Below are 57,671 nucleotides of genomic sequence, written 5' to 3' on the forward strand. Positions count from 1 at the left end.
GGGGTGAATCCGCTGCCCGGCCGGTACAGGATCCGCAGGGCGGTGGAGATCAGTGTCTCCTCGTAATCGCGTACCCGCGCGCCGCGCACCAGTTCCACCAGACCGGCGATCAGCGTGACCTGCCGGGCCCGTAGATCCTGCAGCACCTGCCGCTGCAACTCGGGATGCTCTTCCAGCCGCGGCACGATATCGCCGAGCACGCCGCCGGCCAGCGGGTTGAGTTTGCCGTGACCGTACCCGAGATCGATCACCTGACCGCCGACCAGTTCAACCAGCTTCCGGTAGTCGGGTTTCACGTCGGCGAGCACCAGCGGCGTGATGTTCTGCGCGACCCCGCCGAGCACGATCCGCCGCACCAGCGACGATTTGCCGAAACCGTTCAGACCCAGCACGAACAGGCTCGGCGCGGTGATGAAGCTACCGCGCATGAACCAGTTCATCGGGTCGAAGCACACCGGGGCGCCGGTGTGCAGGTGGGAGCCGAGCGGTGTACCGATCAGCGGTGCGCCGGCGCCGACCGACCACGGCCACAGCCCGGCGACCTGGGCGGTGGTGGCCCGGTACTCGACCGGGCGGCCCACCACGTTCATCCGGCCGCCGCCGGCCCCGGCGAACCCCCGGTCGGTCAGCTGGGCGGTCTGGCGGTCGAATCCGTCCTGGTATTCCTGTTCGGCGCGCGCGGCGTAGTTGCGGCGGCGGATATCGTCGGTGCGGATCCGGAAGGTGGCCCAGGCGGCCCGGATACCCGCGCCTTCCCGGCTCACCTCCTCGAGACGTGAGCGGGTGGCCGCGTCGAGCAGCGGCGGGCCCTGCTGCCGGCGTTTCTCGGCCCGCGCCTTCGCCCGGCGGGCCGCCTTGTCGAACTCCGGGGTGCCCATTGCCCGGTCGGCGGTCGTATCGACCCGGTTGCGGCGGGCCCGCTCCCGGTTGCCGGCCTCGCCGTCGCGCCCGGTGCGGGTCCGGCGATCGGCCCGCGAGCGTTCGGGATCGCGCCGTTCGGCGTCGCCGGATCCGCGCCGGGCGTCCCGGATATGCCGTTCGTCGTCCCGGCCGGATCGCGACCGGTCGCCGGTGGCGACCCGGGTTCTGTTGCGCTCCCGTACGGGTGGCTCGTGCTCGCGTGCCATCAGTCGTTCACCCCGCCAATGCTTTGGGAATGGTCGCGTGCTCGGGCAGGATCACCCCGCAACCGAGCGATGCCGCGAAGGCCGCCGCCTGGTAGCGGTAGCAGCGGCGGATCTTGAGCCGGGCCTGCGTGGACAGGTCGCGCGTGATCGCCTCGATCCGCGGCAGGTCACCGCGATTCGGCTCGGTGATGGTGACCAGGGCGCCGAACCGGGTGACACCGTGACCGCGCGCCTGCTCCTCCCGGGCCTGCTGGGTCGCGCCGACCCGCAGGGTCGCCGACGCCGACACCACACCGCGTTCGCTCTGTTGAGCGACCAGGGCGTTCTTGAAATCGTCGTCGACGATCTCGGCCGCGTCGGCCGCCGAATGCGGCCGGTACACGATGGCGATCCGCTTCCGCGGCACCTCCGGATTCGGCGCCAGCAGCCGCTGCAGCACCCGCTCGTCCACCGCGCCCTCCGGGGCGGTGTCCATTTCCCAGGTCACCGACCGGCCGCCGTCGTGGACGAGGTGATCCCATTTCTCGTCGTGCGAGACCGGCCCGGCGTCGGCCCAGTCCAGGCCGTGGCCCTCGGGCTCGCCCGCGGCCACCTCGAGATCGGCCTGCGAGGCCGGGTCGTAGCTGCGCCGGATGAACGAGATCACCTCGTCGGCCGACATGGGCTGGGCGCGCACCCCGGCTTCGGCGAGCGCGGCGCAGATACCCGGTAGCCGGCGGCCGATCTCGACCGCCTCCTCCGCCGGATTCTTGCGACGTTCGGCGGTGGTCGCCTTGAAGGTGATGGCGACCCGAGGCAGCAGTTGCACCCGCTCCTGCGGCAGTTCGGTGGCCAGCTCGTACATCACCTGCTGCGCCAGATCCGGCGCCTCCGGCCGGGTAATGGTGGAAACCTCGGTGAGCAACCGGTTCCCGGTCTCCGGGACGGTATCGATCACCGGCACCACGGCGACGATATCGCTGGTCTGGCCGACCGAGGCGAGGAAGGTGCCCCAGGCCGATACCCAACGGTCGATCACCGGCTGGTCCACCGCCTCGTGACCCTGCGGCCACGCCCGCAGCACCACCGTGTACTGCGCGAACTGCGGCAGGTGGATCATGCCGAAGCTGTAACCGCCGGCGTCGATACCCTCGTAGAGCTTGGAGGGCGCGAGCAGCCCCGGCAGCCGGGTGAAACCACCCGGCACCCGGGAGAACCGGCCGCCGCGGTACACGTGCTCACCGCGATTACGCGAACGCATCCAGTGGAACATCATCAATCCCGTCTCGTAGCCCGAACGCCCACCGCGTCGCATGACGAGGGGGGCCATGATCACCACACCGACCCCGCCGACGACGGCGCCCCACTGGAAACCGCCGATCATGGCGGTGAGCAGCGCGGTGATCACCACCGCGAAGCCGAGCACGGTCTCTTCCCACCGCAGCCCGAAAAGTCCGGCGCTGCGGGGCTTCTGCCACAGGCCGTAGGAGCGGCGTTCGTAGGTCTCGGTGCTGGTCATCGTGGGATGGTGTTCCTACCGAAGTCGGGGTTACGGTTGCGCCAATTGTCGCCTGCTACATCACCCATGGCCTGGTCCGCGCGGGTCATCCCGGCGGTCGCGGCGCGGGTCGCGCCCATTCTGTTTGCCACGCGGGACGCACCGGACGGTACACCGCCCGGGGACCCACTCGACCGAGGTCCCTGTCCGCCGGCCGGCGCGCCGCCGCCTCCGCCACCGCGCGGCGGGGGCATCGGCCGGGGCGCACCACCGCCGCGTCCGCCACCGGGCGGCGGCGGACCGGCCGCGCCGCCGACGTAGCCGGCGCGACCGGGCGCCGCGGCACCCTTCGCGCCGACCGCCTTGGTACCCATGGCGCCCAGACCGGCTGCGGCGATCAGGGTTCCACCGGTCGCGGTGAGACCCGAACCGCCGCTGCCGACAATGGCGACCGCCGGCGTGACCAGCCGCATCAGCGCGGGCAGCACGAACGCGACACTGCACAGCAGCACGATGGCCACCAGCATGCGCTGGGCTTCCTCGGCCTCGGGCAGTCCGCCCGCCGGGGTCATCTCGTCCACGTGCCCGGCGGTGGTGAACGCGATCATGTACACGATCGCCGCCACCGGTTTCCACAGCATGAAGGCGATGATCCAGCCGACCAGTTTCTGATACGACTGCTTACCGGTGCTCATTCCGGAGGCGGCGGCCGCCAGCGGCAGCACACCGGCCGCGATCACCAGCAGGCCCTGCCGGACGATGGCCAGCACGATCTGGGCCAGCGCCCCGAGTAGTCCGACGATCGCGATGATGAGGACGAGGCCGGGTGAGAAGGCTTGCAGCTTACTGGTTTTCACCATCAGCTCGGCCATGTTGCGGGCATTGCCGTCGGTGGAGTCCTGGATGATCCATTCGGCGAAGCGGTCCGAGGCCACGGTGCCGGCCACGATCACCGCGCCCAGCATCCAGGAACTGAACACCACCCGGGTGAACATCCGGAACGATTCGGCCGCCTCCTGCATCGCGCCGCCGCGTCTGGCCTCGGCCAATCTGAGACCCGTGATGATGATGGAGGCCATCAACAGCAGTATCTGTATCTGATATGTGTAGTCGTTGATCTTGGTGAACAGCGAACCGGAATCGCTGGCCACCTCGTTGGGCACCTTCATCCAGAAGGTCAGCGCCAGGATGATGGCTTCGCCCAGCCCGTTCATCAGCGAATCGACCACTTTGCCGAAGGTCGAATCCCACGCCTTGTCCTTGACGGCGGTGGCCGCTTCACCGGGATGGGTGGCGGCATTGCCCGCCTTGCACACCGCCGCGGCGGCGTCGCCGAGCGAGATCCCGGGAATGCCGAGCTCGTCGAGGGCATCGTGTATCTCGTTACAGGTCTCGTCGAACCCGTAGGACTGACCGTAGGCCACCACCGGCGTCGCCATCGACACGGTGAAGATCACCGCGAGGATCGTGACGAGCCGTCTGGCCAGCGACACCCGGTACGAGACCGCGGGAGTTCGCTCCCCGCGCTCGGAAGGGCTGTCTGCGCGCACTACCTGAGCTTCCACATTTCGTCCCAACATCGGAATCACCATCGAGTCCACCCCTCGAGCGATTCGACATACTCGGTCTGTGTGTTCGGCGAGGTGGTCGGCTTGAGCCGCCAATCCCCCGCGTCCCACACCATGATCAGTCGCAACGTCACCCACACCGGCTTCGCATCGAGCGCCGGAGCACGCAGCGCCAACCGCACGATCGCCATATCGTCCGCGTAGTCGTCGATCTTGAACGCGTCGGACGCGACGAGGTACCGGGTCACCGATTCGGGCTGCTGTTCGGGCAGCCGATCCGCTTCCAGGGCCTTGTCGTAGGCCGCGATCTGCTGCGCCGAAACCCGCACCTGCCGTACATAGAGATCACGGTCCGCCGGCCGGGCATTCAGCCGGTAGGTGATCTGGGCCGCGGCCAGCGCGGCGCCCTGCGGGGTGTGCGAGTACCCCACCGCCAGTCCGTCCTCGATCCGGTTCGGACCGTCGGAACTCGAGAACGGCACCGACGCCCCGTACACCCGCTGCCAGCCGCGGGGATCGGTGGTGCCCACCGGCGCGGCGGTCAGCCAATCGGGATCCGTCGACTTGCGTTGCGGGGACGGGTCCTGCGGAAGGACCTGCCCCGCCGGGTTGTTGGGGATATCGATGCGCCGATTGAACACATCCACCTCCGGATCGGCGAAGCCCTCGCCCACCGCGGCCGGGGGCGGCGGCGCCGAGACGGGTGCGTCGTCGCGGCCCGTCCACATGACGACGCCGACCACCACGATCAGCGCCAGTACCGCCGCGGAGGCGATGACTCCGAAGGAGACGCGGTCACGCTGATAGGTCTCCTTCCCGCTCATTTCGGTGCCTCCACTTTCACAGTGTCACTGGGTAATTCGGTCACAGGGTCGATCGGTCGCGTGGTCGATTCCGGATCCGGCAGCCGTAACCTCCAATCCCGGGCGAACCACTCCACAGTCGTGTGGTTCACCGCTCTCGAACTGTCCGAGTACTCGCTGTACACGTCCACCGCGGCGCGCTGGTCGCTGTACTCGGTGATCCGGTACCCCAGCAGCCGCGGCGCGTAGACCGGATCCGCGGGACCACTGATGGACAGCTGCACCCGGTTCACCGCCCATTCGTCCTTCGCCGGGCCCGGAACCACCTCCCGGGCAACAATATTCGACCACTGTCCGTCATCGGCGATCGCCAGGCGCACGGCGTGCACCATGGCGGCCACCCCGGCGCCCGTCGGGGTCTGCTCGAAACCCGTTGCGGCACCGTCGGTTTGGGCCGTCGGACCTTGATCGCTATGCGGTAACGATACGCCCTGGAACGGCACCCAGCGCACATTCGTCGGGGGCGCCGACAGATCGGGCGGTGCCGCGGCGTCCCCGCCCCCGCAGCCCACGACGCCGGCCAGCAGCAGCGCGGACAGCACAGGGGCAGCCCTGAGGACATACGGCCGGCCGGACCGGCGCGGGGCCGGAATCACGGTCGATTTCATGCGCAGGTCGTTCTCCTCGCCTCGCCCCGGATCATCCGGGCAGGAACGCCAGGGCGATACCGGAGGCGCCACTGGCCACGATCGCGCCGAGCAGGCTCATGAGCACCCCGTGCGAGGCGTCGTTCATCGCCAGATCGCCCTTGAACGTCAGCCACAGCTTTCCGGCCGAAACGATCATCCACGCCAGACAGCCCATGAGAACGAACCAGAGCAGCCAATTCAGCAACTGCATCAACGGTTCCAACACTTCGGCCGGCATCTGCTTGTACGCCAGAACACCGGCCGCCCCGACCAGATCCATTACAACCTCACGTTCCGATGACGGCGTTCATGATCGTTCCGGCACTGGTCGCGACCACGCCGCCGATCATCGCTCCGGCCACCATCTTCGGGGACTCCAGTCCACCGCCGGTCCATTTCTCCCACGCGAATTTGCCGCCCGCGTAGATGATGCCGCAGATCCCGGACAGCAGGACGAACCAGGTGAGGTACCGCACCAGCTGCAGGATCTTCTCCGACCCGGGCGGGGCCTCGGGCGTCGGATTGCCCACCTGGGCCACAACAACGGTGTCGTAGACCTGGTGCACGGCGAGAAGTACGGTGCTCATCGGGTGCCTTTCTCGATAGCTGAGGTGCAACATTCGGTCCGCGCGAGCGCGGGGAGCACGTCACGGAATACATGCTCGACGGCGGCGATCACGGCATCACTCCTCTACGAATCTCGATCGGCCCCGAGTGGGGGCGTCCTCCGATTCCTCCAGCGCGGCCCGGGCGGCCGCGACGATTTCCGAACCGAGCTCCCTGATGTCCAGGGGAACCTCGTCGAGTGGGTCGATCCGGCGGCGGCGCTGCGGCGAGGTCGCGACACCCGGCGTCCACACCGGCAATTTCTCCGGTTCGACCAGCGTCCACTCCTCGTACCAGGGCACCTGCCAGACCTGTCCGGCCAGTGAGGCGACCACATCGCGGTAGCGCCGGATCTCCGGCGCCATCCGGCCCGGACGCGCCGCCACCGTGATGAGGCCGAGAACCTGGCTGGGACCGGCGAACCCCGAGTGGTGCTGGCGCAGCAGATCGTGCGCGTGGGTCAGTCCGGCGATGGTCTCCCGCGCCACCAGCACCACGAACGGCGATTCCCGGTCGAAGACACCGGGCCAGCGCCGGCCCGAATCCGCGGCGGGCGCCAGCACATGGGCCAGCGAACTGGCGCCGGCGCCGCCGTGGACACCCAGCAGCCACACCAGCGGCGCACGGCCGGCGCCGGGAACAGGACGGTCCCAGACCGCGGCGCGGCGTGATTCCGGCGGTGGTACCACTCCGGCAACAGCGTTACGGTCCGGTCGACGAGGAAGATTCATAGCAACAGACATGATGCCTCCCTCCGAGATGCGGCATGTAATCCGCGGAGCCCGTAGCGCAGGCGCAGGGATCGCAACATCATGCCTCCCTCAAAGGTCTGGCATGCGATCCGCGGAGCCCGGAGCGAAGGCGGAGGGATCGCAACATGATGCCTCCCTCCGCGTTCCGGATGGCCCGCGGAGTCACCGAAGGCCCAGCGACCCCATGACCCCGCCCCCGGGACGCAACCCACGGTCCGCGCAAGCCGGAGCCTCGACGGAAGGGACGCAACACAATGCCGCCCCCCGAAAAGTTCCGAATGGCCCGCGGAGTCACCGAAAGCCCAGCGGCCGCGTGACCCCGGCCGCGCGACGCGACACACGGTCCGCGCAGGCCGGAGCCCTGACGACGAGGCCGCCTCATGACGCCATCCCGGCGAGTAGTCGCTCGTAGGTCTGCCGCGTCTCGTCGGCGAGCGCGACGTGACGCACCAGTTCACCGCGTGCCAGGTGGGGGTCGTAGGGCACCTCGACGATATCGCGGACCCAACCGGCGAGATGTTCCCGCAAATGGTCGGCTACCCGCGAATCGGCGCCGCGCAGCTGATGGGAGACGACGATGGTGGTATCGCCGACGATCCCGCCGCCCATGGGTTCCGAGGAGTCGCCGTATTCGTCATCGAGCCATTCGAGTGTCACCCGCAGTCGGTTGGCCGCGTCTACCCGCGCCGGGATGGTCAAGACCAGCGCGACGTCCGCGTCGTCGAGCAACGGCCGCAACTGCCGGCTCGCGATCGGGTTTCCGCCGTCGTAGACACCGGTGTATCCGGCCTGGTCGACCGCCCGGGCCACGGTGAGATAGCTCGCGCGGCGGCGCAGCGGCGCAGCGTCACGCCACAGCAGGCCGATTCCGGAGGTGGCCCGGGACATACAGTCCTTCAACGGGGCGGGCTCGTCGTCGCCGCGGCCGTACAACCACTGCTGCATGCTGATCGGGTGCAGATGCTCGTCGGCGCCGCGCAGGGCCAGATCACCCCCGGCCGGCGTGGCGTCCACCGCGACCGTGGCGGTTCCCGCGAAACCGAGTTCACCCGCCAGCCCGAGCGCGGTGGTCGTGGTGCCGGCGCCGCCGCAGCCGCCCACCACCAGGATCGGCCGGGGCTCACCGGCCGCGCGGGTCCGGGCGCCACCCGGCAACCGCACCACCCGCGCCTTCCGGTCTCCGTCTGTCCCGTCCGTCACCTCGGCATCCGGTGCGGTGTCGAGCCAGCGGCTCCAATCCTCTCCCATCGCAGCACTCTCCTCTATCCGGCCGAGATACCCGTGATGAGGGTGCGGCCGTCGATCACCGCGGTGGTGACCGTTTGCCTGCTGTAGGTAGCGGGCTCGCCACCGGGCCGGAACTCGGTGACCTCGACCGTGTACCGGCCATCGGCCACGGTCATGATCCGTACGCAGTGCGCGGTGCCGGGCGCCACGCTGTCGATACCCGCCTGGATCACCTCGGCGGAGGACACCGGGGCGTCGGGGGCGACCGCGGCGCGCGCCTCGGCACCGGACCGCTGCACGTAGTAGGCGTATTGGAAGCGCAGCACGGCGTCGGGCCCGGAATTCGTGCCACCCGGCCCCGCGCCGCGCACCACCTGCGCGGTCTGTTCGGCCGGGCACGCCGCGGCGGCGGGATCGGCGCCGGTGCTCCCGGCGGTGAAGCGCAGGCCCGCGCCCCCGTCGGGCGCGGCTCCGGGGCCGGCGGCACCGGGTGTGCCGGGCGCCAGCAGGTACAGGACCACGGCGGCGGCGATACCGAGCAGCACCACGGCGGCGAGAAGGACTCCGGCGGTGCGGCGACGGCGGGCGCCGGGCTCGGCCCCGATATCGCGGAGCCGGGCCGGGGTGCGGCCGATCCGCGCCGGTTCGGTGAGCTCCTCGTCGTCGGCCCAGGGAAATCGCACCAGGTCCGCGTCCCGGTCGTCGCCGGGCGCGTCCACCCAGTCCGACCAGCCACCGGTGAATTCGGTGCGGCGACCGGACAGTTCGGCGGGCGCCGGATCGGGCCGGGCTGTCGCGCTGCCGGCCTCGGCAATGTAGTCGGGGTACCTGGCGGGGCCGTCGTCGGCCCCCGGGACGGCCTCGCCGCCGGGCTCCGGCGCGCGAGGCGGCACATCCGTGTCGCGCGTCCCCTCCGGCTCCAGCGGACCGTACCATCGATCGAGCTTTTTGTAGGACTTCAACATTCCCCCATTCCCGTGGCGCCGGGCGCGTGATCTGGCATCATCGATCCCTCTCGGCGATCAGTTCACGGAGAACGAGTCGGTTTCGGTTGTACGGGGTGTGGGAGTGGTGGTCACCGGACCCTCCGGGGCACCATTGTTCACTCCTGTCCCAAAAGGGAATTGTCCCGTACCGGAGGGAGCGGGCGCAGGCGACGCGCCGGGATCGGCACCTGAGAATCCGTTCGGAGCGGGAACTCCACTGTCCGGCATGCTCGGGACCTGCGGTATCGCCTTTTCCGCGACGGGTTCGTTGCCGCTGCCGTGTACCGCGGCGAGATCCCGAGCGGCGGCGGCGAACCAGTCGGCGATGAAGCGCGTGGGCGCCTCACCGGTGGCCGAAATGGCCGCATTGCCATAGGCCTGGTGCCGCTGGATGGTGTCCCAGTAGCGCACCCATGTCGTGGTGTCGAGCAGGGCGTGGTTGTCGGTGATGTTGTCGACGACCGCGTCGAAGGCCTGACTCACCAACCGGATACCGGTGGTGGGTGGAACGAGCTGCGGAACGGCACCCAGCAGTTTGACTCCCAGCATCAGCAGCGCCGCCGGGGGATTCGCCAGACCGGCGGTGGCCAGTTCGGCGATCGCCGTGGGGTTCAACACCGTACGGACCACGGTGACCACCGCGTTCAGCCCGATCATGCCCACTTTCAGCAGGGCTCGCATGGCGCCCGGAATATCCAGCGGGGTCCGCGGATCGGCGGCATCGGCCAGCCGTTCGGAGATCGACTTCTTCGGCGAGATGTTCAGCGTCGCCAGCGAGGTGCCCTGGATGTCCTCGTTGACCACCTTGGTGGCCGTTTTGATCGAGGTGAACGCCAGGGCCTGCGCGATCGAGGTGAGCGAGGCGATCGGATCGCCGCCGCTGAGCTTCATCTGCCCCACGACACCGGCCACCGCCTTGAGGATCGGCGCGCCCTCGGGGGCATCGCAGGCGAGATCGCCCGCGGCACAGAAACTGGCCACCCGCCCGGTGAGCGCCCCGAAGTTCTCCGCGGTATCCCGATCGGGCGCGATACCGCCGCCGGTGGCCGGCGTCTGGTTCAGTGCCGCAATATGCCCGATCTCGGTGCCCTCGGTACCGGGCGCGGGGTCGGGATTGGCCTTGCCCGGCGCACCGGGGAACAGCGGGGCTCCGGCGTTGCGGGTCGGGTCACCGATCAGGGCGACGGCGGCGACCTTGTCGGCGGGCAGGCCGCCCTGCCCCTGGCCGATCTCCTGCGCGAATACCGAGGCCACATGCGCGCCCTGCGAATACCCGACGATCGCGAAGCGGGTCTCCGGGCACCGCTGCGCCACCGAACCCGCCATACTGCGCAGCCGGATGAGGCCGCCCTTCACCGAATCCGAATACGGCGTGGCGCTGCCGCCGTCGACCCCACCGAAGCTGGACTCGTACGGCACATAGGCACGCTCGACCAGCCCCTGGTCGGGCGCCGCGGCCATGAGCGGCCGGAAGACGGTGGACAGCATGCCGGTATCGGTCGTGGGGGCGGCATCCGGCGAGGATTCACCGGTGCCCTGGATCCCCAACGCGTACAGTGCCGGACACGACGTCACCGCGAGTTCGGTCGCCGGGCCCGCCGGATTCGGCGGTTGAGCGTACGCGGGAGCGGCGAGTGTGCCCGCTGCCGCCGTCGCCACAGCGACGGTGAATGCGATCAGCATCCCCGAGAATCTTGTGCATCCAGCCATAGCGACCCGCAATCAGTCCTACCGCAGTTACCGAGCGCGACGAAACGCAGTAAACGGTAACAGATTCCGGCTATGACCGCTGAAGCGCCGAAGAGTTTACGCGACCCGCCAGCACGACCCGTACGTGACGCGGCGCGCCGAAGCCCGAACGTTATATTCTTCCGGCAACCGCAGAAGTGCTGCCAAGACCCCGAAACACGTCCCGGGACACCCCTCTTCCCGTCTCGGTGCAGGAGGGAATCCGCAGGAAACGCACGCGGTCACCACAGGGACACGCAGAACACCGGCCGACGCCTGCGCACCGCTCGGCCGCCGAGACCACCGCGGACGCACTCGTACACACGGCCACGGTGGACACCGGGACACCCGGGAAGACGACGACCACAGCCGACGCAGGAGCCACTCAGGCGGCGGAGGTCACCCGGTACACGTCGTAGACACCTTCGACATTGCGGACAACATTCAGCAAATGCCCGAGATGCTTCGGATCACCCATCTCGAAGGTGAATTTACTGATCGCCACCCGGTCGCCATGGGTGGCCACCGACGCGGACAGGATGTTGACCTTCTCGTCGGCGAGCACCTTGGTGACATCGGAGAGCAACCGGGTGCGGTCCAGCGCCTCGATCTGGATGGCCACCAGGAACACCGAATGCGGCGACGGCGCCCACTCCACCTCGATGATGCGTTCGGACTGGGCGCGCAGCGAATCGGCGTTGGTGCAGTCGACCCGGTGCACACTCACCGACCCGCCGCGGGTGACGAAACCCATGATCTCGTCGCCCGGTACGGGAGTGCAGCATTTGGCCAGCTTCGCGACAGTCCCCTCGGCGCCCGGGATCAGTACCCCGGCATCACCGGTGAGCCGCTGCCGCGACGGTGTGGTGGACGGCGTGGACCGTTCGGCGAGTTCGTTCTCGACATCACCGATTCCGCCCAGCTGGGCCATGAGCCGCTGCACCACGTGGTGCGCGGAGACCTGGTGTTCGCCGACGGCGGTGTAGAGCGCGGAGATATCGCTGTAGTGCAGTTCGTGGGCGACGGCGGTCATGGCGTCGACGCTCATCAACCGCTGCAGCGGCAGTCCGACGCGGCGGACCTCCTTGTTGATCTGTTCCTTGCCGCTCTCCAGTGCCTCTTCGCGACGCTCCTTGGCGAACCACTGCCGGATCTTGGCCTTGGCGCGTGGCGAGACGACGAAGGTCTGCCAGTCACGGCTGGGCCCGGCATTGGGCGCCTTGGAGGTGAAGACCTCGACGACCTCGCCGTTCTCCAGCTGGCGTTCCAGCGCGACCAGCCGTCCGTTGACCCGGGCACCGATGCACTTGTGCCCCACCTCGGTGTGCACCGCGTAGGCGAAATCCACCGGAGTCGACTTCTGCGGCAACGTGATCACATCGCCCTTGGGGGTGAAGACGAAGATCTCGGGCGCCTTGAGGTCGAAGCGCAGCGATTCCAGGAACTCCGCCGGGTCGGCGGCCTCCCGCTGCCAGTCGAGCAGCTGCCGCATCCAGGCCATATCGTCGACCTCGGCGGCGTCCCCGGAATGGCGGCCCTTGGTCTCCTTGTAGCGCCAATGCGCGGCGATCCCGAATTCGGCGGTCCGGTGCATATCGTGCGTGCGGATCTGTACCTCGAGCGGTTTACCGTCCGGGCCGACCACCGTCGTATGCAGCGACTGGTAGACGCCGTAGCGGGGCTGAGCGATGTAGTCCTTGAACCGCCCGGCCATGGGCTGCCACAGCGAATGCACCACACCGACGGCGGCGTAGCAGTCGCGCACCTCGTCGCACAGGATCCGGATACCCACCAGGTCGTGGATATCGTCGAAATCCTTCCCCTTCACGATCATCTTCTGGTAGATCGACCAGTAGTGCTTGGGGCGGCCCTCGACGGTGGCGGGGATCCGAGATGCCGCGAGGGTGTTGACGATCTCCGCGCGCACCTTCGCGAGATAGGTGTCACGTGACGGCGCCCGGTCAGCGACCAAGCGGACGATCTCGTCGTATTTCTTGGGATGCAGAATCGCGAACGCGAGGTCCTCCAGCTCCCATTTCACGGTGGCCATACCCAGCCGGTGCGCCAGCGGCGCGATCACCTCGAGGGTTTCGCGTGCCTTCTTGGCCTGCTTCTCCGGGGGCAGGAACCGCATGGTCCGCATATTGTGCAACCGGTCGGCCACCTTGATCACCAGGACACGCGGATCGCGCGCCATCGCGATGATCATCTTGCGGATGGTCTCGGCCTCCGCCGCGGCGCCCAGGTTCACCTTGTCCAGCTTGGTGACGCCGTCGACGAGGTGGGCCACCTCGGAACCGAAATCCGCGGTCAGCTGTTCGAGCGAGTACCCGGTGTCCTCGACGGTGTCGTGCAGCAGGGCCGCGACCAGGGTGGTGGTGTCCATCCCCAGCTCGGCCAGGATATTCGCGACGGCCAGCGGGTGGGTGATGTAAGGATCACCGGATTTGCGGAACTGGGTCGCGTGCCGCTCGTCGGCCACGTCGAACGCCCGCTGCAGCTGGGTGAGATTGGCCTTCGGATACAGCTCGCGGTGCACCGTGGCCAGCGGCTCGAGCACCGGTTTTACCGCCGGAATGCCGCGCTGACCGGTCATCCGCCGGGCCAACCGGGCCCGTACCCGGCGCGACGCCGAACTCGGGACCGCGCCGGAGGACCGGACACCGTCGGGTTCGGGCGCGGGCTCCGGGCGCGAACCGGCGGCAGGAGCAGGGGTGGCGGCACCGTTCGACTGCGAACCGGACGTCTGCTCGACATTCGCCTCGCCCAGATGCTGAGTCATGCCACCACCTCTCCGTGCCGCGGCAGATCACCGCAACGTTCCAGACCACCAACTTTAACCCCCACAGCACCGTGGGAAACCCCCGCCGCAACACCATCGACATCGATCGATATCCCCGGCCACCCGGGTGAACGCCCGATCGCACCCCGGCGTTCCCCCGGCGGCGCGGTCGGGGGTCATTCCACCAGACCGGCCGGGGTCAGTTCCACTTGCCGGGTGACCCCGATCTCATCCAGGAACCGCTGATCATGACTCACCACCAGCAGCGCTCCCTGATACGCGGCGAGTGCCTGCGTGAGATGGCCGAGACTCACCAGGTCGAGATTGTTGGTGGGTTCGTCCAGAATCAGCAGGCCGGGCCCGGGTTCGGCGAGCAGCAGAACAGCCAGCGCGGCCCGCAACCGCTCGCCACCGGACAGGGCGGCGGCGGGCACATCGGCGGCGGCACCACGGAACAGGAAACGGGCGAGCTGGGCGCGGATCCGTTCCGGTGCGGCGTGCGGGGCGGCGTCGGCGACATTGTCGTAGACGGTCCGGTGCTCGTCGAAGATATCGAGACGCTGCGGCAGCAGCCGCCAGGGCACCCGGGGCGGTTCCGCGGTGATCCGCCGCAGCAGCGTGGTCTTTCCCACGCCGTTGCGGCCGGTGATCGCCAGCCGCTCCGGCCCCCGCACCGCGAGCGATACGACCGGTCCGTTGGCCAGTTCCACTCCGTCCAGCTCGACGACCTCCTGCCCGGGATGCAGGCGGGTCCCGGGCAGATCGACGCGGATCTCGCGATCATCGCGCAGCATCTCCTCGGCCCTGTCCAGCCGTTCCCCGGCATCCTCCACTTTCTCCAGATGGTTGTTGCGCAGTTTGCCCGCCGCGACCTGCGCCTGCCGTTTGCGCTGGCCCATGATGATCTTCGGTTCACGTTTGTTCTCGAACATCTTCTGCCCGTACCGCTGCCGCCGGTCGAGTTTGATCCGGGCCTGCACCAGTTCGCGCGACTGTTTGCGCACATCGCTGCGGGCCTCCCGGACCGCTGCCCGCGCTGTCTCCTGTTCCTGTTCGACGGCGCGCTCGTAGTCGCTGTAGTTGCCGCCGAACAATCGCAGCGTGCCGCCGCGGAGTTCGGCGATGGTGTCCATCCGCTCCAGCAGATCGCGGTCGTGGCTGACCACCACGACGGTCCCGGTGAACTGTGCGACCACCTCGTAGAGGCGGGCGCGGGCGGCCCGGTCGAGGTTGTTGGTGGGTTCGTCGAGCAACAGCACATCCGGTTCGGTCAGCAGTTGCGCGCCCAGGCCGAGCAGTACGGTCTCGCCACCGGACAGCGTCGCCAGGCGGCGATCCAGCTGCTGTACACCGTCGGCGAGGTAGCCGAGTCCGAGCCGGCCGAGCATCGCCACCGCGCGTTCTTCGATATCCCACTGCGCCCCGACGATGTCGAAATCGGTCTCGGCGCAGCTACCGGATTCGATGCGATGCAACGCTCCTCGGATCCCGGCGATACCGAGTACCTCGTCGACGCGCCGGCCGACGGCGAGCCCGAGATCCTGGCGCAGATAGCCCAGCTCCCCGGTCACGGTGATCGACCCGCGAGCGGGCAGCAGATCGCGCGCGACCAGCCGCAGCAGCGTGGATTTCCCGGCGCCGTTGGCTCCCACGAGCCCGATATGGCCCGCGGTGAGCACCGCGTCGAGCCCGTCGAACACCGGAGTCCCGTCCGGCCAGGTGAATGAAAGATCGGAAAAAGAAATATCGGCCATGGCTGCCCCTGGAGGTATCGATACGGAGGCGACGCGCAGAACGCGGGCCGCACGAGCGACTACCTCATGAGAGCAACGGCAGCTCCGATCCTCGGAAACAAGACTCCGGCGACGATACGCGCCGGCCACCACGAACGCCAGCACATTACGCACCGGGTCACATTTCGGCCCGGGAGTCGAATGGCTTACACGGTGACGATCGATGTGACCGGGTACTCGCCCTGCCGGGCCCGGCCACCCAGCGCCTCGAGTTCCAGCACGACCGCGGCAGCCACCACCTCGGCCCCGGCATCGGCGAACAGATCGGCCGCCGCGGCCAGCGTACCGCCGGTCGCCAGGACATCGTCGAGCAGCAGGACGCGGCGGCCCTCCAGCGCCACGCCGGTGGCCGGAATCTCCAGCGCCGCCGTACCGTATTCGAGTTCATACTCCCGCGTGATCACCGGCGGCGGGAGTTTGCCGCGCTTACGGACGGCCAGCACACCGGTTCCCAGTGTCGTGGCGACTCCGGCACCGAGCAGGAAGCCCCGGGCATCGACCCCGGCCACCAGATCGGCATCCGGCACCAGCGCGGCCAGACAGTCGACCACTGTGCGGAAGCCCTCGGGATGGGCGAAAACCGGGGTGAGATCGGCGAATCGGACCCCCGGCTCCGGGAAGCCGTCGGCCCAGCGGGTGTATCTGCGCACCATCGCGGCGGCCTGACCGGATCGCCCGGCCACCGCGTCCGCGGGTTCGACCGCCGAGTGTTTGCTCATCGACACCTCCATGATCGGCTACCGCGCAGCTCAGCGCTGCAGGACCCACTGGTCCATATTCCAGCCGGATCCGGCCCGGGTGGGCCCCGCGACGGCGTTCTGCAGCCCTCCGCCGAAGGCGATGGTGCGCGGGGTCGCGAACAACGGAACGCTCGGCAGCTGTGCCCACAGCAGGTTCTCCGCCTCGGTGAGCAGATTCAGCTGATCTGTCGAGTTCTCGTCGGCCGCAAGCTGATCCGTGATCGCATCGTAACGGCCGTTGCGGAACCGACCGGCATTGAGCCCACTGCCGCTGCGCAGTCCGCTCACCGCGGCGATACCGTCGAGCGAACCGGCCGGACCGGGCAGTCCGCCGGGGCCGCCGAGAACCGCGTCCACCGCACCGCCGGCCAGTTGCGCGGTGCCGAAGTCCGGGGTGCCGGCGTCCTCCACGGTGATCCCGGCCTGCCGGCAGGAGTCCGCGATCATCGATACGGTGCGCGCGCGGCGGGCATCCGGGGCGAGATAGCCGACACGAACGGTGAGCTGCTTCTTCCCGGACTCGGCGAGCGCGGACTTCGCCCCCGCCACATCACCGCCGGCGAATGGATCGGCGGCGCCGGTCACCGCCGGGTAGAACGGCGAATCCGGCTGCACCGTACGCGAATCCGCAAGACCCGAGCCCAGCCCGGTCTCCGGCGCCTCCGCTACCCGGCCCAGCTGGTCGAACAACGCCTGGCGGGGCACACACAGCGCGAACGCGCGCCGCGCGGCATCGGTTTCGAAAACCCCACCCGTGCCGAGCACCAACTGCTCGACCCCACGGCTGGGCCGCTGTTCGACCGCGAAGGCGTCCAGGTTCAGATCCGGCAGCGAGCCCGTACCGATATCGACCACCGAGACCGAACCGTCCGCGATATGGGCGGCGAGATCGGCCGGTTTCGGGTACACCACGATCCGGCCCGTGGCGGGGGCGTCACCCCACCAGCGTTCGTTGGCCACCAGGACCAGTCCGTTGTCGAGGTCGAACGATTCGATGCGGTAAGGCCCGGAGGACGGGAACGCGGTGATATCGAGATCACCGGGCGCCAGATTCCACCCGGTGTTCCAGAACTGGGCCAGCCGGTCCAGCGCGGGCCGGTCGTCGTTCTGGACGGCGGCGACGATATCGGGCACATTCGCGGCCTGGGTCGCCACATGCGCGGGCATCAGTTCTCCGGCGGCGAACAGGGTGCGCCAGGGCGAGTAGCGACGGCCCGGCCGGAACACCACCGTGCCGTCCTTGGACCCGGGCTGGCACTCCACCCGCTCGATATCCTCGTAGCCGGCCGTGCTCGCCGAATCGAACCCGGGAAACCGGCCGCTGCGTGCGGCCCAGGTGAACACCAGGTCGTCACACGAGGTGGGGACGCCGTCGGAGTAGACACCCGCGGGGTTCAGCCGGTACTGGATGGTCTGCGCCTCCCCCGGCACCTCCTTGGCGGACCCGGTATCGGTATCGGCGATCGGCTGCCCGTCGGGACCGGTGTAGAAGAATCCGGTGAGCACCCGGCCGAACACCGCCTGGGCCGCGGCCGCCCCGGCGGTGGTCCCGCCGTTGTAACTGGTGACGGTGGTGTCGACGGCGTAGCCGATCGAGGGCACCTTGTCCTTGCCGGAACATCCGGCCGCCAGCCCGGCCGCCGCGACCGTGGCCGCGAGCAGCGCGATCGTCCGGCGCAGAGATGAGTGTCGCATCGAACTACCCCTCGTCTGTCAGTGCCGCCTCTGTCGTTTTCCGGTGGGGCGGGCGCCGGGCGGAGGCCCGCCGGGCCCGGTCCTGCGTGGGTTGCGCTGATCCAGATCTTCGGATGCGCCCGGGGGGCGCCGGCCGGGTGCCGCCGCGGGCCGGTCGGCACCGGGAACGGGCCGTCCGCTCGCCTGCGCCGCGCGACGCGCGTGCACCTTCTTCGTATGCGCCGCCACCGGGCCCCAGCGTTCCTTGATGGATACCAGCAGCGGAGTCGCGAAGAAGATCGACGAGTAGGCGCCGACCAGGGTGCCGACGAGCTGCACCAGCGCCAGGTCCTGCAGTGTGCCGACCCCCAGCATCCACACCGCGATCACCATCAGGCCGATGATGGGCAGCGCGCCGATGAGGGTGGTGTTGATGGAACGCATCAGGGTCTGGTTGATGGCCAGGTTCGCCTGTTCCCCGTAGGTGCGCCGGCTCGTGTGCAGCACCCCGCGGGTGTTCTCCTCGACCTTGTCGAAGACGACGACCGAGTCGTAGAGCGAGAACCCGAGGATGGTGAGCATGCCGATCACCATCGCAGGGGTCACCTCGAAGCCGACCAGCGAATACACCCCGGCCGTGACCAGCAGGTCGAAGACCAGGGCGGCCAGCGCCGCCAAGGCCATATCGCGTTCGTAGCGGATACCGATGTAGACGCTGACCAGTACCAGGAACACCGCCAGCGCGATCAGCGCCTGCCTGGTGATCTGCCCGCCCCAGGTCTCGCTGACATCGGAGGCGCTGATGGCGTTGCGGCTGGGGTTCCCGCTGTCGTCGCGCGGCTGGAACTGGTCGAACAGCGCGGTCTGCAGGGCGCCGAGCTGTTCGGCATCCAGTGTCTCCGAACGGATCAGGATGGTCTTGCCGTCGCCGGTACCCACGGTCTGCACCGATTCGGGCTCCGAACCGATGGTGTCGCTGTAGACCGTCTCCACCTGCTCGGTGGTGACATCACCCGCCGGTAGCTGGATACGGGAGCCACCGACGAAATCGATACCGAAGGTGAAACCACGCACCGCCATGCTGACCAGGCAGACCAGCACGATACCGGCGGTGATCAGGTACCAGCGGCGGCGGTTGCCGACCACATCGAGTACACCGGTGCCGGTGTAGAGGCGGTTCAACCAGCTGTGCCGGGCGCCGGAGGGGCGCGGCGCGGAGGGTTTGTCCATCGTCACGGGGCTGTTCATCGTCACGCCTTCCCGACCGCGGCCTCGGCCGCCTTGCGTTCCCGGGCGAGCTCCTGCATCGCGCCGAGCCCGTTCACCGACGGTTTGGCCCAGAAAGTGGACCGGGAGGCCAGGTGGACGAGCGGTGCCGTCACCAGGACCACGACCACCACGTCGAGGATGGTGGTCAAACCGAGCGTGAACGCGAAGCCGCGCACCTGGCCGACGGCCAGCGCGTACAGCACGGCGGCCGCGATGAAGCTGACGGCGTTACCGGAGAGGATGGTCTTGCGCGCGCGCTGCCAGCCGCGCGGTACCGCCGACCGGAAACTTCGTCCCTCCCGCATCTCGTCCTTGATGCGTTCGAAGAACACGACGAACGAGTCGGCGGTCATACCGATACCGATGATCAAACCGGCGATACCGGCCAGGTCCAGGGTGAACCCGATCCAGCGGCCGAGCAGAACCATGATCCCGTACACCGCGAAACCGGATCCGATCAGCGACAATGCCGTGAGGAATCCGAGCATGCGGTAGTAGACCAGACAGTAGATCAGCACCGCGACCAGGCCGACCGCCCCGGCGAGCAGGCCCGCCTTCAGCGAGGACAGCCCGAGAGTCGCCGACACCGTCTCGGCTTCGGAGGTCTGGAACGACAGCGGCAGCGAACCGTACTTCAGCGTGTTCGCCAGTTCCTTGGCGCTGGCCGCGTTGAAATCACCGGAGATCGAGGTGCGTCCGCCCAGCTGGGGGCCCTGCTGGACCACGGGTGCGCTGACCACCTCCGAATCGAGGACGAAGGCGACCCGCTGCTGCACGTACTCACCGGTGAGCGAGGCCCAGGCATCGCTACCGCTGCCCTTGAACTCGAGGTTGACCTCGTGCCGCGCCTGCTCGGTGTTCAGGCCGGAGGTCGCGTTGGCGATCTCCTGTCCGTCGATCCGGCTCTTGTCGAGCAGGAACACCTCTTTACCGTCGGTGGAGCAGGTGACCAGCGGCAGATTCGGATCGTCGTTGCCGGCGAGCGGATCGGCGGCGGTGCAGTTCAGGGATGCCATGGCGAGCTGCTGGGTGGTGGGATCGGTGCTCTGCCGGATGGCCTTGGCCATCTCGATCTCCTGCTGCGCCTGTTCCTGTGGGCTCAGCGATCCCTCGGCGGGAGTGGCCGGCGGGGCATTCGGATCCTGCGGAGCGGGAGCCGGAGTGGTCTCGGCGGGCGCCGACGGTGCGGTGGGCGGTTCGCCGGGCGCCTGAGCCGGATGGACATCGACCTCGCTCTCCGGCAAGGGCGCGGCGGCGGGGGTCTCCTCGGCCGGTGCGGTGGCGCCGGTATCGGGAACCGTACCGTCCTGAGCGCCGGTATCGGGCGTGGTGCCCGCATCGGGAGCTGTGCCCTCCGCACCGGTACCGGGTACCGCGCCCTCCGCACCGGCCGGTGCGGGAGCGGGCTCGGGCGCCGGGGTGGTCTGGCCCGGGGCCGGGGTGGTGCCGCCCGGGGCCGGCTGCTGCGCGCTCGGCGCCGGCGCAGCGTTCAGGACCGGCCGGATGTACAGCTTGGCGGTGCTGGCCAGAGTGCGGGCCTGCTGGCTGTCCTCGCCCGGGACGGTGATGACCAGGTTGTCCCCGTCGATCACGACCTCGGATCCGGAGACGCCGAGACCGTTGACCCGGTTCTCGATGATCTCCTGTGCCTTGGCGAGGCTGTCCTTGCTGGGCCGGTTCCCGTCGGGCGTTCGCGCGGTCAGGGTGACCCGGGTACCACCCTGCAGGTCGATGCCGAGTTTGGGTGTCGGTGATTTGTCACCGGTGAAGAACACCAGCGCGTAGATCGCGGCCACCAACACGCCGAACAAGGCGAGCCAGCGGAATTGGTGCGCCGATCCCTGGGACGGTGGCACAGGTCGTCATCTCCTAGGCGGAAGTTCTGGGTGGAACGGCCACGGCACATGCCTATACCACCGGTTGCCCGGGATATCCGGTTCCGGTGGCCGGGCCGTGGTGATCAGTCCTTGGTCAGCCGGGTTTCGGTCTGTGCCGGGGTCTCCTCGGCGGCGGCCGCGGCGGGGGCGTCGGCGGAGTCGGTCGACTCGGCGCCCTCAGTGCTGTCACCAGCGGTTTCGTCGTCGGTATCGTCGACGCGCACGTCGCGGATGGCCGCACGCAGCCAGGTGGTCACGACATCCTCGGCGATCTCGAGATCGACACTGGTGTCGTCGGCGTCGACCACGGTGCCGTACAGGCCCGAGGTGGTGGTGACCCGGTCACCGACCTTCAGACTGTCCTGCATCTGGGCGACTTTGTCGGCCTCTTTCTTCTGGCGGCGCATGCCTAGGAACATCGGCACCAGCAGCGCGACCAGTATGAGCGGAAACAGCAGATCCATGGTCGAAGTCAGTTCCTGATCTGGGTGGGGAGGGGGACAGGTACGCACACAGTCTGCCAGTTCTTCGGATCCGCGCCACACCCGCACGCCCGAACACGCGGTGTCCAGGTTTCGCCGGGGAGGGCCGGTGGCCCATATCACCCTCGGGTGAACCGCCGACGGCGGCGGCCCGTGCACGCGATAATCGACCGATGACTCCCGAAGACGTTCACCGAATCACGTTTGCGCAAGCGCCATTCGGGCGTCGCGGCTACCGGGAGCAGGATGTCGACGAGTTACTGGACCTGATCGCGGCCGCACTGGCCGGGCGTGCGACGCTCACCTCCGAACACCTGGATCGCGGGATCCGCACCGCGTCGAGTATGTTCCAGCGCGGCTACCACCCCGACCAGGTGGACCACTTCCTGGAGCAGGTACGCCGCCGGTTCGGTTTCTGAGCGGCGTGTGGTTCGGCGGGGCGCACCGCGCCCGTTGCCGAGGTTCACTCGAATAGGTCGAGCGTGGGATGCGGTTCGCGACCGCGGACCTCGAGCGCCCCGAACACCAGGTCCGGCGGCGGCGTCAGGCCCAGATGTGTCCAGGCGGCGGCGGTCGCCACCCGGCCGCGCGGGGTCCGCGCGACCATCCCGGCCCGCACCAGGAACGGTTCGCACACCTCCTCGACCGTGGCCGGTTCCTCACCGACCGCCACGGCCAGCGTCGACACACCCACCGGTCCCCCGCCGAAACCCCGGACCAGGGCGCCCAGCACGGCACGGTCGAGCCGGTCCAGGCCCATCGGGTCGACGTCGTAGACCTCGAGCGCCGCCCGGGCGACCGCCAGGGTGATCAGACCGTCGGCCCGGACCTCGGCGTAGTCACGTACCCGGCGCAACAGCCGGTTGGCGATCCGGGGCGTCCCCCGGGAGCGGCCCGCGATCTCGGCGGCGGCATCGGTATCGATGCCCACGCCGAGGATCTGCGCGGAGCGCTGCAGGATCAGCAGCAGCTCGTCGGGCTCGTAGAAGTCCATATGGCCGGTGAAACCGAACCGGTCGCGGAGCGGACCGGTGAGCGCACCCGATCGGGTGGTGGCGCCCACCAGGGTGAACGGCGCGATATCGAGCGGAATCGAGGTCGCGCCCGGCCCCTTGCCGACCACCACGTCGACCCGGAAATCCTCCATCGCCAGATAGAGCATCTCCTCGGCGGGCCGGGCCATACGGTGGATCTCGTCGATGAACAGCACGTCCCCGGCGACCAGGTTGCTGAGCATGGCGGCCAGATCACCCGCGCGTTCCAGGGCCGGACCGGAGGTGATGCGCAACGCGGTGCCGAGTTCGGTGGCGATGATCATCGCCAGGCTCGTCTTACCCAGCCCCGGGGGACCCGACAGCAGGATGTGGTCGGGTGTACCGCCCCGCGCCCGGGCGCCGCGCAGCACCAGGGCGAGTTGTTCCCGCACCCGCGGCTGACCGATGAAACCGTCCAGCGAGGTGGGACGCAGTCCGGAGTCGGTATCACCGTCGGAGGCGAGATAGCCGGCACTGACCGGCGAGTCCGGCGAGGTCTGGTCGTCGTCGTATTCCATTACGGCCTAACGATTCCTGCCCAGTGTCCCGAGCGCGGCACGCAATGCCGCCGATGTCCCGGCGTCGGGATTCTCGGCCAGTACCGCGTCCACGGCCGGCTCGGCCTGTTTGAGCGGGAACCCGAGGCCGGTGAGCGCCTCCACTACCTGATCGCGGACCGGCGTGGATACCGGCGTGACAGCGGCCGCGCGGTCCGCCGGTACGGGGACCAGGTTCACCTTGTCGCGAAGTTCCACGACCATCCGCTCGGCCCCGCGCTTGCCGATGCCCGGCACCCGGGTGAGGGCCGCGATATCGCCCGCGGCCAGCGCCTTGCGCAGCGCCTCGGGTTCCAGCACCGCCAGCACCGCCATGGCCAGCCGCGGCCCCACCCCGGACACGGTCTGCAACAGACCGAACAGATCGCGCGACTCGGTATCGGCGAACCCGTAGAGGGTCATCGCGTCCTCGCGCACGATCAACGCGGTGAACAGCGTGGCCTCCGCACCGCGGGTGAGACCGGCCAGGGTCGCGGGGGTGGCGTTGAGCCGGTATCCGACGCCCGACGCCTCCAGCACCACATGATCGAGGGCGAGTTCGAGGACTTCGCCGCGTATGGACGCGATCACCCGCGTACCGCCTTCCGCTGCTGTTCCAGTCGTTGTGTGTACTGCTGCCGGGCCCGTTCGGCCAGGGCTTCGGCCCGTGCCATCCGCTCCAGCAGCGGCGCCCGCCAGCAGTGGCAGATGGCGAGCGCCAGCGCGTCGGCGGCATCGGCCGGTTTCGGCGGGGTCGCGAGCCCGAGAATCCGGGTGACCATGGCGGTCACCTGTTTCTTGTCCGCACCGCCGTTACCGGTGACGGCCGCCTTCACCTCACTGGGAGTATGGAACATGACCGGGATATCGCGGCGCGCGGCCGCCAGTGCGATGACCCCGCCCGCCTGCGCGGTGCCCATGGCGGTGCGCACATTGTGCTGCGCGAACACCCGCTCGATCGCCACCACCTCGGGACGGTGGGTTTCCATCCACTCCTCGGCGGCGTCGGAGATCCGCAGCAGTCGCCGGGCCAGGTCCATCTCGGCCGGTGTGCGGACCACATCCACCGCGATCGCCCGCACGGTGCGCCCCGCGCCCCCTTCGACCATGCTCACCCCACACCGGGTGAGCCCGGGGTCGACGCCCATCACCCGCACCGACGAATCCCTTCCCAGAACGAACAGTTGTTCGAAGTCTAGTGCAGGACCGGGTATCTGGGCGCCAGGGACACGGGCCCGGGTCGCTGGGGGCTCAGCGACCCAGCTGCGCTGCGAAGATGTCGTACGCGGCGGCGTCGTAGAGCACGAACCGCACTTCCTCGACCCGGGTCGCGGTGGCGTGGACGGTGTCGATCGCGATCCGGGCCCCGTCCTCCATCGGCCAGCGGTACACACCGGTGGAGATCGCCGGGAACGCGACCGTCCGCGCGCCCAGTTCGTCCGCGACCCGCAGTGATTCGCGATAGCAGGAGGCCAGCAGCGGGGCGAGCCGGGCCGCGCGGTCGCCGCGGGCCGACCACACCGGGCCGACCGTATGGATGACCCACCGGGCCGGCAGGTCGCCGGCCGTGGTCGCCACCGCCTGCCCGGTGGGCAGTCCGCGGGGGTAGTCGGTCTCCCGCAGCCGCCGGCATTCGGCCAGGATCGCGGGTCCTCCGCGCCGGTGTATCGCACCGTCCACCCCCCCGCCGCCGAGCAGCTCCGAGTTGGCGGCATTGACCACCGCGTCGACCTGCTGCTCGGTGATATCCCCGTGCACGAGAGTCACAGCGACCATGCCGCCATTGTGCCGCCGCCCACCGCCCCTCTCTCGGTGGCACGCCCGCGCCCCTCGATCGATACCTGCATGTCTCGGCACTACCGCCGGTCATCCGTGACATACCCCGAGGCGTCCACTGGACAAAAGCGTAACCGGGTGGTTACGCTTTAGCCTGTGGACGAAGTGGCCGCGGCAATCGCCGATCCGATACGACGAGAGATCTTGGAGATGCTGCGCGGCACCCGGTATACCGCGGGCGCGATCGCCGCCCGGTTCCCCATCAGCCGGCCCGCGATCAGCCGGCACCTGCGGGTGCTGCGCGACAGCGGCCTGGTTCGTGACGAACTGGTGGGGCGGCAGCGCTACTACGCCCTCGACACCACACCACTGCGCGAACTGCGCACCTGGCTCGCCGCTCTGGACGAACCGGCCGCGTGGGAACACCGGCTGGACGCGCTGGCCACCGAGGTCCACCGGACCCGGCGCGAGCGCAGGTCCACCACCGCCCGAGCACCACAGGGGCCACCCTCCTCGGGCGCCCCGGAAACGATCGACAACAAGGAGAACTCGGCATGACCATCCGCCCCACCGGACGCCTGGAGAACACACCGGCCGGCCACGATCTGGTCCTCACCCGGACCTATCGCGCACCCATCGCGGACGTGTGGGCCAGTATCACCGAATCCGAGCGCACCGCCCGCTGGTTCGGGCCGTGGCAGGGCGAACCCGGGCCGGGCCGGACGATACGGGTGCGGTTGTCCTACGAAGAGGGGCAGCCGTGGAGTGAGTACACCGTCGACGCGTGCGAGCCGCCGCGTCACCTCGCCCTGCGCGCCGTCGACGAGCACGGCAGCTGGCATCTCGAGGTCACGCTCACCGAACACGAGGGGCTGACCGAGCTCGTCTTCGTCCACCACTTGATTTCGCCCGAACAGCTGCCCGAGATCGGGCCCGGCTGGGATTACTACCTGGACGCGCTCGGGGCGTCACGCACGGAGGCGCGACGCCCCGACTTCGACGACTACTACCCCGCGCTGCGGGATCACTACACCGCACTCGCGGGTCGGTCCAGTTAGTCGGCGTCCAGTTCGGCCAGCACCTCGTCGGAGATGTCGACATTGGTGTAGACGTTCTGGACGTCGTCGCTGTCCTCCAGCGCGTCGACCAGTTTGAACACCTTGCGGGCACCGTCCGCGTCGACCGCTACGCTCACCGACGGCTGGAAACCGGATTCGGCGGAGTCGTAGTCGATATCGGAGGACTGCAGCGCCTTCCGGACCTCGATCAGGTCGCCGGGCTCGCTGATGATCTCGAAGGATTCGCCGAGGTCGTTGACCTCCTCGGCGCCGGCGTCCAGCACCGCCATCAACACATCGTCCTCGGACAGACCGTTCTTCTCCAGGGTGACGATGCCCTTACGGTGGAACAGGTAGGACACCGATCCCGGATCGGCCATGTTTCCGCCGTTGCGGGTCATGGCGACACGGACCTCACCGGCAGCCCGGTTGCGGTTGTCGGTGAGGCATTCGATCAGGACGGCGACACCATTGGGGCCGTAGCCCTCGTACATGATGGTCTGCCAGTCGGCGCCGCCGGCTTCCTCGCCGCCGCCGCGTTTACGTGCCCGCTCGATATTGTCGTTGGGAACCGACGATTTCTTGGCCTTCTGGATGGCGTCGAACAGCGTCGGGTTGCCTTCCGGATCGCCACCGCCGGTCCGGGCCGCCACCTCGATGTTCTTGATCAGCTTGGCGAAGAGCTTGCCACGCTTAGCATCGATCGCCGCCTTCTTGTGCTTGGTGGTGGCCCATTTGGAGTGGCCGCTCATTCCCTACTTCCTTCAGGTCGATGGCACGGTATCGCTCGACAACGCTACGCCACGGACCAGATCGACGAACATTCGGTGCACACGGTGATCACCGGTGACTTCCGGGTGGAAGGCCGTGGCCACCACGCGGCCCTGCCGGACGGCGACGATCCGGCCGGCGGCCGGGCCGCTCGGCACCCGGGCCAGCACCTCCACCCCGTCACCGGCCCGTTCGACCCACGGCGCGCGGATGAACACCGCCCGGACCGGGTCGCCGGGCAGCCCGGCGAATTCGATATCGGTTTCGAACGAGTCGACCTGGCGCCCGAAAGCGTTGCGGCGCACCGTCATATCGATTCCGTCGAGATGTTTCGCATCGGCGCGGGTGTCGAGCACCTCGCTCGCCAGCAGGATCATTCCGGCGCAGGACCCGAACGCCGGCATCCCGGCGCGGAGCCGGGCGCGCACCGGTTCGAGCAGTTCGAAGATCTCGAGCAGTTTGCTGATCGCCGTGGATTCCCCGCCGGGCAGGACCAGCGCGTCGACGGCGGCCAGCTCGTCCGGGCGGCGGACCAGAACCGGGTGGGCACCGCATTCGGCGAGCACCGCGATATGTTCCCGGACATCACCCTGCAGGGCCAGCACGCCGATAGTGGGCTGGTCGGGCGCGGCACCGGCATCCGGTGCGGCCGCCACTTCCGGGGACACCGCAGACTCGTTCACGTGTGCGAGCTTACGAGCCGGACCGGTGTGCTCGGGGTCACGCCGGTCCCGGACGGACACCCGGCGCCCGCGGACCGTCCCGGCTAGGAACGCAGCGTCCGGATCAGACCCTCCTGCACCACCGCGGCCACCAGCCGGCCGTCGCGATCGAAGATCTTCCCGCCGGTCAGGGCCCGGCCGAACCCGGCGGATGGCGACGACTGGTCGTAGAGCAGCCAGTCGTCGGTGCGGAACGGGCGCAGGAACCACATCGCGTGGTCGAGCGAGGCGTTCTGGGTGGGCTCGTCGGGATGGGTGACCTTGGAGGAGCCGAGCAGCGTCATATCGCTCATATAGGCGAGCGTGCACACATGGAACAGCGGATCGTCGGGCAGCGGATGCCGGTAGCGGAACCACACCTGCTGCGGCGAGACGACCCCGGGCCGCTTGGTCACCCGCTCTTGCGGCACGGGCCGGATATCCCAGTGCTCCCATTCCCGCATGGCCCACAGCCGCTCGGGATCCATACTGGTCGCGGCATCGGGAAGATCGTTCGGCGGCTCCACATCGGCCATCTCGTCCTGATGCGACGGGCCCTCGTCACCGAGGTGGAAGGACGCCGACATGGTGAATATCGCGTCACCGTCCTGCACCCCGGTGACCCGGCGGGTGCAGAACGAGCGACCGTCCCGGATCCGGTCCACCAGATAGACGGTGGGCGCCCCGGGGTTGCCGGGCCGCAAGAAGTAGCCGTGCAGCGAATGGACCTGGAACCGCGGCTCCACCGTGCGCACCGCCGCCACCAGTGCCTGGCCCGCCACCTGGCCGCCGAACGTACGCGGCAGCTGGGTCTTGGTGGACGCGCCGCGGAAGATATCCCGCTCGAGGCGTTCGATCTCCAGTGCCTCTTCGATAGTCGCCATCCGCCGAGATTATCCCGAGCCCCCGTTTTTCCACGATCCGGTCACGGGTAATCCCCGTCACCGGCCGCCCGGCCGGACCTGCTGTGATGGTCCGGTGCCGCGTTTCACTCCGACCACCCCCGACGCTCTCGCCGAACTGGTGACCCGGGACCTGCGGACGCTGGACGGGTACCGGGTGGTCGGTGTCGACGGCGCCGACGCGGCGGGCCCGCTCGGGTTCGCGGGACACGCCGCCGAGCGGGTGCGGGCCGACGGACGGCCCGCCGAAACGGTCTCGCTGCACGATTACGTCCGGCCCGCCTCGCTGCGGATGGAGTTCGGCCGCGACGCGACCTCGTACCGGTCGAGCTGGTTCGACTATGCGGCGCTGCGGCGCGAAGTACTCGATGCGGTGCACCACACCGGTACCTGGCTACCCGCGCTGTGGGACGAGGCCGCCGATCGCTCCGCACGGGCCCGCCGGCGCACCGCGCTGCCCGGGACCGTGCTGTTCGTGGCGGGCCCTATGCTGCTGGGTCGCGGCCTGCCCTTCGATCGCACCGTCCGCCTCGACCTCAGCGCGGCCGCGCTCACCCGCGGCACCCCGGGCGACGATGCCTGGACCGTACCGGCACTGCTCGTCCACGATCGCGAAAACAGCGAGGCAGCGGATTATTTCGTGCGCTGGGACCATCCCGACCGGCCGGCTCTGCGGACCGGCATCGGCTGACCGCGCGACAAACGGCCGATCTTCCGGTCCATGCCGGGTGCCGGAACATCAGACCAGGCGGTGACCGCCATCCGCGTGCAGAACGGTGCCGGTGACGAATGGATTGCGCATGAGGGCGAGGATCGCGGCCGCGATATCGTCCGGCCGCCCGATACGGCCCACCGGTAGCCTCGCCGCCATGTCCCGCTGTCGCTGTCCCGGGTCACCACCACCGATCGATTCCCAGATCGGGGTATCCACCCAACCCGGCGAGATGACGTTGACCCGGGTCGGTGCGAGTTCGAGCGCCAGCGCATAGGCCAGCGAGGCCACGCCGCCGTTCACGGCGGCGACCATCGCCGAACCCGGGCCCGGCCGATAGGCGGCGATACCCGAGGTCAGTACGAGCGAACCCCCCGGAGCGACATCGGCGTACTTGGCGACCAGTGCGGGTCCGAAGAGTTTCGTATCGACGAGGGCTCGGGTTGCCCTGGGTTCGAAGGACCGGATGGGCGCATACATTCCCCGCACATCGGCGGCGGTGACGATCGCGTGGTCGATCCGGCCGAGGCCGGCGAACAGCGTCTCGACCTCGGCTTCCCGGGTGATGTCGACCTGCCGGGTATGCACCGTGCCGGTCCCTTCGGGCAGCGTCGCCGCTGCCGTCGCGAGCCGGGCGGCGGACCGGCCGGCGATCACCACCTCGGCACCCGTAGCGAGGAGTTCCCGGGCGAGCGCGAGACCCATTCCGGAGCTGCCACCGATGATGACGACCCGTTCGGTCGCCGTCGTATCTGCTGTCATGACGCCAGTCGACCACCGGCGAGATCCCCGGTCCATGTGGTAGTTGCGCACAACCGTTCGGCTCCGGCGAACGTCGCTGCCGGGAGGGCTTTTGCGCACCGCCCACGGCGCGCGGTCAGAGTTCGGCAGGTCCGGTGAGCGCACCGGCCGGCAGCATCTCGAGCACACCGCGCAGCACCGGATGACGGCTGTCGCGCGGCCACGCCGCGACATAGGTGACGATCAGCGGATCGCCGGGGAAAGCACGCCAGACCAAGCCCGGGCGCCGTGCCCGTAACGACCCCACACCCACCACATCGTCCCGGGACGGCAGCACCGAAACCATCTGGGCATGGCCGAGCACACTGTCGCTGAGCCTCATCCGCACGCCCCGCGCGCGGAGCTCGTCGAGCAGCCTGTCGTGCAGTCCGGGAGCCACGTCGCGGGGAAAAAGGATCAGTTCGTGGCCGTCCAGCTCGTCCGGAGTCAGAATCGAGGCGCCGGCCAGCGGATGGGTGGCCGACATCAGGATCCCGAGTTCCTCGGCGGCCACGGGTCGCCGGACGAAGGCGGCAGGCAGCTGGACCGGTGCCCGGAGCAGCGCCAGATCCACTGCGCCCGCGGCCAGCAGCTCGGCCTGCTCGGTAGTGGTACCGCTGGTCAGGACCGTCCGGGCACCCGGGACCGCAGCCCGCGCCAGTTCGCCGATCCGGGTGGGTAACCAGGGCGGTGCGCCGTTGACCAGCCCGAGACGCAAGCGCGGATCGTCGACGCCGCCCGCCCGCCGGGCCGACCGGACCGCCTCGTCGGCGGCGCGCAACACCGCACGACCCGATACCAGCAGGGCCGCTCCCGCCGGGGTCAATTCGGTCCGGCGGCCGCGCAGCACCAGGGGCGTACCGAGCTCCCGTTCCAGTACCTTCAGCTGCTGGCTCAGGGTGGGCGTGGTGATGAACAAGCGGTCGGCGGCGCGACCGAAATGCAGTTCCTCGGCGAGTACGACGAAGTACCGCAGCTGCCGCAGTTCCATCCGCGCCGCGCTACCGAGTGCGCCGCGATCCGGTGTCGCACCGCGGCAGCGGATCGAGGCCGCCGCCGCACGCCGGACACGAAGACGGCACCGGACCGCCGGGATTCGGCGCGCCGATCACCAACCGCGTTCGGCCAGCCGATGCGGCTGCGGGATCTCGTCGACATTGATACCGACCATCGCCTCACCCAGCCCGCGCGACACCTTGGCGAGCACATCGGGGTCGTCGTAGAACGTGGTCGCCTTGACGATCGCGCTCGCGCGCTGGGCCGGGTTGCCGGACTTGAAGATGCCCGAACCGACGAAAACGCCCTCGGCGCCGAGCTGCATCATCATGGCCGCGTCGGCCGGGGTGGCGATACCCCCGGCGGTGAACAGCACGACGGGCAGTTTCCCGGTTTCGGCGATCTCCTTCACCAGTTCGTAGGGCGCCTGGAGTTCCTTGGCGGCGACGAACAGTTCATCGGTGGGCAGGGAGGCCAGCCGGGTGATCTCCTGCCGGATCTTACGCATATGCGTGGTGGCGTTGGAGACATCGCCCGTGCCCGCCTCGCCCTTGGAGCGGATCATGGCCGCGCCCTCGGTGATCCGGCGCAGCGCCTCACCGAGATTGGTGGCGCCACAGACGAACGGCACCGTGAAGTTCCACTTGTCGATGTGGTTGGCGTAGTCGGCGGGGGTGAGGACCTCGGATTCGTCGATGTAGTCGACGCCGAGGCTCTGCAGCACCTGGGCCTCCACGAAATGCCCGATCCGGGCCTTGGCCATCACCGGGATGGAGACCGCTTCGATGATCCCGTCGATCATGTCCGGATCGCTCATCCGGGACACCCCGCCCTGAGCGCGGATATCGGCCGGTACCCGTTCGAGCGCCATCACCGCGACGGCGCCGGCATCCTCGGCGATCTTGGCCTGGTCGGGGGTGACGACGTCCATGATCACCCCGCCCTTGAGCATCTCGGCCATACCGCGCTTCACGCGGGCGGTACCGGCCTCGCGGGTCGCGTCGGGGGTCTGGGTGGTCTCGGGCGTGGTCACGGCAGCTCCTGTGTCTGTTGCCAGGTGGGGATCGTCGATGAACACCACGATTCTAGGTGGGGCGACAAACCGGCTTCATAGCCAGTTGGCGCACACTGGCCTGGCCGCGACCTGCGATCGACCGGCGAGCTCCGGCTACTGGACCGGAAAACGGCGCCGCCGGACCGGTTGGACACCGGCCCGGCGGGGCGCTGCGAACCGATTCAGATCGGATCGACCACCAGCAGCTTCGCCCAGTACTCGGCGGCGCCGGGACCCAGAATCGGCAACAGATAATCGAACAGGATGTAGGACACGTACTCACCTCCACACACCGAATCGACATATTCTCGGCGTGTCAAACCGTCTGCGACCCTATCACGCCGGTGAGCCCGGTCACATTCACCGGATGGAGCGGACCTCCGGATCGCCCGCGGCGTCGGCCGCGGCCGAGGCTTCCGCGAGCAGTTCGTCCAACTGGTACGGATACACCATCTCACCTGCGGCGACCTGGGCCCTGATCTCGTCCGGGCCGCACCACCGGTTACCGGTGATGGAGCGTTGCTCGACATAGGTCAGATCCGTCGCCGCGGGTTCGAATCGCGGTACCCGTAGCGCGAAGAACAGTTCCTCGGACCGGATCAGATCGCCGTTGAAGGGGAAGACCGCCACCCGCCGCCAGATCGGGCCGCGCAGCGCGGCCGGATCGGCGGTGAGCCCGGTTTCCTCGTACACCTCGCGCACCGCGGCTTCGCGCAAACTCTCCCCCGGTTCCACCCCGCCGCCGACGGTGAACCAGAAGGACACCTCCGGGGCCAGCGGATCGTGGCCGCGCATGAGCAGGATCCGATCCTGTTCGTCGAGCAGGGCCACCCGCGCCGAGACCCGCGTGGTGTCGACCTCCAGTCCGGTGGAGGCCGCGGGAGTGGCCCGCTCGGCGATCTCGAAATAGGTCGGCATGGGGGCCGTACCGCCGAGGTGCAGCCAGCGCACCGGGCGGCGGGTGCGCAGGGCCAAGGTGTCGCGCACGGCGTCGTTGTGGAAGCGGCGGGCGATGAGCACCCGGGCTTCGGCATCGGCCAATTCGGCTACCTGCTGGGTCGGTAGCTCGGCGATATCGACGGCCGACAGGGCGGCCGCCAGCTGGTTCTCCACGGTTTCCCGGTCTTCGCGGCCGGTGCGCTCGGCGCGGTCGGCCAGGGCGGTGAGCCGCCGGGCGGACTCGGCCGTATCGGGCTCCGGGGCGGCGTGCGCGCCGGACAGCGAGGTCGCCACCGCCCGGGCCACCACGGCCCGGCGGGCCAGCGCCGCCTCCAGCGCGTGCCAGGCCAGATCGGTGCGCACATGCAAGCGGTCGAGCCGGTTGGCGGTGGAATAGGCCCACACCCCGAGTGCGACCACGAGGGCGGCGGCGAACGCGAGAACGAGAACCGTGGTCGCGGAGAAGGTGATCATCCGGCCACCCGCACCCGCAGATCGCCGACCACCACGGTTTCGTAGACCCGCAGGATCTGTTCGGCCACCACCGGCCAGTCATAGGTGCCGACCACCTGGGTCGCCGTACGCACCAGATCGCCGCGCCGGGCCTCGTCGGTGAGCACCGTGTCCAGGGCATCGGCCAGAGCCGTTGCGTCACCGATCGGCACCAGCAACCCGGCGGCGCCGTCGCGCAGTACCCGCCGGAAAGCGTCCAATTCACTGGCCACCACGGCGGTCCCGGCGGCCATGGCCTCGATGAGGATGATCCCGAAACTCTCCCCACCCAGATTCGGTGCCACGTAGACATCGGCGCTGCGCATGGCCGAGGCCTTCTCCGCGTCCGAGACCTGGCCGAGGAAACGCAGGTGCCGGGCGAGCGGACCGGCCTCCCGGCGCAGGCGTTCCTCGTCACCGCGACCGACGACCAGGACCTCTACCTCGGGATGCCGCGCGACGAGGGCCGGCAGCGCCCCCAGCAGGACCTGCATCCCCTTACGCGGCTCGTCGTATCGTCCGAGGAACAGGACGGTGCCGCCCGGTCGCGGATAGCCGGGCAGCCGCGGGGCGCGGGCGAACGCCTGCACATCGACCCCGTTCGGGATCTCCACCGCGTCGGAACCGAGTGCCTCCACCTGCCAGCGGCGGGCCAGTTCCGATACCGCGATCCGGCCACTGATCTTCTCGTGATAGGGCCGCAGCACACCCTGAAATGTCGCCAGTATCAGGGATTTCGTGGTGGAGGTGTGGAAGGTGGCCACAATCGGTCCCTCGGCGATCTTCAGGGCCAGCATGGACAGACTGGGCGCGTTGGGTTCGTGGATGTGCAGGACATCGAACTCGTTGCTCTCGATCCACCGGCGGATCCGGGTGTAGGCGGTCGGCCCGAAGGAGAGCCGGGCCACCGAGCCGTTGTACGGGATCGCCACCGCGCGCCCGGCCGAGACGACGAAATCGGGAAGCTCGGTCGTCTCGGAGGCGGGCGCCAGCACACTCACTTTGTGACCGCGTTCCAGGAAGACCTGCGCGAGCTCCACCACATGCGCCTGCACGCCGCCCGGTACGTCGAACGAGTAGGGACAGACCATGCCGATTCTCATGGGGCGCGGTCTCCACCGGCTTCGATCGAATACGTCTCGCGCCGTGCCTGTTCGGCGTGGATACGGTCCAGCCGGGCCTCGGACAGATCCGTTTCCCACAGCGGCTGCAACATATGCCAGTCGGCCGGATGCTCGGCGATACCGGCGGCGAAACAATCCGCCAGGGCCTGCGTCGCGGCCGCGACACCGTCCGTGACGTCCAGGGGTTCCCGGGTACGGACCACCCAGCCCTCACGGCCGCGGTCGTCCACGGTGAACGAGACGTGTACCGGCATGAGCGCGGCACCGGTTTCCACGGCCAGCGCGGCCGCTCCGGCGGGCATCCACGTCCGTTCACCGAAGAAGGTGACCGGGACACCACGACCGGTGAGGTCGCGCTCCCCCATCAGGCAGACGATCTTGTTGTCGCGCAACCGCTGCGCGAGCGTGGTGAACGGCGGCTGTTCGCCGCCGGTCAGCGGGAACACCTCGAAGCCGAGACTCTCCCGGTAGGCGACGAACCGTTCGAACAGCGATTCCGGTTTCAGCCGTTCCGCGACGGTGGTGAATGTCCCGTAGTTCTGGACCAGCCAGGTACCGGCCATATCCCAGTTACCCGAATGGGGCAGGACGAACACCACGCCGCGACCGCGGGCCAGCGCGGCGTCCAGGTGTTCCAGGCCGGTCACCACGATTCGGCCCGACCGCACCAGTTCGGCGTGATCCATCGTCGGTAACCGGAACGCCTCCCGCCAGTAGCGGGCGTAGGAACGCATACTCGCCCGGACGAGTTCGTCGGATACGGCTTCCGCGGGCATCCCGACCACCCGGGCCAGATTGCGGCGCAACTGGACCGGTCCGCCCTTACGGGCCGCGAAATCCGCACCCCGGTCGAACAGTGTGCGCGCCGCCCGATCCGGGAGGGCGCGCACCAGCCGCCAGCCCGCGGCGTATCCGCGATCGCTCGCGTTCGCCCGCCACCCGCTCACGACGGCCGCTCCGTTCCCTTGTCGTTCGTGCTACCCAGGATCTCGCGGGCCCCGGGCGAGTTGCGTACCGCCAGCACCCGCTGGCCCACCGTCACGATGCTGAGGACGGCCAGGACCCACATCGCCACGTGTACGGCCCAGGCGAGCCATCCGATCCCCCAGTACCCGCCGATCCCGGTGAGCCCGGCCCCCACCAGCACGATCACCAGCCGGTCCGGGCGTTCGATCAGGCCCCCGTCGGCGGACAGTCCGCTGGCCTCGGCCCGGGCCTTGGCGTAGGAGATGACCTGCGAGGTCACCAGGACGACCAGCGTGGCCACGAACAGCGGCCTGCTCTGTTCGTGGTAGACCGCCCACCAGGCCAACGAACCGAAGATGGCGCCGTCGGCGACGCGGTCGCAGGTCGCGTCGAGCACCGCCCCGTAGCGGGTCCCACCGCCCCGGGCCCGGGCCATCGCGCCGTCGAGCATGTCGAACATGACGAACAGCCAGATGAGCATGGTTCCCCAGAACAAATGCCCGGTGGGGAACAGCGTGACCGCGGCGGCGATCGAGGCGGCGGTGCCGATGAGGGTGACCGCGTCGGGGGTCAGGCCGGTGCCGACCAGTGCCCTGCCCAGCGGCGCGGTGGCCTTGGCGAAGGTCGCCCGGCCGAAGATGCTCAGCACCTACCCCTCCTGCTCTGCCCGGCGGGTCACCCGCACCCGCCCGGATCCGGCGCGCGACCGCAGCACGGCGTCGCTCATCTACGCTTCCTCCCAGGCCGACGCGAGCAGCGCCCGGGTCTCGCGCAGCAGCTGCGGCATCACCTTCGCGCCCCCGATCACGGTGATGAAGTTCGCGTCACCACCCCAGCGCGGAACAATGTGCTGGTGCAGGTGGTCGGCGAGCGAGCCGCCCGCGACACCGCCCAGGTTGAGTCCGACATTGAAGCCGTGCGGCCGGGACACCTTCTTCATCGTCCGGATGGCCCGCTGCGTGAACTCCATCAGTTCGGTGGATTCGGCGGCGGTGAGATCCTCGAGGTTCGCGACCCGGCGATAGGGCACCACCATCATGTGCCCCGGGTTGTAGGGGTACAGGTTCAGCACCGCGTACACCTGCTCGCCGCGGGCGATGACCAGACCGTCCTCGTCGGACATGGTGGGGATATCGGTGAACGGATGCCCGGTCGCGCCCTTGGGGGCCGTGGTGGCGGCCTCCGCGATATAGGACATCCGGTACGGCGTCCACAGCCGCTGCAACCGGTCCGGTTCGCCCGCTCCGCGATCCACGATCTCGCCGGACCGCTCCGGGGTCGCGCCCGACTCCTCGGTCAGCTCGTCCGGCGCCGTGCGCTCACTCATGCTCCATACCCTTTCCCCGCCCGGACGGACCCGGTGTCACTCGGGCGCACCGCCTTCGCTGTCCACCAGGGCGCGAACCGTATCCGCGGTGGGCGAGGAATTGTCGCGGCGGCGGATCCACTCCGCGACCACTCGCACCGCATCGTCCACCGGCACCCCGTTGACCTGGGTGCCGTCCCGGAACCGGAAGCTCACCGCGCCGGCCTCCACATCCCGCGCGCCGGCCAGCAGCATGAACGGCACTTTCTGCGCGGTGTGGTTGAAGATCTTCTTCTGCATCCGGTCGTCACCGCGATCGACCTCGGCCCGGACCCCGGCCGCGCGCAGCCGCGTCACCACCGCGTCCAGGTGCGGGACGAAGGTATCGGCCACCGGGATGCCGACGACCTGTACCGGCGCCAGCCAGGCCGGGAACGCACCCGCGTAATGCTCGGTGAGGACGCCGAAGAAACGTTCGATCGAGCCGAACAGGGCCCGGTGGATCATCACCGGCCGCTTCTTGGTGCCGTCGGAGGCGGTGTACTCGAGCTCGAACAGGTCCGGTTCGAAGAAATCCAGCTGGATGGTCGACATCTGCCAGTTGCGGCCGAGCGCGTCGCGGGTCTGCACCGAGATCTTCGGACCGTAGAAGGCGGCGCCCCCGGGATCGGGCACCAGTTCCAGGCCGGACGCCTCCCCCACCTGGCGCAGGGTCTCGGTGGCCTCGTCCCACAGTTCGTCCGAGCCGACGTACTTGTCCGGGTCCTTGGTGGACAGTTCCAGGTAGAAATCGTCCAGACCGTAGGCCTTCAGCAGGTCGAGCACGAACCGCAGGGTGCCGGTCAGTTCCTCGACCACCTGCTCCTGGGTGCAGTACAGATGCGCGTCGTCCTGGGTGAAACCGCGGGCCCGGGTCAGGCCGTGCACGACCCCGGACTTCTCGTACCGGTACACCGAACCGAATTCGAACAGCCGCAGCGGCAGCTCCCGGTACGACCGGCCCCGGGACCGGTAGATCAGGTTGTGCATCGGGCAGTTCATCGGCTTGAGGTAGTAGTCCTGCCCCGGCTTGCGCACGGTGCCGTCCTCGTTGAGTTCGGCGTCCAGGTGCATGGGCGGGTACATCCCGTCGGCGTACCACTCGAGGTGCTTGGAGGTCTCGAACAGATGCGCCTTGGTGATGTGCGGGGTGTTGACGAACTCGTAGCCCGCCGCCACATGCTGCTGACGCGAGTAGTCCTCCATCTCCTTGCGGATGATGCCGCCCTTGGGGTGGAACACCGGCAGACCCGAACCCAGTTCGTCCGGGAAGGAGAACAGGTCGAGTTCCAGGCCCAGTTTGCGATGGTCGCGCTTCTCGGCCTCGGCGAGCATGTGCAGATACTCGTCCTGCGCCTCGGCCGATTCCCAGGCGGTGCCGTAGATGCGCTGCAGGCCTTCCCGGTTCTGGTCACCGCGCCAGTACGCGGCCGAACTGCGGGTCAGTTTGAAGGCCGGGATGAACTTGGTGGTGGGTATGTGCGGACCGCGGCACAGATCGCCCCACACCCGCTCACCGGTCCGCGGGTCGAGATTGTCGTAGATGGTCAGCTCGTTCCCGCCGACCTCCATGACCTCCGGATCGTCGATCCCGGATTTGTCGCCGATCAGTTCGAGTTTGAACGGTTCCTTCGCGAGTTCGATCCGCGCCTGGTCCACCTCGACCACGCGGCGGGAGAACCGCTGCGCGCCCTTGACGATCTTCTTCATCCGAGACTCCAGCCTGGCCAGATCCTCGGGGGTGAACGGGCGCTCGACCCGGAAGTCGTAGTAGAAGCCGTCCTTGATCGGTGGGCCGATACCCAGCACGGCCTCGGGGAACTCCTGCTGCACCGCCTGGGCCAGCACATGGGCGGCCGAATGGCGGATCACGCTGCGGCCGTCCTCGGTGTCCGCGGCGACCGGGGTGACCTCGGTGTCGAGTTCCGGCGCCCAGGAGAGGTCGCGCAATTGTCCCGCGGCGTCGCGGACGACGACCACGGTATCGGGGCCCTTGGCCGGCAGGCCCGCCTCACGCACCGCGGCACCCGCCGTCGTCCCGGCAGGCACCCGGACGAGGGTGGCTGGGCTGCGGGGGGCTGTGGTGGTCACGGTGGCGCTCTCCTCGGGTATCTGTGTGGCCGATTACGGTTCGGCTCGTTCGGGCAACGGATCGCCCGCGTCATTCCGGCTCGTTCCGGTTCGGTGACGGCTCGATCCGTCTGTCGGTGACCGGGCACAGCCCGGCCGCGACCATGCTATCGGCACAGCCGGGAACGCGTGTCGATGGACCGGGCCAGGTCGCTCACCGTGCCCGCGCGAACGCCCGGCCGGTGCCGGGACCGGCTCCTCACCCCCGCCGCGCGTAGTCCGCGAGCAGCGCTTCACGCTCGTGGGGGCGGCGCTTGGGGCAGCTGACACATTTCTCGCAGCCCGGCGCCTCGTACACCAGGCAGCAGGAGGCACGTCGGACGAAGATGCGCCCGGCGACTTCGACGAAACGGGGTTCGGGCAGTGCCGTGCCGACCGCCTCGGCCAGCCGCCGGCCGATCGGGGGTTGCCCGGCGTCGACGGCCCAGCTCCCCACCACATCCGTGACCACCGCCCACAGCGCCGGTCCCCGGACCCCTGACACCGCGGTGAGGCGGTCGATCACCATGGTGAGGGTCTCCCGCAAGGCCACCGCGATATCGGCCTCGGTGGTCTCGATCCCGGAGTCCGCGCCGGCCACGTGCCACCCGGCCGCGTCGATCTCTACCCGTTCGACCGTCCCGTCGGCCCGCAGGGTCAGCAGGAGCCGGTCCAGGGTGGGTGCCGGAATCGGACGCCGCTGCGCCAGCGCCCGCACCACCTGTTCGACCAGCGCCGAGGCCGTCATACACCACCACAGCGTCGCGCTCACCCGCATCGAATCGGTACGCCAGGACGCGCCGAGATCCGCTATTCGAGCCGCCAGCCACGATTCGTCGGTGAGCATCCGGCCGCTCACCGGCGTCACGACATCAGGGGGCTGCGCAACCACTGCCAATCGACTCCGATCCAGTCACCGACCAATCCGAACGTCCCCAGTACCCACAGGGTCGCCACGACCAGCGCACACGTCGCCAGGAAGGCGATCACCTGCATGACCGGCCCGCGGGAGATATACCAGGCCATCCCGCGCCGGTACTTGTCCCGCAACCACACCAGCGCCCGCCGCGCCACCGCGAATTCGGTGGCCAGGATGCCGATACCGGCGAACACCAGTGCCCAGCCCGGGCCGGGGAACGGGATGGTGATCACCCCGACGACGAACACCGCGGTGCCGACGACCGCCACCCCGACCCGGTAGACGAGCTCGAGCGTAGGGCGTCGCGCGATCCGGTCCCGGTAGGCGCGCCAGAACGCGGGACCGGACCGGTGCCCGGACTCGGGTTCGGTGGCCTCCCCGGGCACACCGGCCTCGGCCGCGGGGCGATCCGCGACGGAATCGGAACGACTTTCCACGGGTACCAGCCTACGAGGCGCCGTGGGACGAGAGCGCGGACGTGACCCGCCCGGGACACCCGGACGGGCCACGTTCCGGCGCGTCACCGGGCGGACTGCGCCGGTTCCCGTTGTAACTGCGCCAGTAACTCGTCGTTGTCCTCGATGGGGGCGATGCCGTCGGGGCGCACTTCGATGACCCGTGCGCTGGCGATATCGAAGAACAGACCGGAGACGGTGACTCCGCGTTCGTCGGCGGCCCGGCGGACCGACGGATGCCGCCGCAGGTTCTCCAGCTGCACCGCGATATTGACCATGCTCAACTGCTCCACCGGACCGAAACCGGCGGCCTCGGCGGCGCGGCCGACCACATGCCCGGCCCGGTAGCTCTCCAGGCTCGGCCGGCCGTATTCGAGCCAGCGGTCGATGCCCGGACCCGCGGGTTCGCCGGAGTGCAGCGCACCCATGGCCCCACAGGAGGAGTGACCGCAGACCACCACGGATCGGACGTTCAGCTTCTCCAGCGCGAAGACCAGCGCCGCCTCCACCGACGCGTCACCGTGCTCGGGCACCAGATTGCCCACATTGCGCACGGTGAACAGATCACCCGGCCCGCTGTTGGTGATCACATTGGGCACGATCCGGGAATCCGAGCAGGTCAGGAAGAAGGAATCCGGATCCTGCCCGTCACGCAGCTCGTCCAGATGCGGCCGCACCAGATGCGCGTGGCTACGGTGGTAGGCCGCGATACCGCTGACCAGCGGATCACCATTGTCACCCGCACCGTTGGACGAACCGTTGCGATCCACCTGCCAGGGCCCGAGCACACCGTCGAGGGCCACCCGGCTCATACTGCGCGAGGGTGGGGCCACCTCCACGTTCGCCATCCGCGCGGCACCGATCTCCACGAAATCGACAGTGCCGCCGTTGCTCTCGTGCTGCCGCGCCCAATCGGTGATCGCGTCGTAGGCGGCGTGGTCGAGGAAGTCGACCGTCATCTCCACGGTCACCGGGATGCCCGGCGGGACCTTCGCGAAGGTGGACGACAGTTTGGGCAGCGACAGGAACGTGCACGATCCGTCGACCTGGATGAGCCAGCGATCGGTGCCGCCGAGCGGTTCGGCGGTGATGGTGACCCGGACGACCCGCCAGAGCAGGAGCGCGAAGGCCAGCGCCAAGCCGATGAGCACGCCTTCCAGCAGGTTCAGGAAGACCACCGACACCAGGGTGGCGACGTAGACGAGGAGGTCGCCGGTGCGGTGGGCGAGCCGGATATGCGCCAGTTTGACCAGCTGTACGCCGATGACGATGAGCAGGCCGGCCAGGGCGGCGAGCGGGATCTGCTCCACCAGCGAGGCAAGGGCCACGGAGAAGATCAGCAGCCAGACACCGTGCAGTACGGCCGAGGCGCGGCTGCGGGCACCGGCCGCGACGTTGGTGGAACTGCGGACGATGACACCGGTGACGGGCAGGCCGCCGAGCAGGCCGGACAGTACGTTCGCCGAACCCTGGCCGAGCATCTCACGGTCGAAATCGGCCCGCGGCCCGGTGTGCATCTTGTCGATCGCGACGGCCGACAGCAGGCTCTCCACACTGGCGATGAGCGCGAAGGTCAGGATCATCATCACAACCCCGGCCCAGTCGCTGCGGGGCAGTTCGGGCAGCCCGATCGCGTCGAACAGCGAACCGTCGATGGTGACCCGCTTGACGTCGAGCGAGAACATCAGCGACAGCACGGTGGCCACCACGATCGCGGCCAGGGCGCCGGGGACGACCCGGACCCGTTCCGGGAGGTACTTCCAGCCGAGCATGATGACGATGACGACCGCGCCGAGGAAGACGGCCGGCCCGTGCAGCGCTGCCAGCTGCGCGGGCAAATCGGTGATGTTGGTCCACGCGGTGCTGTTGGATTCACCACCGAGCAGTACGTGCAACTGTTGCAGTGCGATAGTGATGCCGATTCCGGCGAGCATGGCGTGCACCACCACCGGCGCAACCGCCAATGCCGCCCGGGCGATCCGGCTCAAGCCGAACAGGATCTGCAACACACCTGCCGCCGCGACGATGAAACAGGTTACGCGCCAACCGAACTGGTTGATCGATTCGGCGACGATCACCGTGAGGCCCGCGGCCGGGCCGCTCACCTGCAGAGCGGAGCCGCCGAGGGCGCCGGCGACCACACCACCGATCACCGCGGCGATGAGCCCGGCGGCCACCGGGGCGCCGGAGGCGATCGCGATACCGATGGACAGCGGTAGCGCGACGAGAAAGACCACGATCGAGGCCGGGACATCATGGCGCAGGATCGAGGTCAGCCAGGACGGGGTGGGTATGCGCCCGGACCCGGCGGGCTCGCGCCCGTCCGGGCCCGAACCAGGAACTGATTCTGGGGAATTCGTGCTCTGGGTGCCCATCGTTCTCCTTCGCCGACTCGGCACGGGCCAGGTCGGTTGACGATCATCGTGTCCGCTCGGACACAGACCGCGAACCGGCAACTCGCGGTGAAGTGGGTACTCGGCACACCAACGGGCCGAGTTGTAAACCGTTGCCATGGTAAGGGTAATGACTTATCAAAGCCTGAGAAGGCACCCCCACCGCTGGCGATAATGCGCGCGACCATATCGGCCCGATCCCGTTATGACCGACGTCACTGCCGGAACCACTTGTCCCGCAGGGGATCATGACTCGGTCGGGAGCACCGGAACGGATGGCCGCAGCCATGCTCACACCGTCCCCATCGACGCCGGTTCACACTGCAATTGGGCCAGTAACCCGTCCGAGTCCTCGATGGAAGCAATCCCGTCCACACCCACCTCGATCAGCCGAGCACTGGCGATATCGAAGAACAGACCGGAGACGGTGAGTCCACGCTCCTCGATCGCTCGGCGGACCGATGGATGCCGCCGCAGGTTCTCCAGCTGGACCGCGATGTTCACCATGCTCAGCTGCTCGACCGGACCGAAACCGGCCGACTCCGCCGCGGCGCCCACCACGTGTCCGGCTCGATAACGCTCCAGGCTCGGCCGGCCGTACTCGAGCCACCGGTCGATACCCGGACCCGCCGACTCACCCGAGTACAGGGCGCCCATGGCCCCGCAGCACGAATGGCCGCAGACCACCACCGTACGAACACTGAGTTTCTCGAGTGCGAAGACCAGCGCCGCCTCCACCGAGGCGTCGTGCTCGGGCACCAGATTGCCCACATTGCGCACCGTGAACAGATCACCCGGCCCACTGTGGGTGATCACATTGGGTACGATCCGGGAATCCGAACAGGTCAGGAAGAAGGATTCCGGATCCTGCCCGTCACGCAGCTCGTCCAGATGCGACCGCACCAGATGCGCACGGCTGCGATGGTAGGCGGCGATACCGCTGGCCAGCGGATCACCATTGGCGCCCTGCCCCTTCGACGAACCGTTGCGATGCAACCGCCACGGCCCGAGGACATCGGCGAGCGCGACCCGGCCCATCCCCCGCGACGGCGGAGCATCGTGCGCGTTCGCCATCCGCGAGGTACCGATCTCCACGAAATCGACGGTGCCACCGTTGCTCTCGTGCTGCCGCGCCCAATCGGTGATGGCGTCGTGGGCGGCATGATCGAGGAAGTCCACGGTGAGTTCCACCGTCACCGCGACCCCCGGCGGGACCTCGGCGAAGGTGGTGGACAGTTTCGGCAGGGAAAGGAAAGTACAGGAGCCGTCGATCCGCACGAGCCAGCGATCGGTGCCGCCGATCTGTTCCGCCGTCACCGCGACCCGCACGATCCGCCAGACCAGCAGCGCGAAGGCCAGCGCCAAACCGATCAGCACCCCTTCGAGCAGGTTCAGGAAGATCACCGTCACCAGCGTGGCGATGTAGACGAGGAGATCGCCGGTGCGGTGCGCGAGCCGGATATGCGCCAGTTTGACCAGCTGCATCCCGATGACGATCAGCAGGCCGGCCAGCGCGGCGAGCGGAATCTGCTCCACCAGCGACACCAGGGCCACCGAGAACACCAGCACCCACACACCGTGCAGGATCGCCGAGGCCCGGCTGCGGGCGCCCGCGGCCACATTGGTGGAACTGCGCACGATAACGCCCGCGACGGGCAAACCGCCGAGCAACCCGGTCAGGACGTTCGCCGATCCCAGGCCGATCATCTCGCGATCCAGGTCCGTCCGCGGCCCGGTGTGCATCTTGTCGACCGCGACGGCCGACAGCAGACTCTGCACACTGGTGATCAGCGCTACGGTGAAGATCATCATGACAACGGCGGCCCAATCACCGTGCGGCAGTTCGGGCAACATGATCGCGTCGAACAGTGAGCCGTCGAGCGCGACCCGCTTCACATCCAGCGACAACACCACGGAAAGCCCGGTGGCCACCACGATGGCCACCAGTGCCCCGGGCACCACCTTGACCCGGGCGGGCAGGCGATTCCAGCCCAGCATGATGACGATCACGGCCACGCCGAGCAGCGCGGCGGGGCCGTTCGCGGAGGCGAGCCGGCCCGCCAGGCCGGTGATGTTCTCCCATGCGGCGCTGCCGGATTCACCACCGAGCAGTACATGAACCTGCTGGAGCGCGATGGTGATGCCGATCCCCGCGAGCATGGCGTGCACCACCACCGGCGCCACCGCGAGCGCCGCCCGGGCGACCCGGCTCAAGCCGAACAGGATCTGCAACACACCTGCCGCCGCGACGATGAAACAGGTTACGCGCCAGCCGAATTGATGAATCGACTCGGCGACGACAACGGTGAGGCCGGCCGCCGGGCCGCTCACCTGCAGGGCGGAGCCGCCGAGCACACCGCCCACGACACCGCCGACGACGGCGGCGATGAGACCGGCGGCCACCGGGGCGCCGGAGGCGATCGCGATACCGATGGACAGCGGTAGCGCGACGAGGAAGACCACGATCGAGGCCGGAACATCATGGCGCAGGATCGAGGCCGGGACCAGCGAGCGTAAGCGGGATCCGGACCCGGCCGTGGCTACGGACGAGCCCGGTCCAGGCGGTGACGCATGGGCATTCGGGATCTTGGTTGCCATTGGTCTCCTTCGCCGACTCGGCACGAGCCGAGGTCGGTTGACGATCAACATGTCCAGTCGGGCACAGACCGCGAACCGGCATCTCGCGGTGAAGCAGGTCCTCGGCACGGCAACGAGCCGAGTTTCAAACCGTCGCTATGGTATTGGTAAAGCCTTAGCAAAGCTTAAGAACTGGACCTCGTGTTCGCGGCGGTGCCACCACACAGGCCGAACCGCGGCGATCCCGCCCTCGGAACCACATCGAACCAGCAGACTCGACTACCAGAATACTGTTGAAAACCCATGCAGGACAGCTGATCGAAGATCGGCGAACAGCGATCGGGCGAACCCTTCCGATGCGCCGTCACAATCATGCCCGTGGCGTCCCATCGATATGGGATGCCACAGTCCAGCTCCACACATAGTAAAGAACTACCCAAGCTCAGCAATAGAGGTTTCGAGACGAAAATGACAATCGCTACCCAAACGATACGTGTCATTGAGAGGCGGTGATGTCCGGCGCCGCGGAAGCACCATCGGGTGACCGAGCCGGCGACACGCGCATCCCATCAATGAATCGACATGACTCTATCGAACAAAGCTGAGCTCTGAACAGCGAAAACGCAATATTCACCGCGCCCCGGCCACAACGGACCGCAGGACCACGGTGGTGCGGCCGGAGCGCACCACCGCCGACCCGGTAGCAGCCGGGACGACCGGCGGAACACCGCCACCCGGGGCAGCGCGGCGGTATTCTCATCGGCGTGTCGGACCGGGGTATCGAGTACACACCAGATGCGGACGATCCCAAACGTATCCGGCTCACTTCCGGCCTACCGGAAGGGGTTTCGCGCGCGGAGATCTCCTACCGCGTGGTGGGCGGTCTGCGCGGCACCCGGGAGGTGCGCCGCTCGACCGCCGAGTTCGCCCACCTGCGCACCACCGCCGACAGCGACTACGATGACATCCCCTCCCCGGCCGGCCCGCCGATGACCGGCCCCGGGCCTGAGCCGGGCCGGCCGCGCTCGCGGGCTACTCCGCCAGGCTGTCCAGCGACTCCAGATCCGCGACTGCCTGCAGGATCCGCTCGAAGTTGGCGAGGCTGATATCGCGGGGCTGCATATCGGGCTGCATCCGGCCCTGCCCGAGGGTGCCGACCCAGGCGAAAACGCCCTGGAAGGTCTGCTGCCGGTACTGCAACCACGCGGCGTCGAACGCAAGCGCCGCGCCACCCGCGGCCCGCAACCGGTCGAGGTAGTACTCCAGTAGGTCGCGCTCCCATTCCCGGCGTTGTTCCACGGTCAGCGCGGACATGATCGCGTACGCGAAATCGGCGGCCCAGTTCCCGCGCAGGGTGCACTGCCAGTCGTAGAGGCCCATCCGGCCGTCACCGGTGACGTACCAGTTGCCCGCGTGCACATCGGCGTGCAGCAGGGTCTGCGGGGCGCGCTCGTGCAGCGCCATGGCGCGGAAGAGGCCGGGCCACAGCTCGTCCTGCCGGTCACGCAGTTCCGGCGGGATCACCTCGGCGCCGCGCACGAGCCCGGTGCGGAACATCCGGCCGGTATTGATCATATTGTTCATGGTGGTGTGCCACTGCGCACCGGTGAGCAACCAGCCGAAATCACTGCGCAGCCGCGGGCTGTCCCAGTACGCGCCGTGATAGATCGCCAGCTGCCCCACCATGTCCTCGGCCATCGCCTTGTCCAGCACCCGGGTGAGCGGGTTGCCGAAGGTGGCGCCCTTGGTGGCGACGACATCCTCGAGCACGAACAACGAGCGGAAGGACCGCGGATCGAAGGCGGCGTGATACGCCCAGGGCGCCTCCAGCTCGAGTTCGGGCCGGATGTGGCGATAGAAACCGGACTCGTTCCCCAGCAGTTGGCACAGCCCGCATACCACCCGCATCGTCAGTGCCGCAGTGGATTTCGTGAACAGCTCGGTCGGCAGACCGGCCGCCACCCCGGCCTCGTTGTACCGGACGGTGAGTCCCCGTCGCGACGAGGTGCCGTTACTGCCCTCGGTGAGCGTGAACGACTCCACCCGAGCGTGCGGATGCTGCGCGCACAACGCGGCGGTGAGCCACTGTTCGGTCAGCAACTCGGGCGCGGCGGGTACCTCGGCGAGTTCGGTGGGCGCCGTCCTGCGGATCACATCCCGCAGGTAGTACCCCGCGATCCGCGTGGTGAGCCCTACCGCCCTGCCCTTTTCCCGAACCGACACCTCGACCACCCGGACCCTTCACACATCGAAACTCTGCGATCTGCACGATAATCGGTGCGCCGGGCAGCGCGTTCCCCCCTGTGGCGACGGCCGCCGAACACCGGATCGGCGTGACACCGGCCCGGCAGGGCGAGCTCCGGTGCCGCGGTCCTACACGGTCGCGGGCCGCAGCGGCGCGGACGCGGGGAACGCGACCGGCAGCGCGGTGAGTGACCGGTGGAACGGCCCCGGGCGCCAGGTCAGGTCGTCGGCAGATACACCGAGCCGGATCTCCGGCAGCGCGTCCAGCAACTGATCGATGGCGTCCTGGGCCACCAGGTAGGCCACCGATTTCGCCGGGCAGGCGTGCGGTCCGATACTCCACGACAGATGCGAGCGGTTGTCGGTGTAGGCGCCGGTATCGATCGCGGGATCGCTGTTGCAGCCGGCCATACTGATCACCACCGGTTGATGCGCCGGCAGCCACACCCCGTCGATGAGGATCGGCTGCCGGGGGAACGAGACCGAATAATTGGACAGCGGCGGATCGGTGAACAGCACCTCGTCCAGCGCGTCCCGGGTGGACAGGCTGCCGCCCAGGATGCCGCCCGCGAAACGTTCGTCGGTGAGCATCAGCCGCAGGGTGTTGACGATCAGGTTCTGCAGCGGTTCGATCCCCGCACCGTAGAAGCTCAGGACCTGGTGCAACATCTCCGCGTCGTCCAGGCCGGCCGGATCCGCCAGCAGCCGGGTGACCACGTCGTCACCCGGTGCGGCCCGCTTCAACCCGACCAGATCCGCCATGGCCCGGGCGAACATCGTATTGCCGGCGTCCGCGTCGACACCCTCGAACATCGCGGCCATCCCGGCCGCGGCCCGCTGGCCGATCTCGGCCGGGCATCCCAGCATGCTGTTCACCACCGCGAAGGTCAGCGGAAACGCGTACTGACCGATGAGTTCGGCGGATCCGGTGCCGCAGAAGCTGTCGATCAGCGGGATCGCGATCTGTTCGACGGTGCTGTGCATCGCGAAGAGATCCACGCCGTCGATCCCGGCGACCGTCGCCCGGCGGTAGCGCGCATGCTCGGAGCCGGTGCTGCGGATGGCGGCCGGACGCCACTCCAGCATCGACCGCACCGGGCAGTCCCGGGGGACGTCCTGCTGCCAGATCCGGGAATCCGCGGGGAAGTGCTCGGGATCGTTCAGGATCCGCAACGCGGTGTGGTAGCCGATGACCAGGGTCGCCGGGACCCCGGGCGCCAGTTCGACCGGTACCAGCGAGCCGTACCGCCGCCGCATGTCCTGATAGGCACGCTGCGGCGTGGTGGCGATCTCGTCGGAGTACAGGGGGACACGAGGCCCGGCGCTGTTCTGGGGTGAGCCGAGGGCGGCCGGGATCCCCGGGAGCGCGGTGGGACGTGCGGAATTCACAGAGTTCTCCAGTCACGGCGATGGCTACTCGACGCCCGGTGCGACTCGACCGAAGTCCCGGCAACGTCAGGGACGCGAGATTACCTGGCGCACGGCGGTTCTGCGTTCCTGGGTGGGCGCCGCACCCAGCGCGGCGGGCCGCCGTCGCGCGCCGGCCGGCGCGGTGTCAGCCGAACAGGGCGGTCAGCGCGGCGCGATCCACTTTGCCCCGCGGCGTCCGCGGCAGCCGGTCCACCACCCGCACTCGATCCGGCATACTCGGGGCCGGCAGCACCGCTCGCAGCCGCCGCCGGATCTCCTCGGGTCCGGGCGCGTCGCCCGTGACGACAACGGCGGCCACCGGCACCTGTCCCCAGCGCGGGTCGGCGAGTCCGACGCAGGCGGCCTCGGTGACCCCGGGGATCGCGGTCAGCGCGGCCTCGACCGCCGCCGGCTCCACATTCAATCCGCCCCGGATGAGCATTTCGCCGTCGCGACCGAAGAGCCGTAACCTGTTGCCCGCCAACGCTCCTCGGTCACCGACCGAGAACCAGCCATCGACCGGGCCGTCCACCACGCCGTCCTCGGTCAGATACCCGGTGAAGACCATATCGCTGCGTACATGGACCAGACCGTCACGGATCTCCGCCTCGACCCCGTCGAACAGCTCCCCCGCCGCACTGTCGTCGGTATCGCCGAGACCGCGATCGAACGAGACGAAACTCAGTTCCGAGGCCCCGTAGAAATGAGTGAGCGCGGCATTCGGCAGTACCTCCCGCAGGGCCGCCCGGCCCGGCCGCGGCCAGCGCGCCGCCGAGGAGAGCACCTCACGCACACTGCCGACCGGCCCCGCGCCCGAACGCACCACATCCCAGGCGATGGCGGGGACCGAGTACAGGTGGGTGGGGTCATCGGCCAGCGCCACGGTGACGGGCCGCAGATCGACCGTCGCGCCCCGGGTCAGCGCGTGCAGCGCGCCGTAGAGGAAATGCGTGTGATCGAGTACGCCCGGCGTCGAGACCCGGTCTCCTCTGCCGATATCGAAGGTCGCGTCGGAGCGGTCCAGGGTCGCCGCCCACGATCGCTGATCCCGGACGAACAGTTTGGGTTCACCGGTGGTGCCGGAGGTGATCCCCACCAGTAGTTCGCTTCCGGGACCCGCGCGCCCGCACGGCCCGTCCGATTCCAGTTCCGCCGCGGTGCGGATCGTGCCCGTCCAGCCCAGCCGGCGCAGCAGCCGATGATGGCCGGGGGCGGCGCACACCTGCGCGGGACGGGACAGCGTCAGGACCCGGTCCAGCTGCCGCGGCAGCAGATGGCGGTGCAGCAGCACCACACCGACCCCGGCGTACATCGCCGCCGCCACGGTGACCAGTGAGCCGATATCGGACGTGGGCAGTACCGCCACCCGATGCGTGCCGCCCAGACCGGCGGCGGTACGGGTGACCCGCTCCAGGAATTCGCCGTAGGTGGCCTGTTCGCGGGCGGCGACGACGGCGGTCGCCGCCGGATCCCGGGCGGCCTGCCGTGCGATCCGCTCGGCGAGCAGTTCAGTCATCGTCGACTCCGCGGGCGGCCAGCGCGTCGCCCATCGCGTCGGCGGTGCGCAGCGCCCGGACCAGCACCGGCGTGGCCAGGGCGGTCACCGACCACTGCAGTCCCCGCGCGCGCCGGGCGTCCGCCACCTCCCGGACGATGCCGGCCAGCAGCGGCACACAGCGGATCGCCAGCGCCAGCAGCAGGCCGATACGTTCGGGGTCGACGCCGAGACGGCGCAACGGGCCGAGCCCCCTGGTGACGGCGTCCAACATATCGGTGACCCGGGTCGTCAAGGTGACCAGCGCGGCCAGCGCCACCGAGATCAGCAGCAGCCCGCACACCACCGTGGCACGCGCGGGCGAGGTCGTCAGGACCTGGACCACCGCGATGAACACCAGCATCCACACCACCGGCCGCAGCTGGGCCAGCGCCACCCGCCACGGGATCCGGGCGAGCGCGAACACCACGGCGACGCCGAGCGCGACGCCCCCCACCTGCGCGGGAGTCCGCACGAGCACGGTCGCCGCCACGATGACCGCGACAAGCGACAGCAGTTTCACCCCGGCGGGCATCCGGTGCAGGAGCGAGTGACCGGGAAGGTACAGCCCGATCACTCGATCAGCTCCCGGTAGGCGGGGACGGCCGCGGCGGGGGTGCCGTCGAAGACCACCGCGCCCTCGTCGACGACGATTACCCGTTCGAAACTGTCCAGCAGTCCGAGCTGATGGGTCACCACGATCACCTGCTGGTCCACCGAATCGAGCGCCGCGGCGACGGCGCGGGCGTTGCGCAGGTCCAGCAGGGTGGTCGGCTCGTCGGCGACGATCACCTCCGGGCGCCGGATGAGGACGGCACCCAGCGCCAGCAACTGTTTCTGTCCGCCGGAGAGCAGATGGGACGGATGGTCGGCGTGGGCGGCGAGGCCGAAGCGGTCCAGTATCTCGGCCACTCGCCCGGCGATCTCCGGTTTGCTCAGGCCCGTCCGCCGCAGCGAGAACGCCAGATCCTCGGCGACCGTCGGCATGACGATCTGGGAGTCGGGATCGGTGAACACGAATCCCACCTTGCGACGGACCCGGGCACCTTTCTTCGAGGCGTCGACACCGTCCACGGTGACGGTGCCCGAGGTCGGGGTCAGCAGGCCGTTGATCATCCGGGCCAGGGTCGATTTCCCGGACCCGTTGGCGCCGATGATTCCGACCCGGCGCTCGGTGATCCGCAGATCCACTGCACGCAGGACCCGGCGCTCACCGTAGCGGTGGCTCACCGCATCGAAGACGATTTCGCTCATTGCATCCGCTCCACGAGTACCGCGATACCCTGACCACCGCCGATGGCACAGGCCGCCAGTCCAAGGGCAGGCCCGTCCGGCCGTAACATCTGACTCGCCAGCCGCACCAGCAGGACCGCGCCCGAGGCGCCCCAGGGGTGGCCCATGGCGATCGCGCCGCCCTCCGGGCAGAGCACCGCTTCGTCCAGGCCCAGTTCGTCGGCCACGGCCAGCACCACCGACGCGAAGGCTTCGGTGATCTCCACGATGCCGAGCTCGGCCACCGAGTGACCGGTGCGCCGCAGTACCTTCCGGATCGCCGGCACCGGACCCAGCCCGGGCAGGGCGGGATCCGAGCCGCTCACCGCCGACCCGAGGATCCGCAGGGCGGGCAACCCGGCCGCGCGTATCTCGCTCGTCACGGCCAGCACGGCGGCACCGTCGGAGATCCCGCAGGAGTTGCCCGCGGTCGCGGTGCCGTCGGCGCCGAAGCTGGGTCGCAGCCGGCCCAGCCGCTGCGCGGTCATCCCCGGCCGGATGCGCTGGTCCCGGCTCACCCCCGCGACCGGTACCAGCTCCGCGCCGAAATCGGTGGCGGCGGCGCGGGCATGGGAGCGCGCGGCGTAGGCGTCCTGCCGTTCGCGGCCGATACCGCGGCGGCGGGCGAGATCGTCGGCGGCGACGCCCATATCCGGGTCCGGAAAACCCTCGGGCGCGAACGGCGCGCGGGTGTAGCGCACCGGTTCCCGCTCCGGCTCCGGCGGCCAGAACCGCCACGGCGCGGTACTCGCGGATTCGACGCCACCGGCGAGAATCAACCCGTCCGCGCCGCTACGCACCCGCAGCGCGGCCTGCATCACCGCGTCCAGCCCGGAGCCGCACTGCCGGTCCACGGTGACGCCGGGTACCTGCGTTCCGAGCCCGGCCCGCAGTGCCGCGACCCGGGCCGGATCCCCGCCGGGGCCCAGACAGTTGCCCAGCACCACATCGTCGATCTCGTCCTCCAGCCCGGCCGCGCGCACCTCCTCGGCGACCGCCCGCAGGACCGGGGCGGCCAGATCGGTGACGGTCAGCCCGGCGAACGCGTGCCCGGCCGTGCCGATCGGGGTGCGCCGGGCGGCGACCAGGACAGGAACAACACTCACGCCAGCAAGTCTTTCAACCGGCCGCGGGCGATCTTCCCCGCGGTCGTGGTGGGAAGTTCACCGACCCGCACCCAGCGGCGCGGCACCGCTTCCCGGCTCAGCAGCCCGCGCGCCCGCCGCCGCACCTCTTCGATGGCGACGCCGTCCAATTGCACGGCCGCCGTGACGGTTTCGCCGAATACCGCATGCGCCGAACCGATCACCGCCGCCGCCACCACACCGTCGATACCGCCCAGCACCCGTTCCACATCTTCGGCGACGACAGTGGTACCGCCGACATTGATCACCGCCTCACCGCGTCCCCGGACCGTGAGTTCCCGGTCGTCCCCGAGTACGGCCAGATCGCCGACACAGAACCATTCGGGCGCACCGAGCACCGTGTAGGGCGATCGGACGTAGAGCAACCCGTCGCGGATCTCGGCGTCCACCTCGTCGAGCAACCGCAGCGGTTCGGGGACCAGCCGGGCAGCGACCAGCGATACCTCGGAGGATCCGTAGTACTCGACGACGCGCAGATGACGGGCCGCCGCGAGCGCGCCGGGGTCGGCGGCGATACCCGCGACGACGGCGGTACGCAATTCGGGCGCGGTACGCACGACCTCGCGCAATACCGCCGGGACGGCGTGCACGACACCGGCGTGCCGCGGGTCGTCGGTGACGCAGGCCCCGCACCACAGCGCGTGCAGGGCCCCGAACAGATGCATCGTCGCGTGCAGCGGGCCGGTGAGCAGGACCCGGTCGGTGGTCGTGACCCCGGTCAGCGCGGTGAAGGCCGGAAAACTGTCGTACCAGGAGGCGGCGGTGCGGGCCAGCGGCCGGGGCCGGCCGGTCGACCCCGAGGTGGCGACCAGCAGGAACGCCGAGGCCGGCCATTCGATGCGGTCGGGGCGCGCGGCGGGGTCCTCCACGGCGACCGGGACACCGCGCCGTGCGGCCGCACAGACACAGATCAGCGCTTCGGCGACCGGAAGGGCGGAGGCGTCGTATCCCGCCGGGCCCGGCTCGTGCCGGTCGCTCCAGCGGTCGACGGCGCGGTCGAGTTCGGCGTAGCTGAACCGCTGCCCGCCGAGATCGAGTGCGGGCGCGTCACCGGCGCCGCCGAGTACCGGCGGATCGACCGGAACGATCTCCTTGTCGATCGAACCCGCCGTCGGTCCCCGGCTAGGCACGGATCAGCCCGGGGTAGGCGCGGTGCACCCCTTTGGCCACCATCGTCGCGACGACCACCTTCAGCAGATCACCGGGCAGGTACACGCCGTTCGAGGTGATCGCCGGCCACAGCGCGATATCGGTGCGCAGCAGCAGACCGAGGGTCCCGAAGAAGTAGATGATCACGATGCCGCCGGCCGCGTTGATCAGCAGCGCGGGCAGTACCGGGTACTTGGGCACGATCCGCGCCGTGAGCAACCCGATGAACAGCGCCGCCGGGAGCCAGCCGACCAGATAGCCCGCGCTCGGGCCGGCCAGCGCGGTCAGCCCGGTCCGGCCCCCTGACAGCAGCGGCAGCCCGATGATGGTCAGGGCGATGAAGACCGCGACGGCGGCCGTGCCCTTACGCGGCCCCAGCACCGCCCCGGCCAGTAGAACACCGAGGGTCTGCACGGTGATCGGCACGCCGGTGAATCCGACCGTGATCGAGCCCGGGAGGCCGAGCGCCGCGATCAACGCGGCGAAGACCGCGATCTGCGCCATATCGCGTGCGGTGATACCCGGCCGCGGCCTCCGCTCGTTGTCGACACCGCTCACCGGGATACCTCCGCAACACCATGACTTGAACGACGTTCAAGATAGCAATCGCCGGGTGACCTGCCGACGGGTCCCCCGGCGCCGGGCCCGCGCGGCATCCGAATCCGGGTCGCCCCTTCACCCCGCGCCCCGCTTCGCACCGCGACCCGGTCGTACGGTGATCGATGACCCGGATCGACGTACCACCGCCCGAAGGACCACGATGACGCAGCCGCTACCGACCGCGACACACTGGGGCAACTACCTGATCGACCGCGCTGCCGACGGCGAACTCCGCGTCACTCCCACCGGGTCCGACCCCGACCCCTCGCCGATCGGCCGCTCGCTCACCGCCACCCACGACCCCGATCACCGGATCGCCCGGCCCGCCGTCCGGCTCGGCTACTACCGGGACCGCGAGCACAGCGACACCACGCGCCGGGGCCGTGAACCGTTCGTGGAGGTCGACTGGGACGAAGCACTGGATATCGCCGCCGGCGCCCTGCGGTCCACCCGGGAACGAGCCGGCAACCGCGCGATCTACGGCGGCTCCTACGGCTGGGCCAGCGCCGGCCGGTTCCACCACACCCAGGGGCAGATCCATCGCTTCCTGCGGATGTTCGGCGGCTACACCGCCTCGGTGGACACCTATTCGTTCGCCGCCGCCGAGGTCACGATCCCGCATGTGCTCGGGATGAACGCCTATTACGCGGCGCGGCAGTCCCCCACCACGGAGGAGATCGCGCGGCACTGTGCCCGCATCGTCTTCTTCGGCGGGGCAGCAGCGCGAAACGCGCAGGTCAATCCCGGCAGTTTCGGCGCCCACGGCTACCGCGACCACCTCGCGGCCCTTCGCGCCGCCGGGGTCGACACGATCAATATCGGACCCGTCCGCGACGACCTCGAGCCGGTTCTCGCCGCCCGCTGGATCCCGTGCCGGCCGGGCAGCGATGTGGCGATCATGCTGGCCCTGGTGCACACCCTCCTGACCGAGGATCTGCACGACCGGGCCTTCCTGCACCGCTACACCGTCGGTTTCGACCGCTTCGCCGACTATGTGACCGGGCGTGCGGACGGCGAACCGAAAACCCCGGAATGGGCGGCGGCGCTGTCGGAGGTACCCGCCGCCGAGATCCGGGAGCTGGCCCGGCTGCTGGCCCGGGAACGCTGTGTGATCGGGCTCCCCTACGCCCTGCAGCGCGCCGAACACGGGGAGCAGACCTATTGGACCGCCTGGGCGCTGGCCGCCGCCCTCGGCCATATCGGACTACCCGGCGGCGGCGTCCTCATGGGCACCGGCAGCGGAATGACCAACGGGATGCAGCGGCGCCGGCTGCCGTTCGAGATCGCCGCCCTGCCGCAGCCGCCGAATCCGGTCGCCGAGGTGGTCCCGGTGGCGCGCCTCACCGACATGCTGGAACGTCCCGGCGAGACCGTCGACTACAACGGCCGCGTTCTCACCTATCCGCACATCGACCTCGTCTACTGGGCCGGCGGCAACCCGTTCCACCATCATCAGGATCTCAACCGGCTACGCCGTGCCTGGACCCGGCCGCGGACGGTCATCGTCAACGAGATCGGCTGGACCTCCACCGCCCGCCTGGCCGATATCGTGCTGCCCGGCACGGCCGCCCAGGAACGCGAGGATTTCGCCGCCGCGCAGGTCGATCACTGGCTCTCCCCCATGCGCGCGGCCCTACCGCCCTACCGGGAGGCACGCGACGACTACGCGATCTTCGCCGCCCTGGCCGACCGGCTGGGTTTCGGCCCGCAGTTCACCGAGGGACGCACCGCACGGCAGTGGGTGGAACATCTGTGGCGAATCACCGCCGACAACGCGGCCGCCGCCGGCATCACCCTCCCCGACTACCGCGAGTTCCGATCCGGTGCGCCGATCGATCTGCGCCCCAGGCTCCCCGAGAGCCGTCACGTACTCGAACGGTTCCGCGACGACCCGGACCGACATCCGCTCGGTACACCGTCGGGCCGGATCGAGATCTTCTCCCGCACCGTCGCCGACTTCGGCTACTCCGATTGCCCCGGTCACCCCGCCTGGCTCCCCGCCCGGGAGTGGCTCGGCAGCCCCCGCGCGCAACGCTTTCCGCTGCATCTGCTCTCCCACCAGCCCGCGACCCGCCTGCACAGTCAGCTCGACTACGGCGTCACCAGCCGGGAATCCAAGATCAGCGACCGCGAACCCCTGCGCATGCACCCCGCCGACGCCGCCGCCCGCGGCCTGCGCGACGGCGATATCGTCCGCGTCTTCAACGACCGCGGCGCCCTCCTCGCGGGCCTCCGGCTCACCGACGCGGTCCGGCCCGGGGTCGTGCACATGGCCACCGGCGCCTGGTACGACCCGCTGGATCCCGACGACCCGGAATCACTGGACGTACACGGCAACCCGAACACCGTCACCCTCGACATCGGCACCAGTTCGCTGGCCCAGGGTCCGTCGGTCAACAGTTGCCTGGTCGAGATCGAACGCTACGCGGGCGACCCCCCACCCCTGCGCATCCACCGGCCCCCGGAGCTGATTTCGGCCGAACAGGTCGGCACCCACCCCGCATGATCGGCGCGGCCCCTCGAGCCTCACACCGCCGACCCGGCGGTCAGCAGATCGTCGGGCCCGATCTCGACGCGGGTGCCGAAACTGCGGCTGATCTCGGCGAGCCGAGTCCGGAGCCATTGCGTATCCGATCGTCCCGGGCGCTCGAGTCGGATACGACGGATACGAAGGGGCAGCATGCGCAGCACGGCCGGGCCGGCGGGGTCGAGCGCGACGAGATACAACAACCGCAGGTCGGGCCGGTAGGACTCGTGGCCGCCGATGCCCTCGTAATCGTCGATCACATCACCGCACCCGTACAGGATGGGTCTGCCGCGGTAGATCTCGATCGGCCGGGGATGGTGCGCGGAGTGGCCGTGCACGATATCGATACCGGCGTCGATGAGGCGGTGCGCGAACTGCCGCTCGCTCAGGCCGATTCCGTACCCCCAGTTGGAACCCCAATGGACCGACACGATCGTGAGGTCACCGTCACGCCGGTGGACCGATAGATGCGCCGCGATATCGTCGGCGTGCCCTGCCGACGGGTGATCGATGCGCCGGACGCCGGGACGGCCGGTGGTGGCGGCCCAGTCCGAGGGAACCCCACTGGACC

Annotated in this window: 52 protein-coding genes (2 of these 52 cut by a window edge); 5 read left to right on the forward strand and 47 right to left on the reverse strand. The window is 69.2% G+C overall.

Going from position 1 to position 57,671, the window contains the following annotated elements:
* The 18 genes from IG75_RS36270 to yajC all read right to left on the reverse strand — a co-directional run.
* A protein-coding gene (locus IG75_RS36270) for a hypothetical protein (RefSeq protein WP_245713180.1) crosses the window boundary here: on the reverse strand, positions 1–1,127 show its 5' portion. The gene continues 913 nt to the left of window position 1, outside the view; only the first 1,127 of its 2,040 coding nucleotides appear in the window; the start codon lies at positions 1,125–1,127; the stop codon falls past the left edge of the window.
* Positions 1,128–1,134: 7 nt separating this feature from the next.
* Positions 1,135–2,625 carry an SCO6880 family protein gene (locus IG75_RS0113135; RefSeq protein WP_030521527.1) on the reverse strand — a complete coding sequence of 497 codons (1,491 nt, stop codon included), beginning with the start codon at positions 2,623–2,625 and terminating at the stop codon, positions 1,135–1,137.
* Entirely contained in the window at positions 2,622–4,154 is a 1,533-nt protein-coding gene (locus IG75_RS0113140; protein ID WP_245713179.1) for a conjugal transfer protein TraG N-terminal domain-containing protein, read from the reverse strand. Before IG75_RS0113140 ends, IG75_RS0113135 begins: the two co-directional genes overlap by 4 nt.
* A 35-nt stretch (positions 4,155–4,189) precedes the next feature.
* Positions 4,190–4,996: a DUF8175 domain-containg protein gene (locus IG75_RS0113145; RefSeq protein ID WP_030521529.1), complete on the reverse strand. Its 807-nt coding sequence runs from the start codon at positions 4,994–4,996 to the stop codon at positions 4,190–4,192.
* Positions 4,993–5,643, reverse strand: coding sequence for a DUF8175 domain-containg protein (locus IG75_RS0113150; protein ID WP_245713178.1), 651 nt, complete (start codon positions 5,641–5,643; stop codon positions 4,993–4,995). Before IG75_RS0113150 ends, IG75_RS0113145 begins: the two co-directional genes overlap by 4 nt.
* Positions 5,644–5,674: 31 nt before the next feature.
* On the reverse strand, positions 5,675–5,944 hold the full coding sequence (locus IG75_RS0113155) for a hypothetical protein (RefSeq protein WP_030521531.1): 270 nt from the start codon (positions 5,942–5,944) through the stop codon (positions 5,675–5,677).
* A gap of 7 nt (positions 5,945–5,951) precedes the next feature.
* Positions 5,952–6,251, reverse strand: a complete 300-nt coding sequence (locus tag IG75_RS0113160) for a hypothetical protein (protein WP_030521532.1) — start codon at positions 6,249–6,251, stop codon at positions 5,952–5,954.
* 96 nt (positions 6,252–6,347) lie between these two features.
* The gene (locus IG75_RS0113165) at positions 6,348–7,013 is read right to left on the reverse strand and encodes a hypothetical protein (RefSeq protein ID WP_051714551.1); all 666 of its coding nucleotides are present in this window, start codon (positions 7,011–7,013) and stop codon (positions 6,348–6,350) included.
* A gap of 387 nt (positions 7,014–7,400) precedes the next feature.
* Complete coding sequence (locus IG75_RS0113170) at positions 7,401–8,270, reverse strand: MinD/ParA family ATP-binding protein (RefSeq protein WP_030521534.1); 870 nt, start codon at positions 8,268–8,270, stop codon at positions 7,401–7,403.
* A gap of 14 nt (positions 8,271–8,284) precedes the next feature.
* Complete coding sequence (locus IG75_RS0113175) at positions 8,285–9,214, reverse strand: DUF8176 domain-containing protein (protein ID WP_030521535.1); 930 nt, start codon at positions 9,212–9,214, stop codon at positions 8,285–8,287.
* A gap of 57 nt (positions 9,215–9,271) precedes the next feature.
* A complete protein-coding gene (locus IG75_RS0113180) occupies positions 9,272–10,918 on the reverse strand; it encodes a cutinase family protein (RefSeq protein ID WP_030521536.1) in 1,647 nt (548 codons plus the stop codon).
* Positions 10,919–11,348: 430 nt separating this feature from the next.
* Positions 11,349–13,745: a RelA/SpoT family protein gene (locus tag IG75_RS0113185; protein WP_030521537.1), complete on the reverse strand. Its 2,397-nt coding sequence runs from the start codon at positions 13,743–13,745 to the stop codon at positions 11,349–11,351.
* A 176-nt stretch (positions 13,746–13,921) separates the two neighbouring features.
* A complete protein-coding gene (locus tag IG75_RS0113190) occupies positions 13,922–15,499 on the reverse strand; it encodes an ABC-F family ATP-binding cassette domain-containing protein (protein ID WP_030521538.1) in 1,578 nt (525 codons plus the stop codon).
* A 185-nt stretch (positions 15,500–15,684) separates the two neighbouring features.
* Positions 15,685–16,191 carry an adenine phosphoribosyltransferase gene (locus tag IG75_RS0113195; protein WP_051714609.1) on the reverse strand — a complete coding sequence of 169 codons (507 nt, stop codon included), beginning with the start codon at positions 16,189–16,191 and terminating at the stop codon, positions 15,685–15,687.
* A 96-nt stretch (positions 16,192–16,287) separates the two neighbouring features.
* Entirely contained in the window at positions 16,288–17,973 is a 1,686-nt protein-coding gene (locus IG75_RS0113200) for an ABC transporter substrate-binding protein (protein WP_030521540.1), read from the reverse strand.
* A gap of 18 nt (positions 17,974–17,991) precedes the next feature.
* Positions 17,992–19,200, reverse strand: a complete 1,209-nt coding sequence (gene secF, locus IG75_RS0113205; protein ID WP_081876845.1) for a protein translocase subunit SecF — start codon at positions 19,198–19,200, stop codon at positions 17,992–17,994.
* Between the two features lie 2 nt (positions 19,201–19,202).
* Complete coding sequence (gene secD, locus IG75_RS0113210; RefSeq protein ID WP_030521542.1) at positions 19,203–21,077, reverse strand: protein translocase subunit SecD; 1,875 nt, start codon at positions 21,075–21,077, stop codon at positions 19,203–19,205.
* A 104-nt stretch (positions 21,078–21,181) separates the two neighbouring features.
* Positions 21,182–21,562: a preprotein translocase subunit YajC gene (gene yajC, locus IG75_RS0113215; RefSeq protein WP_030521543.1), complete on the reverse strand. Its 381-nt coding sequence runs from the start codon at positions 21,560–21,562 to the stop codon at positions 21,182–21,184.
* Between the two features lie 191 nt (positions 21,563–21,753).
* Here yajC and IG75_RS0113220 point away from each other — a divergent pair, with 191 nt between their 5' ends.
* Entirely contained in the window at positions 21,754–21,999 is a 246-nt protein-coding gene (locus tag IG75_RS0113220; RefSeq protein WP_051714552.1) for a DivIVA domain-containing protein, read from the forward strand.
* Positions 22,000–22,043: 44 nt separating this feature from the next.
* On the opposite strand, the gene ruvB is transcribed toward IG75_RS0113220, so the two are convergent.
* The 4 genes from ruvB to IG75_RS0113240 all read right to left on the reverse strand — a co-directional run bounded on the left by ruvB (position 22,044) and on the right by IG75_RS0113240 (position 24,926).
* Positions 22,044–23,132 (reverse strand): Holliday junction branch migration DNA helicase RuvB, encoded by a 1,089-nt coding sequence (gene ruvB, locus IG75_RS0113225; protein ID WP_030521545.1) that lies wholly within the window; start codon positions 23,130–23,132, stop codon positions 22,044–22,046.
* Between the two features lie 6 nt (positions 23,133–23,138).
* A complete protein-coding gene (gene ruvA / locus IG75_RS0113230) occupies positions 23,139–23,741 on the reverse strand; it encodes a Holliday junction branch migration protein RuvA (RefSeq protein WP_030521546.1) in 603 nt (200 codons plus the stop codon).
* The gene (gene ruvC / locus IG75_RS0113235) at positions 23,738–24,307 is read right to left on the reverse strand and encodes a crossover junction endodeoxyribonuclease RuvC (protein ID WP_030521547.1); all 570 of its coding nucleotides are present in this window, start codon (positions 24,305–24,307) and stop codon (positions 23,738–23,740) included. Before ruvC ends, ruvA begins: the two co-directional genes overlap by 4 nt.
* Positions 24,308–24,401: 94 nt before the next feature.
* Positions 24,402–24,926, reverse strand: a complete 525-nt coding sequence (locus tag IG75_RS0113240) for an O-acetyl-ADP-ribose deacetylase (RefSeq protein ID WP_030521548.1) — start codon at positions 24,924–24,926, stop codon at positions 24,402–24,404.
* Between the two features lie 156 nt (positions 24,927–25,082).
* Between IG75_RS0113240 and IG75_RS0113245 the strand changes: the two genes are divergently transcribed.
* Positions 25,083–25,484 (forward strand): metalloregulator ArsR/SmtB family transcription factor, encoded by a 402-nt coding sequence (locus IG75_RS0113245; protein WP_051714553.1) that lies wholly within the window; start codon positions 25,083–25,085, stop codon positions 25,482–25,484.
* Positions 25,481–25,984: an SRPBCC family protein gene (locus IG75_RS0113250; RefSeq protein ID WP_030521550.1), complete on the forward strand. Its 504-nt coding sequence runs from the start codon at positions 25,481–25,483 to the stop codon at positions 25,982–25,984. Before IG75_RS0113245 ends, IG75_RS0113250 begins: the two co-directional genes overlap by 4 nt.
* Here the strand turns inward: IG75_RS0113250 and IG75_RS0113255 are convergent.
* The 3 genes from IG75_RS0113255 to IG75_RS0113265 form a co-directional block, all read right to left on the reverse strand.
* The gene (locus IG75_RS0113255) at positions 25,981–26,736 is read right to left on the reverse strand and encodes a YebC/PmpR family DNA-binding transcriptional regulator (protein ID WP_030521551.1); all 756 of its coding nucleotides are present in this window, start codon (positions 26,734–26,736) and stop codon (positions 25,981–25,983) included. The genes IG75_RS0113250 and IG75_RS0113255 overlap by 4 nt on opposite strands.
* A gap of 12 nt (positions 26,737–26,748) precedes the next feature.
* Positions 26,749–27,411 carry a pyridoxal 5'-phosphate synthase glutaminase subunit PdxT gene (gene pdxT, locus IG75_RS0113260; protein WP_051714610.1) on the reverse strand — a complete coding sequence of 221 codons (663 nt, stop codon included), beginning with the start codon at positions 27,409–27,411 and terminating at the stop codon, positions 26,749–26,751.
* Positions 27,412–27,521: 110 nt separating this feature from the next.
* Positions 27,522–28,340, reverse strand: a complete 819-nt coding sequence (locus IG75_RS0113265) for an acyl-CoA thioesterase (protein WP_030521553.1) — start codon at positions 28,338–28,340, stop codon at positions 27,522–27,524.
* Between the two features lie 94 nt (positions 28,341–28,434).
* On the opposite strand from IG75_RS0113265, the gene IG75_RS0113270 reads away from it, so the two are divergent.
* On the forward strand, positions 28,435–29,049 hold the full coding sequence (locus tag IG75_RS0113270) for a nucleoside/nucleotide kinase family protein (protein ID WP_030521554.1): 615 nt from the start codon (positions 28,435–28,437) through the stop codon (positions 29,047–29,049).
* Positions 29,050–29,097: 48 nt separating this feature from the next.
* Here IG75_RS0113270 and IG75_RS0113275 read toward each other — a convergent pair whose 3' ends face one another.
* From IG75_RS0113275 to IG75_RS0113380, 21 genes are all read right to left on the reverse strand, one after another.
* Complete coding sequence (locus IG75_RS0113275; RefSeq protein WP_030521555.1) at positions 29,098–29,832, reverse strand: SDR family oxidoreductase; 735 nt, start codon at positions 29,830–29,832, stop codon at positions 29,098–29,100.
* Positions 29,833–29,947: 115 nt separating this feature from the next.
* Positions 29,948–30,841 carry a LysR family transcriptional regulator gene (locus IG75_RS0113280; RefSeq protein ID WP_051714554.1) on the reverse strand — a complete coding sequence of 298 codons (894 nt, stop codon included), beginning with the start codon at positions 30,839–30,841 and terminating at the stop codon, positions 29,948–29,950.
* Between the two features lie 117 nt (positions 30,842–30,958).
* Positions 30,959–31,879 (reverse strand): pyridoxal 5'-phosphate synthase lyase subunit PdxS, encoded by a 921-nt coding sequence (pdxS, locus tag IG75_RS0113285; RefSeq protein WP_030521557.1) that lies wholly within the window; start codon positions 31,877–31,879, stop codon positions 30,959–30,961.
* 381 nt (positions 31,880–32,260) lie between these two features.
* Positions 32,261–33,310, reverse strand: coding sequence for an NUDIX hydrolase (locus IG75_RS0113295; protein WP_030521558.1), 1,050 nt, complete (start codon positions 33,308–33,310; stop codon positions 32,261–32,263).
* Positions 33,310–34,434, reverse strand: a complete 1,125-nt coding sequence (locus IG75_RS0113300; protein WP_030521559.1) for a glycosyltransferase family 4 protein — start codon at positions 34,432–34,434, stop codon at positions 33,310–33,312. Before IG75_RS0113300 ends, IG75_RS0113295 begins: the two co-directional genes overlap by 1 nt.
* Positions 34,431–35,402, reverse strand: coding sequence for a phosphatidylinositol mannoside acyltransferase (locus IG75_RS0113305; RefSeq protein ID WP_030521560.1), 972 nt, complete (start codon positions 35,400–35,402; stop codon positions 34,431–34,433). The genes IG75_RS0113300 and IG75_RS0113305 overlap by 4 nt, the downstream gene beginning before the upstream one ends.
* On the reverse strand, positions 35,399–36,070 hold the full coding sequence (gene pgsA, locus IG75_RS0113310) for a phosphatidylinositol phosphate synthase (RefSeq protein ID WP_030521561.1): 672 nt from the start codon (positions 36,068–36,070) through the stop codon (positions 35,399–35,401). The genes IG75_RS0113305 and pgsA overlap by 4 nt, the downstream gene beginning before the upstream one ends.
* A 78-nt stretch (positions 36,071–36,148) precedes the next feature.
* Entirely contained in the window at positions 36,149–36,748 is a 600-nt protein-coding gene (locus IG75_RS0113315) for an ATP adenylyltransferase (RefSeq protein WP_081876846.1), read from the reverse strand.
* Between the two features lie 36 nt (positions 36,749–36,784).
* Positions 36,785–38,857, reverse strand: coding sequence for a threonine--tRNA ligase (gene thrS, locus IG75_RS0113320; protein WP_030521563.1), 2,073 nt, complete (start codon positions 38,855–38,857; stop codon positions 36,785–36,787).
* 238 nt (positions 38,858–39,095) lie between these two features.
* A complete protein-coding gene (locus tag IG75_RS0113325; protein ID WP_245713186.1) occupies positions 39,096–39,767 on the reverse strand; it encodes a (2Fe-2S)-binding protein in 672 nt (223 codons plus the stop codon).
* Complete coding sequence (locus IG75_RS0113330) at positions 39,740–40,180, reverse strand: TIGR02611 family protein (protein WP_030521565.1); 441 nt, start codon at positions 40,178–40,180, stop codon at positions 39,740–39,742. The genes IG75_RS0113325 and IG75_RS0113330 overlap by 28 nt, the downstream gene beginning before the upstream one ends.
* Positions 40,181–40,314: 134 nt before the next feature.
* Positions 40,315–42,624, reverse strand: coding sequence for a SulP family inorganic anion transporter (locus IG75_RS0113335; RefSeq protein WP_030521566.1), 2,310 nt, complete (start codon positions 42,622–42,624; stop codon positions 40,315–40,317).
* 309 nt (positions 42,625–42,933) lie between these two features.
* Positions 42,934–45,240: a SulP family inorganic anion transporter gene (locus IG75_RS0113340; protein WP_030521567.1), complete on the reverse strand. Its 2,307-nt coding sequence runs from the start codon at positions 45,238–45,240 to the stop codon at positions 42,934–42,936.
* 1,011 nt (positions 45,241–46,251) lie between these two features.
* Positions 46,252–47,442, reverse strand: coding sequence for an aminoglycoside phosphotransferase family protein (locus IG75_RS0113345; RefSeq protein ID WP_030521568.1), 1,191 nt, complete (start codon positions 47,440–47,442; stop codon positions 46,252–46,254).
* A 150-nt stretch (positions 47,443–47,592) separates the two neighbouring features.
* On the reverse strand, positions 47,593–48,852 hold the full coding sequence (locus IG75_RS0113350; RefSeq protein ID WP_036513717.1) for a cytochrome P450: 1,260 nt from the start codon (positions 48,850–48,852) through the stop codon (positions 47,593–47,595).
* Between the two features lie 166 nt (positions 48,853–49,018).
* A complete protein-coding gene (locus tag IG75_RS0113355) occupies positions 49,019–50,389 on the reverse strand; it encodes an AMP-binding protein (RefSeq protein ID WP_030521570.1) in 1,371 nt (456 codons plus the stop codon).
* Positions 50,382–50,984: an energy-coupling factor transporter transmembrane component T family protein gene (locus tag IG75_RS0113360; RefSeq protein WP_030521571.1), complete on the reverse strand. Its 603-nt coding sequence runs from the start codon at positions 50,982–50,984 to the stop codon at positions 50,382–50,384. Before IG75_RS0113360 ends, IG75_RS0113355 begins: the two co-directional genes overlap by 8 nt.
* Positions 50,981–51,661, reverse strand: coding sequence for an energy-coupling factor ABC transporter ATP-binding protein (locus tag IG75_RS0113365; protein ID WP_030521572.1), 681 nt, complete (start codon positions 51,659–51,661; stop codon positions 50,981–50,983). The genes IG75_RS0113360 and IG75_RS0113365 overlap by 4 nt, the downstream gene beginning before the upstream one ends.
* On the reverse strand, positions 51,658–52,785 hold the full coding sequence (locus IG75_RS0113370) for a thiolase family protein (protein WP_030521573.1): 1,128 nt from the start codon (positions 52,783–52,785) through the stop codon (positions 51,658–51,660). The genes IG75_RS0113365 and IG75_RS0113370 overlap by 4 nt, the downstream gene beginning before the upstream one ends.
* Positions 52,782–53,912, reverse strand: coding sequence for a class I adenylate-forming enzyme family protein (locus IG75_RS0113375; protein WP_030521574.1), 1,131 nt, complete (start codon positions 53,910–53,912; stop codon positions 52,782–52,784). Before IG75_RS0113375 ends, IG75_RS0113370 begins: the two co-directional genes overlap by 4 nt.
* A gap of 34 nt (positions 53,913–53,946) precedes the next feature.
* Positions 53,947–54,477, reverse strand: a complete 531-nt coding sequence (locus IG75_RS0113380; RefSeq protein ID WP_051714612.1) for a biotin transporter BioY — start codon at positions 54,475–54,477, stop codon at positions 53,947–53,949.
* Between the two features lie 256 nt (positions 54,478–54,733).
* Between IG75_RS0113380 and IG75_RS0113385 the strand changes: the two genes are divergently transcribed.
* Entirely contained in the window at positions 54,734–57,079 is a 2,346-nt protein-coding gene (locus IG75_RS0113385; RefSeq protein ID WP_030521576.1) for a molybdopterin-dependent oxidoreductase, read from the forward strand.
* A 20-nt stretch (positions 57,080–57,099) separates the two neighbouring features.
* Here the strand turns inward: IG75_RS0113385 and IG75_RS0113390 are convergent, their stop codons facing one another.
* Positions 57,100–57,671, reverse strand: partial view of a CapA family protein gene (locus IG75_RS0113390; protein ID WP_030521577.1) — the 3' portion only. 529 nt of this gene lie beyond the right edge of the window; 572 of the gene's 1,101 nt are visible here — the last part of the coding sequence; the start codon falls outside the window, past its right edge — the gene reads right to left on this strand; its stop codon occupies positions 57,100–57,102.

Source organism: Nocardia rhamnosiphila NBRC 108938 (genome assembly GCF_000720425.1).
GTDB classification, from domain to species: Bacteria; Actinomycetota; Actinomycetes; order Mycobacteriales; family Mycobacteriaceae; genus Nocardia; species Nocardia rhamnosiphila.

Excerpts from the sequence above, each read along its gene's own strand:
- IG75_RS0113135 (WP_030521527.1), bottom strand. The coding sequence starts at position 2,625 with ATGACCAGCACCGAGACCTACGAACGCCGCTCCTACGGCCTGTGGCAG.
- IG75_RS0113145 (WP_030521529.1), bottom strand. The coding sequence starts at position 4,996 with ATGAGCGGGAAGGAGACCTATCAGCGTGACCGCGTCTCCTTCGGAGTC.
- IG75_RS0113150 (WP_245713178.1), bottom strand. The coding sequence starts at position 5,643 with ATGAAATCGACCGTGATTCCGGCCCCGCGCCGGTCCGGCCGGCCGTAT.
- IG75_RS0113155 (WP_030521531.1), bottom strand. The coding sequence starts at position 5,944 with ATGGATCTGGTCGGGGCGGCCGGTGTTCTGGCGTACAAGCAGATGCCG.
- IG75_RS0113160 (WP_030521532.1), bottom strand. The coding sequence starts at position 6,251 with ATGAGCACCGTACTTCTCGCCGTGCACCAGGTCTACGACACCGTTGTT.
- IG75_RS0113165 (WP_051714551.1), bottom strand. The coding sequence starts at position 7,013 with ATGTCTGTTGCTATGAATCTTCCTCGTCGACCGGACCGTAACGCTGTT.
- IG75_RS0113170 (WP_030521534.1), bottom strand. The coding sequence starts at position 8,270 with ATGGGAGAGGATTGGAGCCGCTGGCTCGACACCGCACCGGATGCCGAG.
- IG75_RS0113175 (WP_030521535.1), bottom strand. The coding sequence starts at position 9,214 with ATGTTGAAGTCCTACAAAAAGCTCGATCGATGGTACGGTCCGCTGGAG.
- IG75_RS0113180 (WP_030521536.1), bottom strand. The coding sequence starts at position 10,918 with ATGCTGATCGCATTCACCGTCGCTGTGGCGACGGCGGCAGCGGGCACA.
- IG75_RS0113185 (WP_030521537.1), bottom strand. The coding sequence starts at position 13,745 with ATGACTCAGCATCTGGGCGAGGCGAATGTCGAGCAGACGTCCGGTTCG.
- IG75_RS0113190 (WP_030521538.1), bottom strand. The coding sequence starts at position 15,499 with ATGGCCGATATTTCTTTTTCCGATCTTTCATTCACCTGGCCGGACGGG.
- IG75_RS0113195 (WP_051714609.1), bottom strand. The coding sequence starts at position 16,191 with ATGGTGCGCAGATACACCCGCTGGGCCGACGGCTTCCCGGAGCCGGGG.
- IG75_RS0113200 (WP_030521540.1), bottom strand. The coding sequence starts at position 17,973 with ATGCGACACTCATCTCTGCGCCGGACGATCGCGCTGCTCGCGGCCACG.
- secF (WP_081876845.1), bottom strand. The coding sequence starts at position 19,200 with ATGAACAGCCCCGTGACGATGGACAAACCCTCCGCGCCGCGCCCCTCC.
- yajC (WP_030521543.1), bottom strand. The coding sequence starts at position 21,562 with ATGGATCTGCTGTTTCCGCTCATACTGGTCGCGCTGCTGGTGCCGATG.
- IG75_RS0113220 (WP_051714552.1), top strand. The coding sequence starts at position 21,754 with ATGACTCCCGAAGACGTTCACCGAATCACGTTTGCGCAAGCGCCATTC.
- ruvB (WP_030521545.1), bottom strand. The coding sequence starts at position 23,132 with ATGGAATACGACGACGACCAGACCTCGCCGGACTCGCCGGTCAGTGCC.
- IG75_RS0113240 (WP_030521548.1), bottom strand. The coding sequence starts at position 24,926 with ATGGTCGCTGTGACTCTCGTGCACGGGGATATCACCGAGCAGCAGGTC.
- IG75_RS0113250 (WP_030521550.1), top strand. The coding sequence starts at position 25,481 with ATGACCATCCGCCCCACCGGACGCCTGGAGAACACACCGGCCGGCCAC.
- IG75_RS0113255 (WP_030521551.1), bottom strand. The coding sequence starts at position 26,736 with ATGAGCGGCCACTCCAAATGGGCCACCACCAAGCACAAGAAGGCGGCG.
- IG75_RS0113265 (WP_030521553.1), bottom strand. The coding sequence starts at position 28,340 with ATGGCGACTATCGAAGAGGCACTGGAGATCGAACGCCTCGAGCGGGAT.
- IG75_RS0113275 (WP_030521555.1), bottom strand. The coding sequence starts at position 29,832 with ATGACAGCAGATACGACGGCGACCGAACGGGTCGTCATCATCGGTGGC.
- IG75_RS0113280 (WP_051714554.1), bottom strand. The coding sequence starts at position 30,841 with ATGGAACTGCGGCAGCTGCGGTACTTCGTCGTACTCGCCGAGGAACTG.
- IG75_RS0113300 (WP_030521559.1), bottom strand. The coding sequence starts at position 34,434 with ATGAGAATCGGCATGGTCTGTCCCTACTCGTTCGACGTACCGGGCGGC.
- IG75_RS0113315 (WP_081876846.1), bottom strand. The coding sequence starts at position 36,748 with ATGAGTGAGCGCACGGCGCCGGACGAGCTGACCGAGGAGTCGGGCGCG.
- IG75_RS0113335 (WP_030521566.1), bottom strand. The coding sequence starts at position 42,624 with ATGGGCACCCAGAGCACGAATTCCCCAGAATCAGTTCCTGGTTCGGGC.
- IG75_RS0113340 (WP_030521567.1), bottom strand. The coding sequence starts at position 45,240 with ATGGCAACCAAGATCCCGAATGCCCATGCGTCACCGCCTGGACCGGGC.
- IG75_RS0113355 (WP_030521570.1), bottom strand. The coding sequence starts at position 50,389 with ATGACTGAACTGCTCGCCGAGCGGATCGCACGGCAGGCCGCCCGGGAT.
- IG75_RS0113365 (WP_030521572.1), bottom strand. The coding sequence starts at position 51,661 with ATGAGCGAAATCGTCTTCGATGCGGTGAGCCACCGCTACGGTGAGCGC.
- IG75_RS0113380 (WP_051714612.1), bottom strand. The coding sequence starts at position 54,477 with ATGGCGCAGATCGCGGTCTTCGCCGCGTTGATCGCGGCGCTCGGCCTC.
- IG75_RS0113385 (WP_030521576.1), top strand. The coding sequence starts at position 54,734 with ATGACGCAGCCGCTACCGACCGCGACACACTGGGGCAACTACCTGATC.